Here is a 57671-nt window from a genome sequence, read left to right on the forward strand (position 1 = left end):
GCGCCAAGCATCTTCTATACCTGGGGCGGCGGCGTCCTCAAGGCGCAGTCCGAAACCGGCGCTTTACGGCCGATCAATGCTGCGATCGACGCGAACGGAGGGGAGTGGCGCAAGTCGATCAACGCCTCTGCCGTCGATGGCCTGACCTTCGACGGCAAGGTCTGGGCTTCGCCCGTCAGAACCGGCCTCGTTTCCTTCTATTACAACAAGGAACTGTTCAAGAAGGCGGGCGTCGATGCCTCGAAGATCGCCACCTGGGACGATTTCCTCGGTGCCGTCAAGACGCTGAAGCAGGCCGGCGTGACGCCTATCGCCGGCGGCGGGCGGGACAAGTGGCCCCTGCATTTCTACTGGAGCTATCTCTCGATGCGTGAGGCGGGGCAAAAGGGCTTTGCCGATGCCAAGGCCGGCAAGAACGACGGTTTCGCCGGCAAGCCTTTCGTCAAGGCCGGCGAGCGCCTCGCCGAGCTCGGCAAGCTTGAGCCGTTCCAGAACGGCTATCTGGGTGCAACCTGGAACGATGCCCTTGCCACGTTCGGCGACGGCCGTGCCGCGATCATCCTGAGTTTCGAAAACACGCCCTCGACGCAGGCGTCGAATTCGACGAGCCGCAAAGGCCTTGCCGACGACAATATCGGCCGCTTCCCATTCCCCGTCGTCAGCGGAGGGGCCGGTGTGACCACCGACAGTTTCGGCGGTCTCAACGGATGGGCGGTCACCAAGAACGCGCCGCCCGAAACCGAGGAATTCCTCCGCTATATGGCAAGCCTCGACGTCCAGAAGGTGCTTGCCAGGGATACGCAGATCATGCCCGTCGCCAAGGGGGCGAGCGAATCCATATCCAAGCCGCTGCTGAAGGAAGTTGCCGAAGCTCTTGCGAAGGAAACCTGGCACCAGAACTTCCTTGACCAGGACCTCGGTCCCAATGTCGGTGCGATCGTCAACGACATCAGCGTTGAAGTTGTTTCCGGTGGCATGAAACCGGCTGACGCAGCGCAGCAGATCGAAGACGCTTACTCTCTCGAGCGAAAGTAAGCGCAGCGCCGGCGCTCCCGCTCCCCTCAGGTTCCAGCAACCCTGGAGCGCCGGTACCCGCCCCGCCTGACGCCGTTTTGCGCAGCCCGAAAGGCTCGAAAATCGATGAGCGATATGCTGATGTCCGCCAATGCCGTCCCATCCGGGAATACACTTGCGGTATCGCGGCGCCGCAAGCGGTCCCTTGCCAACAGCAAGTGGCCGGTGCTGATCCTGTTCCTGCCGCCGGCGCTTCTTCTGTTCACGGTGCTGGTCATTCTGCCCATGGGCGAGGCGGCCTGGTATTCCTTCTACAACTGGAACGGCTATGGCAGTCCGACGCAATGGGTCGGCTGGCGCAACTACCAGCTCATCTTCCGCAACAGCGCCTTCACCCAGGCGCTGATCAACAACGGCCTGATTGTGCTCGCTTCGCTCTGCGTGCAGGTTCCGCTGGCGCTCTGGCTGGCGACGATGATCTCCAGCCGTATCAAGGGTGCGCTGTTCTTCCGGCTGATCTTCTTCCTGCCCTATGTGCTCGCGGATGTCGCCGCCGGCATGATCTGGCGTTTCGTCTACGACGGGGATTTCGGCCTCGTCGCCGGTATCTCGCAGATGCTCGGTGTCCAGGCGCCCTTCTGGCTGGCCGATCGGGACGCGGCGATGTACGCGATCCTGGGGGTCGTCGTCTGGAAATATTTCGGCTTTCATATGATGCTCTTCATCGCCGGTCTGCAGGCGATCGACAAGAGCGTGCTGGAAGCGGCCGACATCGACGGCGCGACCGGTTTCCAGAAGTTCCGGCTGGTGACGTTGCCGCTGCTCGGCTCCACCGTGCGTCTCTCCGTCTTCTTTGCGGTCGTCGGCTCGCTGCAGCTCTTCGACATGATCATGCCGCTCACCGGCGGCGGTCCGTCGAACTCGACGCAGACCATGGTGACGTTCCTCTACAATTTCGGGGTGACTCGCATGCAGGTCGGGTTCGGCAGCGCCGTCGGCGTGGTGCTGTTCGTGATCTGCGTGACGCTCGCCTTCAGCTACAAGCGGGTGTTCATGCGCAATGACTGAGATCTCGACAGCACAGCCCATCGATGCCGCAAGCGCCCCGTCCTCCGGCCAGCGCATCCGCGCCGGCACGAAGGTCTATATGTACGTTTCGCTGGTCATCGTGGCGGCCATCGTGGTGGTGCCGCTCATCAGCACCGCCCTCGGTGGCTTCAAGACGCTCGGCGAACTGCGCGGCAACCCATTCGGCCTGCCGACGGAATGGCAGTGGTCGAACTACACGGACATCATCGTCAGCAAGCGCTACTGGCTGCAGATGAGCAATTCGCTGATCATCGCGCTGCTGACGGTGTTCCTGACATTGACCTTTGGGGCCATGGCCGCCTTCTGCTTCGCGCATATCCGCTTCTTTGGCGCCGATTATCTGGTCAACTATTTCCTGATCGGACTGATGTTTCCGGCCGCGACCGCCATCCTGCCGCTCTATATCCGCATCCGCGATCTGGGGCTTATCGATACGTACTGGGGCGTGGTGCTGCCGCAGGTGGCGTTCGGCATGGGCATGAGCATCATGCTGTTTCGAAACTACTTCCGCAATCTGCCGACCGAACTGTTCGATGCGGCTTTCGTGGATGGCTGCGGCTACATGCGTTTCTTCTGGCATATCACGCTGCCGCTGTCGCGGCCGATCATCGCCACGGTCGGCATCATCTCCTTCGTCGGCAGCTGGAACAGCTATATCGTGCCGCTGATCATGCTGAATTCCGAGAGCCGTTACCCCTGGCCGCTCGGCATCATGATCTACCGGGGCGAGTTCAGCACCGAATGGCAGCTGGTGCTGGCCTTCATCACGCTCACCATCCTGCCGACCATCATCGCCTTCTTCCTGGCCCAGAAGCACATCATCGCCGGCCTGACCGCCGGTGCGGTGAAATCCTGAGCCCCGACCCGGAGTAATTCGCATGGCATCCGTCGAACTCAGACAAGTCCGCAAAGCCTATGGGGCACTCCCGGTCATCCATGGAGTGTCGCTGGCGATCGAAGACGGCGAATTCGTCGCGCTGGTCGGCCCCTCCGGCTGCGGAAAATCCACGCTGCTGCGCATGATTGCCGGGCTTGAGGAAATTACCGGCGGCGAGATCGTTATCGACAATGCGGTGGTCAACGAGCTGACCCCGCGCGAGCGCAACATTGCCATGGTGTTCCAGTCCTACGCGCTTTACCCACATATGACGGTCGCCGAAAACATGGGCTTCAACCTGCGGCTCTCCGGCACCCCGAAGCCGGTGATTGCCGAGCGGGTCAACGAAGCCGCACGCATGCTCGACCTGATGCCGCTTCTCGACCGCAAGCCGGCGCAGCTTTCCGGCGGTCAGCGCCAGCGCGTCGCCATGGGTCGGGCGATCGTTCGCAACCCGGCCGTCTTCCTGTTCGACGAGCCGCTCTCCAACCTTGACGCGAAGCTGCGCGTGCAGATGCGCTCCGAGATCAAGCAGCTTCATCAGAAGGTCGGCACCACGTCCATCTACGTCACCCACGATCAGATCGAGGCGATGACGCTTGCCGACCGCATCGTCGTTCTCAACCAGGGCCGGGTAGAGCAGGAAGGCACGCCGATGGAGCTCTACCGGAAGCCGGCCAACCTCTTCGTTGCCGCCTTCATCGGGTCGCCGGCAATGAACCTGCTCGACGGCACGGTGGACGGCGAGGGCGGCGAGGCTGCCGCACGCCTCGGCGACGGAACCGCAATCCGGATTTCGCCGGACCGCAAGGTGAAGCGCGGCCAGTCGATCAAGGTCGGCCTGCGCCCTGAACACCTGAGCCCCGGCGCGGGCGGAACGGCGCTTGCCGGCCAGACGCTGCTGGTCGAGCCGACCGGTGCGCAGACCCATGTGGTTTTCGATCTTGCCGGCCAGCCGGTCGTGGCGATCGTCGACGGCGAATATCCGGCCCGTTACGGTGCTCGTTTCGAGGCCAACATTCCCGTCGAACAGGTACATGTTTTCGACCGCGAAAGCGGCGTTGCCTTGTAGCCGCTGCTTTGAGGGCGGTTCGATGCCGTCTGCGCCTGCCCTCCCGGCACGATACCCGCAGCCGAGGTTCCCCTCTGTCCCCCCAGCTCAAGCGGCTTCGGTTCCCCGGGCCGCTTCTTTTTTGGATTCGTCCGGTTTCTTCGAATGTGGTGGTTTGTGCGTCTTTGTTGGAGTGACAATATAAGTTCAAAAATGTGTCACGCTGCTGAAATGTTTGCGCCCTAGAAACCTGCCCGACAGCAGGGGCGACCGTTCATGTCCAAGATTCCGGCAGCCAGCCGACACCAGACCATCATCCGCCTGATCAATGGCGGCAGCGGCATGTCGATCAGCGCGATTGCGGAAACCTTCGGCGTTTCGACGGAGACCATCCGCCGCGATCTGGTGACGCTAGAGCGGGGCGGCTCGCTGCAGCGGGTCTATGGCGGCGCCATTCCCTCCGGCCGCGAGGCGGCGCTTGACGAGCGCATCAACATGGAACGGGCGGAGAAGCAGGCGATCGGCAATCTCGTCGCGGCGATGATCCAGCCGGATCAGTGGATCTTCATGACCGGCGGCAGTTCGGTCCTGGCGGTGGCGCAGGCGATGCGCAACGGCCCACCGGTGACGGTCATGACCAACATGCCGGCGATCGGTGACGCATTGCAGGCCGGCCAGCGACACAAGGTGATCCTGACCGGCGGCGATTACGATTGGAATGCCAAGACGCTGTTCGGAGACGAGGTGTTTTCCGCGATCCAGAAATGCAGCTTCGATCTGTCCATCATCGGCGTCTACGGGCTCGATGCGGAATACGGCCTGGTGGAGCGCACCAAGCACAATATGGAGCTGAAGACCCGGCTTGCGGTCCAAAGCCGCGCCAGCATCTATGTCGGCGACCATACCAAGATCGGTGCCGTCGGCCGTTATCGCAGCATTCCCTTTGCCGATATCGAAACCTTCGTCACCGACATGCCGCTGGAAGAGCCCTTTGCAGGTCTCCTGACCGAGGCCGGCGCCAGCGTTCTCTATCCGGACCAGTCCGGCGAGAAATCCGAGATTTCCGAACTTCCGTATCTGCCAGAAAAGGTCAATGACAATGGCTGACATCCGTCATGTAATCGTCGTCGGTATCGATGGTCTGCGCCCCGACATGATCAACGAAACGACCATGCCCAACCTCGCAGCCATGCGGGCGCGGGGCGTTTCGAGCAAGGATCACCGCACCGTGTTTCCGAGCGAGACACGCGGCGCCTTGACGGCGCTTGCCAGCGGCGCGCGGCCGGAGACCACCGGCATTCTCGGCAACGAATTCTATTCCCGCGACGGCTCAGGCAGGCTCACCGGCACGGATACGATCCACGACTGGCGCTCGGGCGACAAACGGATCGTCGGCGGCTTCGTGACGGCGACCAATCTCTCCGAGACGCTTGCCAAGAACGGCAAGTCCTTCGCCGTGGTGAACTCGAGCGGGCAGGGTTCGTTCACCGCGCTCAACTGGAAGGGCGCCGATCATGGCCAGACCGGCTACAATGTCCGTCATCCGGCCATCGCCTTCCCGCCGGAGCTGGCCGTCGACGTGGCCGAGCAGCATCGCATGCCGGCCGGCGGCCTCGATCGCGGTGCGGAGCGCCAGGCGGTTGCCGTGTTCACCGATACGGTCTGGCCGGCGCAGAAGCCGGATGCCGCAATCATCTGGCTGACCGAAGTGGACAGCGCCTCGCACCGCTACGGTCTCGGCGCCGAAGGCATGCTTGCCTCCATGAAGGATTGCGACGATGCGATCGGCAACCTTCTCGAATGGCGCGAAAAGCAGCCGGAGAAGGACGGGATTGTCATCTTCGTCACTTCGGATCATGGTCATTCGACGATCAACCGGTTCATCTCCGTCGGCGATGCGTTGAAACAGGCCGGCATCTCCGCCGACACCAGCCTGCGTGACGGGATCGACGTGCTGTATCGCCGCGGTCGCGCGCCGGGCTTCTGGCTGAGAAAATTCGACAAGGGCCTGCTGCAGGGCGTCTTCGATGCGCTCGCCGCCCAACCCTGGTACGGCGCGACCTTTACCCGTGCAGCCGAGCCGGGTTCGCACGAGGGCATCATTCCCGGCACGTTGGCATTGGACCTTACCGGCGCCGGTCACCGCCGCGCCCCGGACCTTTATATCAACCTGCGGGGCGATAGCGCGGAAAAGAACGAATTCGGCGTGTCGGGCACCTCGATCTGCGACGCCGGCAGCTATAGCGGCATCCCACTCGGCGGCGGTTCGCACGGCGGCCTGCATTGGACCGAACTTGCGGCCGTACTGATCGGCGAGGGCGCCGGCCTGAAGCGTGGCGGGCAGGTGATCGCATCGCGCACCGCGATCTACGATATCGCCCCCACCATTCTCGAACTTCTCGGCGTCGAGCGGGCCGCGACCATGACCGGCCGGCCGATGAGCGAACTCTTCGAGAACGGCGAGATCGTCGAGGCGCCCGTCGTGACGGAGTTCACGGCTTCGGTCGACGGCAAGACGTCGCGTATCGTCATCGGCCATGTCGCGGGCCGCGCTTATGTCGACGAAGCCAATCTTCTGACCGAAGAGGCGGCCGTGGCCGCCGCCCAACCCAAGGTCGCGGAACTGCTGGCCTGACCTTTCTTGCCATGAAACGCCCGGCCTGACCGGGCGTTTTCGCAGGATACCAAGACATCGGAAATACCGAACGACGGCAGGAAGACTTCCGCCGGCGCGCGGCGAAGCCATGCCGTCCCGAAGACGGTTTCATTTTCCACTGCGCTTTCCTTCGAAGGAGATTTTGCAATGACCATGAATATCAGGACACTGTCGCTTGCGGGCCTCACACTCGCCGGCACCTTCCTTTCCACCGCGGCCCTTGCCCAGGAACGCCCCAACATCACGGTCGCCGTCCAGAGCATGGGTACGGCCGGTTCGCTCGACACGTCCGATAACGGCGGCACGGCGGCCCGCAAGTATCAAAATATGATTTTCGAGCAATTGATCTCGCTCGATCTCTCCGACCCGAACCTTGCCGCCAGGCCGGGTCTCGCCACCGAATGGAAGTGGCTCAACGAGACCACGCTGGAACTGAAGCTCCGCAAGGGTGTCAAGTTCCACAATGGCGACGAGATGAAGGCCGACGACGTGGTCTTCTCCTTCTCCGACGAACGCTACGGCCGCCTGCCGGAACAGGTGAAGGCACGCGAAGCCGGCCAGCCGACCTTCACCCGCGCCGACGGCACCAAGGGTATCGTTCCGCCGGCTGTCACCGCCGCCAACCGCAAGTCGGAATGGCCGCTCCTGAAGACCGTCGAGAAGGTGGACGACTACACCGTCCGCTTCATCATGGAAAAGGCGACGCTGGACACCGAAGCCCGTCTTGCCCGCGTCAACTATGCGGCGATCATCTCCAGGCGCGGTTTCCAGGAAGCCAAGTCCTGGGCAGACTACGCCCTGCATCCGGTTGCGACCGGTCCCTACAAGGTCACCAGCGTCGACCAGGGTGCCGCCATCCATCTTGTCTCCAACGACGACTACTGGGGCGGCAAGCCGCCGATCGCCAAGCTCGACATCATGGTCGTTCCGGAAGCAGCGAGCCGCATGAACGGCCTGATGTCCGGCGAATACGACATCGTCAGCGACGTCGGCCCGGACCAGGTTCCGTTGATCAAGAACTCGGAAGATTTCGACGTCGTCGGCGGTCCGGTCGCCAATATCCGCTTCATCGCGCTCGACACCAATAACGGTCCGCTGAAGAACAAGCTGATCCGTCAGGCGCTGTCGCATTCGATCGACCGCGACACGATCGTCAATCAGCTCTGGGGCGGCCTCACCGCCGTGCCGCAGGGTTTCCAGCACAAGCTGTTCGGCGATCTCTTCGTCGAAGACTTCAAGTCGCCGGTCTATGATCCGGCACTTGCCAAGAAGCTGCTCGCCGAAGCCGGCTACAAAGGCGAGAAGATCACCTACCGCGTTCACAACGACTATTATCCGAACGAACTGACGGTCGCCCAGTTCGACCTCGACAACCTGCGCAAGATCGGCTTCAACATCGATTTTGCGGTCATGGACAACCCGAACGATCCGGCTCCGGATCGCATGATGCAGGACCTGTCGAACACGGCCTATTTCGCCTTCCCAGTCGCGCTGCTCGCCAACAATTGCCCTTATGGTTCCTACAACACCAAGACCAACCCTAAGGGCGGCATGTGGCAGAACGACGAGTTCGACAAGCTGTGCAACATTCTCAACACCTCGACCGACAAGGCCGAAGTGAAGAAGTCCTTCGCCCGCGCGCTGCAGATCATCGAAGCCGAAGACCCGGCAATGCTGGTTCTGCATCAGAACGCCATCCTTTACGGCAAGCGTGCTGACATCCAGTGGAAGCCGTCCGCCATGTTCGTGATGGATTTCCGCCCGGGTTCCTTCTCGATCAGCAAGAAGAAGTAATCAACGATGGCGGGGCGCCTTCGGACGCCCCGCCTCGCTATCCGGGATTTTTGCATCATGACCGTTCACCGCCGCGCGCTCGCCACCGAGAGCTGGCCGGAATTTAAGGATGCCGACGAGGCCGGAACCGCTGGCCGGCGCATCTATGCCGTGGGGGATATCCATGGTTATGCAGGGCTTCTCGCGGCGATGCGCAATGCGATCGTCGAGGATATGCGGCGCTACCCGGCGGACCGGGCGCTGGTCATTTTCCTCGGCGACTTCATCGATCGCGGCCCGGATTCCTTCGAAGTGGTCGAGGCGCTTGCCCAGGCACAGGACGACGGCGTGGACGGCGTCGAGACGCTTTGCTTGCGCGGCAATCACGACGACTGGCTGGCGACCTTTTTGGCCGACGCCTCCGTCCTGTCGCGCTGGGCGATCAAGGGCGGGCTGGAAACGCTGGTCTCCTATGGGCTGAAAGAGGGCGACATTCTCGCGGGCGTTGCCGATATCGACCGCGCCATCGCCCTCCAGAAGGACTTTGCAGCCGCAATCCCGGACCGTCACAGGGAGTTCATGCTTTCCTTGCCATTGTGGCATGGCGACGGAGACTATTTCTTCGCCCATGCCGGTGTCGATCCCGATCGCCCGCTGGATGATCAGCGGATCGAGGACCTGACATGGATACGCGACAAGTTCCTGCTCTCGCGGAAGAATTTCGGTAAGGTGGTCGTTCATGGCCACACGCCGCGGCCTGCCGTCGAAAGCCTCCCCAACCGCATCAATGTCGATACCGGCGTCTATCTCCGTCAGGTGCTGAGCTGCGTGATCCTCGAGGGAACGCAGCGGCATCTGCTGCAGGTGGGGGCATCTCAAACAGCCGATCTGGCGATGGAGACAGGCGCATGACCACTGGCACCAATCCCATACAAACCTCCAGCCTGATGGAGATCCGGGGGCTGACCGTCGAATTCGAAAGCCGCCGTCGCTTCACCCGCGCGCTGCACGGTATCGACATCACGCTCAGACGCGGCGAGGCGCTCGGCATCGTCGGCGAATCCGGTTGCGGCAAGTCGATCACCTGGATGGCAGTGCTCGGGTTGCTCGGCCGCAATGCGCGGGTGAGCGGTTCGGCGAAGCTGGACGGCCGGGAAATCCTCGGCGCCGACGACCAGCGGCTCAGCGAGATCCGTGGCGGCCGCATCGCAATGATCTTCCAGGATCCGTCGAGTTCGCTCAACCCGCTGCACAAGATCGGCTGGCAGCTCGGCGAGGCACTCAGGCTGCATCAGGGGCTGACCGGCGAGACGGCCCGCAAGGAAGCGGAACGGCTGATCGACCGGGTGGGCATCGCCAATGCCCGCCAGCGGCTCGACGAATATCCGCACGAGTTTTCCGGCGGCATGAACCAGCGGGTGATGATCGCGATGGCGCTTGCCGGCAAACCGGACCTGCTCGTCGCCGACGAGCCGACCACCGCGCTCGACGCGACCATCCAGGCGCAGATCCTCGATCTTCTCGACGACCTGCGCCGGGAGCGCAACATGGGGCTGGTGCTGATCTCCCACGATCTCGGCATGGTGGGCGAGATGACCGAGCGGGTGATGGTGATGTATTGCGGAAGGGTGATCGAGGACAGTCCGACTGCCGACCTGTTCGACAATCCCGCGCATCCCTATACGCGTGGACTGATCGATGCCATTCCATCGATCGACGGGCCGCGCCAGCGTCTCCTCGCCATCCCCGGCTCCGTGCCGCCGCCGGACCGGTTGCCGGCTGGCTGTACCTTTGCCCCGCGCTGTGCGGTCGGCGGACCGGAATGCCGGCGGGCGGTGCCGGAAATGACGGTTTTCGGCCAGGACGCGAGGCATGGCGCCGCCTGTTTCAAGCTCGACGACATTCTGCCGCCTGTCGGGGGGCGGATGCCGGCTTCCGCCCTCGCGGGCGTGGGGATGGTGCCATGAAAGGCGAGCTTTCCGTCAAGAACCTCGCGCGGCATTTCAAGCTCCGCCAGCGCGGCACCCTCTTTGCCCGCACGAAGATCCTGAAAGCCGTCGACGGGCTGACCTTCAATGTGGCGCCGGGCGAGATGCTCGGCATCGTCGGCGAGAGCGGCAGCGGCAAATCGACCACTGCCCGCCTGCTGCTCGGGCATATCCCGTCCACATCGGGCGAGGTCACCTTCGGCGGCGAGAAAATCGGTGCGGTGCCGAATCTGGCCTGGCGGCGGATGCGCCGCCGCATGCAGATGATCTACCAGGATCCGCTCGGCGCGCTCGATCCGCGCATCACCGTGGCGAGGCAGATCGAGGAGCCGCTGGTCGTGCATTTTCCCGAGCTGACGCCGGATGCGCGCAAGGCGCGGGTGAGGGCGGTGATGGGGGATGTCGGGCTCTCGTTCCATCACGGCGAGCGGTTTCCGCACGAGCTTTCCGGCGGTCAGCGCCAGCGCGTCATTATCGCCCGCGCCCTCGTCATGGAGCCGGAACTTCTTGTGTGCGACGAGCCGGTTTCGGCGCTCGACGTTTCGGTGCAGGCGCAGGTGCTGAACGTCTTCCAGGATATCCGGGAGCGCAACAGCTTTACCGGCGTCTTCATCAGCCACGACCTGAAGGTGGTGCGGCAGATCGCCGACAAGGTTGCGGTCATGTATCTCGGCCGGATCGTCGAGATCGGCCGGCCGGACGAGGTGCTTCACCAGCCGCTGCACCCCTACAGCCGCGCGCTCGTTTCGGCCGTGCCGCGCAAGGGGCGTCCGGCGAGAGAGAGAATCATCCTTTCCGGTGATCCGCCGAACCCGGTCGACGTGCCTTCTGGCTGTCCCTTCCACACCCGCTGCCCGGAGGTGAGGCCGGTGTGCCGGGCGCTTCGTCCGGAACTCATTTCCGATGCCGGTCGCACGGTGGCCTGCCATCTCATCAACGACCCATCGTTTGCCGGAGTGCCGGTCACCAAGGGGGAGGCCGCCTGATGCTGCAATTCGTTTCGACGCGCCTGCTGCGCGCCCTGGTCACGCTGTTCATCATCGTCACCTTCGCCTTCTTCGTGCTGCGGCTTGCGGGCGATCCGGCCGAGCGCTTCTTCGATCCGTCGCAGACGCCGCCGGAGGTGATCGACGCTTTTCGCCGCGAATGGGGCCTCGACCAGCCGATCTGGGTGCAGTTCTACCGTTATATCATCGCGGTGCTGCACGGCGATCTCGGCAATTCCATGCGCGAGAACCGCTCGGCGGTCGAGACGGTGTTCGCCCGCCTGCCGGCGACATTGTGGATCATGGTGCCGACGCTGTTCCTGAAGACGGCCATCGGCGTTGCTGCCGGCATGCTGGCGGCGCTCTACCGGAACTCGGTCTTCGATCGAGCGATCATGTCCGCCTCGATCTTCGGTTTCACCGTGCCGCCGTTCGTGCTGGCGCTGGTGCTCGCTCTCGTTTTTGCGGTGCAGCTCCGTTGGCTGCCGTCCGGCGGCTATGCGACGCCCTATCATATGATCCTGCCGATCGCGACGCTGAGCATCGCGGGTGCGGCGGTCGTAGCCCGCTATACCCGGTCGGCCATGGTCGAGGTGCTCGGCCGGCCCTTCGTGCGTACCGCGGCCGCGAAGGGCGTGCGCTCGGGGCAGGTGGTGACGAAACATGTGCTGCCGAATGCTGCCGTGCCGATCGTCACCGTCTTCGGCTTCATGATGGGCAACGTGGTCGGCGGTGCCGTTGTGGTGGAGAGCGTCTTCTCCTGGCCGGGCATCGGCCGGTTGCTCGTCACTTCGGTTCAGTCGCGCGATCTCGCGGTGGTGCAGGTCATCCTGCTTCTGATCGGGGTGATGATGGTGCTCTCCAATCTTCTCATCGACCTTCTCTACGGTCTCATCGATCCACGCATGCGCAGCCCCAAGGCCCAGACGGCTTAACAAGGCGGCGTAAGGAGTTTCCAGATGGCAATCGAACAGGACGGACTCTCGACCTCGACCGAGGGCAGCGTCTTCACCGAGAAAGGAAAGCTGCAGACCTTCCTGCAGGCCTGGCCGCCGCTGGTGATCCTGGCGCTCGCCTGGCTGGCACTGATGATCTTCATCGCGATCTTCGCGCCGCTCCTGACGCCGTACGACTTCATGGCGGTGGACGTGCTGGCACGGCTGAAGCCACCGGCCTTTTTTGGGGGCGCCTTCAACCATATCCTCGGCACCGACCAGCTCGGCCGCGACGTGCTCTCCCGCACGCTGACCTCGATCCGCGTCTCGATCACGGTAGCGATCTGCGCGACGATGATCTCGACCGCCATCGGCGTCATGCTCGGCTTCCTCGCCGCCTATTTCCGCGGCTGGGTCGACCAAGTCATCCTGACGATCGTCGATGCGCAGCTCGCCATGCCCTTCATGATCATCGCCATCGCCGTGCTCGCTTTCCTCGGCAATTCGCTGACGATCTTCGTGATGCTGCTCGGCCTTTATGGCTGGGAGCAGGTGACGCGCATTGCCCGCGGCCTGGCGATCTCGGCCAATACGCAAGGATATGCGGCGGCGGCACGGGAGATCGGCGCCTCGCCCTGGCGCATCTATCTGCGCCACATCCTGCCCAACATATCCGCGACGATCGTGGTGGCCATGACGCTGAACATTCCGGGCGTCATCCTCTTGGAATCGAGCCTCTCCTTCCTCGGCATCGGCCTCCAACCGCCACAGACCAGCCTCGGCAACATGGTCGGCTACGGCCGCGATTATATCCAGTCGGCGCCGTGGATCATGCTGATGCCATCGGCGATCATCGTCATCACCACGTTGTCGGTGTCGATCATGGGCGACTGGCTGCGCGACCGGATCGATCCGACGCTGAAATAGGCTTCAGAAGGTTTCGAGGCGGATATCGGCTTTTCTGGAATTGGCGATGATGAAGCGGCCGTTCGGCAGGTCGTTGCCGTCGAGCTTCCAGGCGATGCCGGCTTCGTTGAGGCCGTAATGCACCCAGCGTGCGGTCAGCCGTTCACGCAGCACATCTTCCTCGGGGCCGACAAAGATGGTGAGATCGAACATCTCGAACAGCCGGGACCAGGGGGCCTGGTCAATCAGCAGATAATTGCCCTCCGCCAGAACGATATGCGTATCCGGTGAAATCGGTCGGGCCGAGGCGATGGCGATCTCGCGTGAACGGTCGAAGACCGGCACGAGCACTTCCTCATCCGCCTGTCGGACGGCGCGGAGGATATCGGCGAAACCCCGAACGTCGAAAGTCTCCGGCGCACCCTTGCGCGGCAGCAGGCCGCGCGCTTCGAGAACGCCGTTGTCCATATGGAAACCGTCCATCGGCAGTACTTCCGCGGACTTGCGCCGGGCGACCAATGCCTCTCGCAAGGCATCTGCCAATGTCGACTTGCCGGCGCCCGGCGGTCCAGCAATCGCTACGATGACGCGTCGCCTGTCATTGGCCTTGTCGATGACGGTTTGGGTGATCTCGTCGAGTGTCATTATCTGCCTGCCTCTTGATCCGGCAGGCATAGCAAACAAGGCTTGGCGAAAAAAGCCGGCGCAGGGTTACCACTCCGGTTCCGATTGTGCTAACTCGCCTCAGTTCTTCGGAATATCGGCGATCTTGATATATTCGCCCCATTCGACCAGGGAGTGCTTCAACAATTCCTGGCCCTTTTCCGGTGCGTTGACGAACACGTCGCCGCCATTGTCCTGCACGAACTTCACCGTGTCCGGCTGGGCGAGGATTTCCTTGAACCAGCCGTTGATCTGGTCGACGATCGGCTTCGGCGTCTGGGCTGGCACCATGGCGGCGAACCAGCCGATCAGGTTGATGCCTGCAACCCCGCCTTCAGTCATGGTCGGCACGTCGGGCGCCGATTTCATGCGCGTGCCGGAGGCAATCGCAAGCAGCCGGCTTTCGCCGTTGCGCTGCTGGGCAAGTGCCAGGACCGGGTCGATGATGGCGAAATCGATCGTGCCGCTCTTCATGTCGTTGGTGGCGTCCGAGCTTTGCTTGTAGGACACCTGAATGGGGCTGATGCCGGCTTTGGTCGAATAGAGAACGCCGAGGATCTTGCCGGTTGCCGTGGCGATGCCGTAGCTGGCGTTCTCCTTCTTCTCCTTCATCGCGGTCGTGAGATCCTGCAGGGTGCTATAAGGGCTCGCCTTGTCAACGGCGATCATGAAGGCCTGCTGGTTGATGGTCGCGGCGACCTGAAGGTCCTTCGCCACGTCATAAGTCGGTGCCTTCATCAGCATCTGGCTGGAAGCGACTGAACTGCCGGAATGGATGTAGATCGTATAACCGTCCGGCTTGGCGCGCACGGTGTATTCAGTGGCGATATTGCCGCCGGCGCCCGGCTTGTTGGTAACGAATGTGGTCGCTCCCGTCAGCTGGCCGATCTTCTGGGCGAAGTAGCGGACCAGCACGTCGGCGCCGCTGCCTCCCGGAAAAGCGGCGACGAACTCGATCGTCCTGCTCGGATATTTCTCTTGCCCCAGCGACGGAGCGGCTGTGCCGCCCAGCGCAAGCGCGGAAGCGATGACAAATGTCGAGAATCTGTTGATCAAACCCATGTTCCCCTCCTCTGGAAATCAGGTTCTTGCAGCTGTGTTACCGGCCGCCCTCCCTGGCCCGCCGAAGGGCCTCCCAAACCCTGTAAGGCGTCGCCGGCATGTCGAACTGTTCCACGCCGGCCGGCCGGAGAGCGTCGAGAACGGCGTTCATCAGCGTCGGCAGAGCACCGGTCGTGCCGGCCTCGCCACCGCCCTTGACGCCGAGCACGTTGGTCGGCGAAGGAACGGGCCTGTCGAGAAAGCGCGGCGTCGGCATGAAGTCGGCGCGCGGCATGAAATAGTCCATGAAGGTGGCGGTCAGCATCTGGCCGCTGTCGCGGTCGTAGACGATGTGTTCGCCGAAGACCTGGCCGGCACCCTGCGCCAAGCCGCCATGCATCTGGCCTTCCAGCATCGTATGGTCGAGAACGCGACCGGCATCGTCGACGCCGATATAGGAGATAACCTTGGTCTCCCCGGTAGCGGGATCGATCTCCACTTCAGCGACATGCACGCCACCGGGAAAATTGCGCTCCGGCTGGATCGAGGACAAGGTATCGAGGGCATTGCCTTCGACCGTCGTATTGCGGGCGGCAAGCTCCAGCAGGGTGATCGAGAGGTTTGTACCTGCCACCTTGTAATGCCCGTGATCGAACTCGATATCGCTTTCCGAAGCTTCCAGCGCTTCCGCGGCCAGCTTGAAACCCTTCTTCACCACCTCGCGGGACGTGATCGTCAGCGCGGCGCCATGGGAGGCCATGCTGCGCGAGCCCATCGTGCCGGCGCCCTTCAGCTTGTGAGGCGCCTTCGGACTGTTGGCACGCAAGTTGATGAGGTTTTCGTCGATGCCGAGTTCCTGTGCGACCAGCCGCGGCATGATCGTCTCATGGCCCTGACCGGCGGAGCCGGAGAGCGTGTAGAGCGTAATCGAACCGTCCGCCTCGAAGCGGATTTCGGTTTCTTCCGGCACTACGCCGCCGCCGGACGGCTCGATGAATATGCCCATGCCGATGCCGCGGAGCGCGCCGCGATCTTGAGCCTCCTTGCGCCGGGCTTCGAAACCTTTCCAATCGGAAATGGCGACAGCCTCTTCCAGCATGGCGACGTAATTGCCGCTGTCATAGACGGTGGTCGGCGTTTTATAAGGAAAGGCGTCGTCTGGAATGAGGTTCCGGCGGCGGATCTCGATACGGTCCATGCCGATATCAACGGCTGCCTGATCAACGAGACGTTCGACGAAATAGTTGATGTCCGGCCGCCCTGCGCCACGATAGGCGGCGATCGGCGAGGTATTGGTGAAAGCCAACCGGTTGAGGCCGAAAACTGTCGGGATACGATAGCAGCCGGTGCCGGTCAGCATCGGGTTCAGCACGTTGATCAGCGCGCCCGGCGGCGAATGGTAGGCGCCGAGATCACAGACGACGTCGATGCGGATGCCGAGGAATTCGCCGTCTTCGCCGAGGGCCAGTTCGCCGCTCAGCTTCACCGCGCGGCCGTGGTAATCGGCGAGGAAGCTTTCGGTGCGGCTGCCGGTCCAGCGGACCGGCCGACAGAGCCTTTTGGCGGCCAGCATCATCGCCGCATATTCCGGATAGGGCGCACCGCGAATGCCGAAACTGCCGCCGACATCGCCCATATGGTGACGGATTTTTTCCGGCGGATGGCCCGTGAAACGGGCGAGCCCGTCCGCAAGGCCGGTGCCCTGGCTGGCGGAGTGGATATCGAAGACATCCGTCTCCGGATCGTAGATGACCATGAAGGATTTGAGCTCCATGGGGTTGGCGGCGACGCGCTGGGAATCGACGGTAATGGTCGATACATGTGCGGCTCTGGCGAAGGCCTCGTCCGTCCCAGCCTTGTCGCCGAAGCCGTGATGGAAGACGAGATTGCCCGGCACCTCGTCGAAAAGCTGCGGCGCACCGTCTTCCAGAGCCTCGCGCGCATCGACCACCATCGGCAGGTCTTCGTATTCGACGGCGATCAGTTCGACCGCATCGGCAGCAGCTTCGGCGCTATCGGCAACGACCAGCGCAACCGGCTCGCCGACGAAGCGCACCCGGTCGGTCGAAAGTGCGTAACGTTTCGGCGCCTTGATCATCATGCCGTCGACGCCGGGGAAAGCGACGAGCGGGCCGGGAGCAATAAGGCTCGCTTCCAGTGCGTCCTTGCCGGTCAAGACGATATGCACGCCCGGTGCCTGGCGGGCGGCCTCGATATCGATCGAGAGAATGCGTGCATGCGGCTGGTCGGCTCTCAGGAATGCCGCATAGAGCTGGCCTTCTAGGGATTTGTCGGCGGTATATTCGCCACGTCCGGTAACAAGTCTTATGTCTTCCCGGCGACCGGTGAAGACCTGATGATCCATGCTCAAAAAACTTCTCCCAATGCCAGACATGCCGCTGCCGGATGCGAGGCGCGCAAGCGAAGCGGCGAATCACATTCCGGGTCGATGGTATCCCATCCTGCTGTCCTGCACCTCTCCCAGTCGCAGACGCTAAAGCAAGAATTCAACTTTGACAAATGCCATTTTATACTGTCACTATGATTTCAGGGTGGCTGACGAGCTCGGCCACGAGGAGAAGTTCAGAGGTACCGGAACGGGGAGGAGAGGCCGTCCGAATGTCGGAGCGGCTTGCCCGTTTTTGCGTGCCGGCGGGAGGAAACATGACAGAAATCAGCGCTATCGAGCAGCCGGCCAATGTCGGGAATCCGAGGATGGGCTGGGGGAGCGACGTGGCGGCGGAGATGATGCGCCGCACGGGTCTCAAGTATGTGGCGCTCAATCCGGGCGCCAGCTTCCGCGGCCTGCATGATTCCATCGTCAACTATCTGGGCAATAACGGCCCGCAGATGCTGCTCTGCCTGCACGAGGATCATGCGGTCTCGATCGCCCACGGTTATGCCAAGGTAACCGGTGAACCGATGGGATGCATTCTGCATTCGAATGTCGGCTTGATGCACGGGCTGATGGGCATTTTCAATGCCTGGTGCGACCGGGCGCCGGTGATTGTCTTCGGTGCGACCGGCCCGGTGGATGCCGCCGCCCGCCGCCCGTGGATCGATTGGATCCATACCGCCAAGGACCAGGGCGCACTGCTGCGAAATTACGTGAAATACGACGACGAACCGCGCTCGGCGGCGGCGCTGGTGGAGAGCATGCTGCGCGCCAACATGATTGCCCGCACCGAACCGACCGGCCCGGTTTATGTCTGCTTCGATGCCGGCCTGCAGGAAGAGGCGATCGGCGAGATCAAGATCCCGGACCTCCGGCGTTACGAGGTGCCTGCGGCGCCTAGCGCTTCGCCGGAACAGGTGGAACGGGCCGCCGACATGCTAATTGCCGCGAAATCGCCCGTCCTCCTGATCGGCCGGGTTTCACGCGAGCAGTCGGACTGGGACAACCGCGTCAGACTGGCCGAGCTGCTCGGCGCCAAGGTATTGACCGATCTCAAGAACGCCGCCGCCTTCCCGACAGAGCACGACCTGCATGCCGCGCCGCCGCAAAGCTTCCTGAGCGACAGGGCGAAGACCGTCATCAGGGAGGCTGATGTCGTCCTGGGGCTCGACTGGGTGGATATCGGCGGCGCTTTCCAGCAGGCGCTCGGCAGGAAAGACGCGATCGCCGCCAAAGTCATCAACTGTTCGCTCGATTCCTACCTGCACAACGGCTGGAGCACCGACCATTTTTCGCTGCCGCCGGCCGATCTGCAGCTGCTTGCCGCGCCAGATGGTTTCGTCGCGCAACTGCTGCCGGTCGTCGAAGGGAAATTGAGCGGCAAGCCGCGTTTTGCAGGCGGCGCTCCGGCGAAGGCGCCTGCCGCGTGCGATGCCGGCGAGATCATCCGTCCGCGCGATATCGGCGTGGCGCTGCAGGAGGTGAGGGCGGATTACAACCTGACGATCTGCAAGGTGACGATCGGCTGGGCGAGCGACAGCTATCAGTTCCGTTCGCCGCTCGATTATCTTGGCTCGGAAGGCGGCGGCGGCCTCGGTTCCGGCCCCGGCGCTGCGGTCGGTGCGGCCCTGGCGCTGAAGGACAGCGGACGCCTGCCGGTCGCGGTGCTCGGCGACGGCGATTTCATGCAGGGCGGCACGGCGCTCTGGACGGCGGCCCATTACCATATTCCGCTGCTCTTCATCATCTCCAACAACTTGTCGAACTTCAACGACGAGGTGCATCAGGAGGCCGTCGCCAAGATGCGCGGCCGGCCGCCGGAGAACAAATGGATCGGCATGCGGATCGACGATCCGGCGCTGGATTTCGTGGAGTTCGCGCACTCGCAGGGTGTCGAGGCGATGGGTCCTGTGGATGCCCACAAGGACCTTGCCGCGGCGATCCGCAAGGGGCTCGACGTGGTGGCGAGCGGCAAGCCTTTCCTCATCGACGTCAGGGTGCAGCCGGGCTACAGCGCGCCGCTGCTGGTGCGTTCGAGCGGGGAGAGTTCGACGGGTGGTTGAGCGCGACAGGGGGTGGCGACTTAATGTCGGGGAGTGGGTGAGGGCCGGTTGGTGAGCCGGCGCTTTCATACACTCCGTCATCCCGTGCTTGTCACAGGGATCCAGCAGCGCCGCGTCCGCGGCGCGAAGAGAGTCTTTTCACGCGAAAGACTTCGCGTGGCTGGATTCCTGTGATTTTACCTTTGGCGAAGCCATAAGGGCACAGGAATGACGGGAAGGTTGGGTCTCCGCTCTCCTTCCGAGTCAAGCCAAAAAGAAACCGCGCCGACAAGGTCGACGCGGTTTTGTCATTTCGAAAAGTCCTAAACTTCGCCGGATCAACCCGCCGAACGCACCAACTCTTCCGCCTGGCGCAGCGCCGAGATCACGCGGTTCTGGCCGCGGACGAGCTGGGTCCTGGCGAAGCCGAGTTTTTCGGGGCCGAGCTTGTCGAAATCGGCGGCGGCGGAAAGGGCCGGCAATTCCGGGACCGGCAGGGCAGGGTCGTGGCGGAAGCGCTGTTCGCGGGTGTAATTGAGCGGCACCAGGATGCGCGCCAGCTTCTGGATCACGTGGTTCGCCTTCCTGGCCTCGATCTTGCCGCTGTCGATGCCGGCATAAAAGTCCGCCAGCGTCGCGGCGAGCTGTTCCACCGCCTTGCGGGCCGGCGAAAGGTCGAAGCGGTTGCCAGCCTTTTTCTGGTAGCTGTCGACCGTGTGAAGGAATTCCTTCGCAGTCGCACGCCAGTCGAAAGGCAGGATCCTGGCGTTCGCATTGCGCAGCACGGCCAGCAGATAGACCTTGATGTCGCGCAGAAGAATATCCTTGTCGGCGATTTCGAGCGTATCGTTTTCGGTGTGCCAGGCGATGTTGCCGCCGCAGCCTCCGACCGTGTAATAGCCTTTCTCCTCGCGGTCCCGTTCCGTCATCGTCGAGGAGAGCATGAGGTAGCTCGATAGGCCGATATTGTTGAAGGAATAGTCGCCGGCGCGGTGGGGGCGTTCGGCTTCGGCGGTCTTTCCGGCCACTTCCCGAATGACGTCGGAGAGGAAAGCTTCCGTCTCGGTCATCATGCAGAGGTTGATGAATTCAGTCGCCCAGCGGCAGCCGGGGCTGTCGCAGTTCACCGAAGCGACGCAGTTCTCGTCGAGATCCAGTGCGAAATTGTCGGAGAACCATGTGGAGCCGGCGTAGCGGCCGGTCGAGTGGCCCGGCCACCAGCAGATGCGTACCGAGCGCTTCAGCTTGTCGCGGTTCGCCCAGAGGACGCGGGCGATTTCCAGGAGCGTCGCATCACCGGTGGCATTATCGCCGACGCCGACATCCCAGCTGTCGAGATGGCCGTGCAGCAGGATGTATTTTTCCGGCTCGTCGGTGCCTTTGATAAAGACTTCCGGCAGTTTCGACTTGAACCAGCCCTCTTCCATATCGGCGAATACAGTCACCTCGGCGCCGGACTTGGCAAGCTCGATCAGCTCGTCGCCGCTCTGGCGGTTGACGGCGACCGCCGGGATCGACGGCTTGCGCGGCAGATCATCGAGATCGGGCGTGCCCCAGACGGTGGTGCAGGTGCCCCAGTGGATATCGACGCCGGGGTTGATGGCGATGACGCCGGTCGCGCCGAGTTCGGTGAACTGCGAGACGAGGCCGGGATTGGCGAAACCTTCCGACAGCACGATCTTGCCACGGACGAGGGCGGCGAGTTCGCCGGTGCCGTCGACAGTCTTCTCGAACATGGTCGAGATCGCCTTCGGCTGCAGGCTCGGTATGTAGACCAGCTTGCCTTTCGCGCCGCTCTTTGCATCGAAGGAATAGGACGGCGGCTTGGCGCGGAAGGTCTTGCCGTTGGCCTCGACACGGGCCAGCGCCGGCAGGCTGAGGTAGAGGTCCGCCTCGTGCATCTTGACCTCGACGCCGTGCTTTTTGAGGCGTTCGGCAACCTCGTCCATGGCGCGGTTCACGTCGGTCGGATGTTCGCGCTTGTAGGTCGAAAAGCTTTCGATCAGCGCCCAGGGCTCATCCAGTTTCACCGCTCCCAGAACGGCGGATTCGATCTCGTTCATCTCCGGTACTCCCCATTGTTTTATCAGATGAAACATCGTTTCATAAAACTCAGGGACGCTAACAGAGGTTTTTCAGGCCCGCAAGCCGGTTTGGAAGGCAAGAAATCGCACTGACCAAAACGGGCGCTAAAGCGCCCGCGGATTTTCGTAAGGCCGATTTGGACTTCCGTCATGCTCGGGCTGGTCCCGAGCATCTATCCGCGTTCGCGATGACGAGACGGCTTAGATCCTCGGGACAAGCCTGAGGATGACGGAGAAGGCTCGTCCGCGGCTTCTCAAGCCGTTGATTTCATACGGCCGCTTTCGCCCGGTCCATGGATCGACAGGCGTTCGGAAATTTCCGCGGCGGCTTCCAAGGCCGCCTTGAGATAGGCCTCGCGGCGTTCCTCGTCGAAACGCACCACGGCGCCGGCGACCGAGATCGAGGCGATCACGCTACCGTCGGCACCCCGGATCGGTGCGGCAACCGAGAAAGCGCCTTCGTCGAGGTCGTTGACGACGATGTTGTAGCCGTTTGCCCGGATGCGTTCCAGCATCTGGCGCAGTCTGGTCCGGTCGGTGACGGTGTGTGGCGTAAAAGCTTCGAGCGGCTGAGCAAGCGCTGCATCGACCACCGAAGGCTCGGCGAAGGCAAGCAGCAGCAGCGAGCCGCCTCCGGCATGCAGGGGGCCGTTGCGGCCAGCCTGGGCGAAGAGTCGGATCGAATGGCGGCCGGCGCGGGTCGCCAGAACGTAACTCTTCAGCCCCTCGCGCACGACAAGGTTGATATTTTCCGATGTCCGGTCCCGCAGGTCGTCCATGACCGGGCGGGCGGCATAAAGCAGCGCACCGTCCTTGCCGAGACGCTCGCCGAGCACGCCAACGCGGTAGCCGAGTGAATACTCGGCACGCTCCGGGTCGCGCGACACGAAGCCACGCTCCTCCAGCGTATGCAGCAGGCGGAAAACCAGGGATTTCGTCATGCCAAGCGACTTCGCAAGCGATGTGACGCCCTGTTCGGGGCGGTCCGCCAAGGCTTCGAGAAGGGCAAGGGCGCGGTCAACCGCCGCGATCTTGTAGTCTTTCTGTTCGGTCACAGACCGTCTCCTCCGTGTTCCCGAAACGGATTGCTTCAAGCTTCTTGCAATCTTCTGGGAATGTGATTTACTCGTTTGCAATGCGAAACGATGTTTCACAGAATAAAACATTGCGTGATGCGTTGCAACTGGTCCCGCTCCGCCTGCAATGAAATCTGTGGATTTAGCTTAGTTTCCTAATGCGCGCTGGGCGTGTTCGGTGAGCGATTTCGGATTTGCGATGCGAAGGGAGCCAACCCTTTGCCAACAAAGAGAATAGTCAAGCTATTCAGAGGAGAACGATCATGAAGTCCGTCTTGAAAAGTGCATTCGCAGCACTTGTGGTAACGGCCGTCGCTCTGCCCGCCTGGGCCGGCGATCCGATCCGCAAGATCACCATCCTGTCCCGTCCGCAGGCCGGCCAGCAGGCAGAATTCCAGTCCGTGCAACTGATCGCCCAGGAATGGCGCAAGCTCGGCCTCGATGTCGAGGTCCGTGCGATCCCGTGGGAGCAGATGTCCGACGTCGTCTGGTACAAGCGCAACGAATGGGACTCGACCGCATGGCAGATGGTCGGCCGCCCCGAACGTTCCGATCCGGACGAGCTCGTCTTCAATCTCTTCCATTCCTCGACCGCCGAAAACGGCTATAATTTCGCGGGCTACATCAACAAGGATTACGACGCGACGGCAGAAGCCCAGCGCGGCGAGATCGATCCCGCCAAGCGCAAGGCGCTCGTCTACAAGGCGCAGGAAATCCTCAGCAAGGACCAGCCCTACATGATGCTGGTTCATCCGAAATCGACCTTCGCCTTCGACAAGACCGTCTGGAAGCCGGAATCGGTCGTCAACCAGAGCGGCATCGGCATTCGCAACACGTGGACCTTTCTCGGCATCGAGCCTGCCGGCGCCAAGAAGGACCTGATCATCAACTCGTCCGACAACATCAAGGCGATCAACCCGCTCTACATTTCCGGCGGCGTCGATAGCTGGATCACCGAACTGGTCTGGGACCGCCTGCTGCGCGTCGGTCCGGATGGTCTACCGAAGCCCTGGGCTGCGGAAAGCTTCACCTGGAAGGACGCGACCACGGTCGACGTGAAGCTGAAGTCCGGGATGAAATGGCATGACGGCAAGCCGGTGACCCCCGAAGACGTGAAGTTCTCGTTCGAAGCGGCTGTCGGCGGCGAAGCCCCGATGTACAAGCCGTTCGGTACGAACATCGATACGATCACCATCAACGGCGACGTCATCACATTCAAGCTGAAGAAGCCGGCCGCCTCCTTCGTCACCTCCAGCCTCGCCAAGATCAACCTGATCCCGAAACATGTCTGGGAGCCGATCCTGAAGGATCTCGCCGCCAAGCCGGAAACGGCCGAGAGCTATCAGGAACAGATGCCGATCGGTTCCGGTCCCTTCAAGTTCGTCTCCTGGGCGAAGAACGAGTCCGTGACGCTTGCCGCCAACAAGGATCACTTCAACGCGCCGAAGGTCGACCGCTGGATCCTGCGTATCGTCCCGAATGCGGAAGCGGCGCTCGGCATGCTGCGTTCCGGCGAGACGAACTTCATGGGCGAATGGACCGGCGATCCGCAGGTTCTGCTCGATGCCGCCAAGAAGGACGGCGATCTGGAAGTCGTCTCGACAGTCGACATGGGTTTCCGTTACATCGCGTTCAACGAACGTCGTCCGCCCTTCAACGACCCAGCCTTCCGTCGCGCGCTGTCCGAAGCCGTCGACCGCCAGCTGATCGTCAAGGCTGCCTATAAGAGCTTTGCGGTTGGTTCCAACTCGATCGTCTCGCCGGCGCTCGAATTCTGGCACGACAAGTCGGTCGTCGATAGTTTCAAGACCGGCCAGGCGGTCGCCGCCAAGACCCTGAAGGATGCGGGCTATACGCTGGAAGGCGGCAAGCTCCACTATCCAGGCGACAAGAAAGAAACCGTCGCCGTCAAGTAGTCCTGACCCAGGATTCTCCAGGGAGGCGGCTGCTTCCTCCCAGCGTCGCCTCCCATTTTGCCTGATGCTTGACGTCGGCCTCCTTCCTCCCGAGGGGCCGAGCCAAGAAAAAGGATTTTTTCAGATGAGCAATTTCAAGGCTGTGGGCAGCAGGTTGCTGCAGCTCGCTTTTGTCCTGTGGGCCGTGGTGACCATCCTCTTTCTGATGTTCCGGCTCATGCCGGGCAATCCGATGGCCGCCTATATCGACCCGACGTTCACGCTGGAACAACAGCAGCAGCTCATGGCCCAGTTCGGCCTCGACAAGCCGCTGTGGCAGCAATACCTGATCTATCTCGGCAACTTGTTGCAAGGAGAGCTCGGCCAGAGCTTCCGTTATCGCGCGCCGGTCGGCGAGCGCATTTTCGAACTTCTGCCGAACACGCTGATCCTGACATTTTCCTCGCTGATCGTCGCCTATGCCTTCGGTATTCTCGCCGGCGCCTATCTGGCCTGGCGGCGCGGCAGCTGGGTGGAGCAGGCGGCCATTCCGATGGTGCTCACCACCCGGGCCATGCCGGAATTCTGGCTCGGCATGGTGCTGCTTGCGATCTTCTCCTTTTCGCTCGGCTGGTTTCCGGCGGGCGGCACGCGCAATCCCGGCGCCGAATATTCCGGCCTGCTCGACCTCTATACGTCGCGCGATTTTCTGGCGCATCTGGCGCTGCCGGCCGCGACGCTCGCCATCTACAGCCAAGGCCTGCCGCTTCTCCTGATGCGCTCCAACATGCTGGACGTGATGAAGGAGGATTTCGTCACCATGGCCCGCATCAAGGGTCTCTCAAACTGGACCGTCGTGGTGCGCCATGCGGCGCGCAACGCGCTGCTGCCGGTCATGACATCGTTCGCGATCGCCGTCGGCTACCAGTTGCAGGGCAATGTCGTGGTGGAATCGGTCTTCTCCTGGCCGGGTCTCGGCCGCGAGCTGGTGAATGCGGTTGCCGCCTCCGACTATCCGCTGGCGCAGGGCGCCTTTCTGATGATCGCGCTCGTCGTCATCTTCATGAACCTGCTGGCCGACCTGCTTTACGCCTTCCTCGATCCGAGGATCTCCCATGCCTGAGGTCGCCGCCGTCAAGACGTCCGTTTCCGAAGCGGTGGTGCCCGAAGTCGCCGCGCCGAGGCGCCCGAACATCATCGCTCGCTTCTTCCGAACATTGCGACTGCCGGTGAATGATCCTTTCGCGGTCGCCGGCCTCGTCATCTACCTGATCTTCATCGCGACGGCGATCTTCGCCGATAGCATTGCAACACATGATCCGACCGAGATCCTCTATACGCCTTCCTATGATCTGGCGGCGGACCTCCGGCCGGGGCAGGATGGTTTCCTTATGGGAACCACCAGCCTCGGCCGGGACGTGTTTTCGCAGCTCATCCACGGCAGCCGTTCGGCGCTCTTGATCGGCGTTACCGCGGCCTTCATGGTGGCGCTGATCGGCTCGATCATCGGCCTCGTCGCCGGTTATTTCGGTCGCTGGGTGGATGCGGTGCTGATGCGGCTGGCCGATATCGCCTTCGGCATTCCGTTCCTGCCCTTCGTCATCGTGCTCGCAGCGTTCCTGAAACCGTCGATCTGGAACGTCGTCCTGGCCATGGCACTGGTACTCTGGCGCGATACGGCGCGCGTCATCCGCAGCCAGGTGCTGACGCTCCGCACCCGCGGTTACGTCGAGGCGGCGCGGGTGGCGGGATCGTCGGACTTCAGGATCATCCTGCGCCACATCGCCCCGAACATCCTGCCGCTCTCCTTCCTCTACGGATCGATCGCAATCGGCTGGGCGATCCTGACGGAAGCCTCGATCAGCTTCCTCGGTTTCGGCGATCCGGATTCGATCAGCTGGGGTTACATGCTACAGGACGCTTTCGCCAGTCAGGCGCTCGCCAAGCAGGCCTACTACTGGTTCGTACCGCCGGGCGTCTGCATCATTCTCGTCGTCAGCGCGGGTTTCTTCATCACCCGCGGATATGAAAACATCCTTTTCCCGAAGTTGAACCGATGACAGAGCCGCTTCTCTCAGTAAGGGATCTTCGCGTCAGCTACCAGGTCGGACGCAATTTCGTCCATGCCGTGGACGGCGCGAGCTTCGACATCCCGAGGGGCTCGATCACGGGCCTTGTCGGCGAATCCGGCTGCGGCAAGACCACCGTTGCTCGCGCGCTCACGCGGGTGATCGCCGACAATGCGACGATTTCCGGCGGGCAGATCCTGTTCGACGGCAAGGACCTCGCAAAAATCCCGGAGAAGGAGATGAATGCGCTACGGTGGCGCGACATCGCGTTCATTCCGCAGAGCGCCATGAACTCGCTCGATCCGGTCTATACGGTCGAATACCAGCTCGGTGAAGTGCTGCGGCGGCGCGGCGGCATGGATCGGAAGCAGGCGAGGGCGCGTTCCGAAGAATTGTTCGACATGGTCGGCATCGACCGCGGGCGGCTCACCGATTATCCGCATCAGTTCTCCGGCGGCATGCGCCAACGCGTGGCAATTGCGCTGGCCCTGGCGCTCGATCCCAAGCTGATCATCGCCGACGAGCCGGTGACGGCGCTCGACGTCATCGTACAGCGGCAGATCCTCGACCAGCTGAAGGAGCTGCAGACGCGGCTCGGCCTGTCGGTCATCCTCGTGACGCACGACATCTCAGTGGTTGCCTATATCTGCGACCGCACCGTCGTCATGTATGCCGGCAAAGTGGCCGAGTCCGGCACCATGCAGCAGACGCTGACGGCGCCCTCGCATCCCTATTCCATGGGTCTGCGCAACGCCTTCCCAGATCTGCAGGGTGCTGCATCCGGCATCCTGACGCCGATCGAAGGGGCACCGCCGAACCTCGCCAATCCGCCGGCCGGCTGCCGCTTCAGGCCGCGCTGTCCCTTCGCGCTCGATCTTTGCGGCTCGGAGCCGCCGGTAATCGACGTCGCGCCCGGACATCCGGTGCTATGCCATCGGGCATCAGAAAGCGAAAACTTACGTATCGAAGCCGCCAAGACGGAGACTTGGATGGCCCGCGCATGACGATTTTGACCAAGATGGGCGCGACCAAGAAATCCGACGTTCTCGTCTCCGTGCATGACGCCAAGCTGCACTATCAGGTCGGTGGCGCCTTCGCCGCCATGCGCGGCAAGTCCACCGTCGTGAAGGCGGTCGATGGCGTCACCTTCGATATCCGCCGCGGCGAAAGTGTCGGCCTGCTGGGTGAATCCGGCTGCGGCAAGACCTCGATGGGCCGGCTTCTGCTGAAGCTTGAAGACATTACCGGCGGTTCGATCCATTTCGACGGCGAGGAGCTTTCCAAGGTTCACCGCAAGGGGTTGAAGAAGTTCCGCTCCAAGGCGCAGCTGATCTTCCAGAACCCGTTCGACGCGATCAACCCGCGTTTCACCATCCGTCAGACGCTGTCGGAGCCGCTGGAGAATGCGGACATTCCGCGCAGCGAGCGCGAGGACTTGATCATCAAGGCGCTGGAACTCGTAAAGCTGCCGGAGCCGGCGCAGTTCCTCGACCGTTATCCGCACCAGCTTTCCGGCGGCCAGCTGCAGCGTGTCGTCATGGCGCGCGCGCTGATCCTGCAGCCGGAATTCGTGGTGGCAGACGAGCCGGTCTCGATGCTGGACGTCTCGGTGCGCGCCGGCGTGCTGAACGTGTTTCGCGATGTGCGGGACAGGCTGGGGCTGACTGCCATCTATATCAGCCACGATCTGGCGCTGGTGCGCTACGTCTGCGAGCGGACGATCGTCATGTATCTCGGTCGGATCATGGAAGACGGGCCGACCGAGGATATCGTGCGCGAGCCGCTGCATCCCTATACCAAGGCGCTGGTCGCCGCGGTGCCCGTACCGAACCCGGACCAGAGCCACGATCCGTTGCCGATCGGCCGTGGCGCGCCGGATCCGCGCAACCCGCCCTCGGGCTGTGTTTTCCGTGACCGGTGTCCTTCGGCGCATGCGCGCTGTGCGGCGGAAGTGCCGCAGCCGCGGCCTGTCGGGTCGCGCCTCGTAGCTTGTCATCTTTTCTAATGGGCCACCTGTTCTGATCGGAGTTCTGAGAATGTTAGCCGCCACCTACACACGCACCGGTCCCGCCGCGGAGGTTCTCTCCGTCGGCGAGATGGTTGCGCCCGTCGCCGGCCCCGGCGAGGTGCTGGTGCGCGTGTATGCATCCGGCATCAACCCGGCGGACGTCAAGCGGCGCGGCGGGTGGCGCGGCATTGGCATGGATCATCCGCTGGTCATTCCGCATACGGACGGCGCCGGCCAGATCGTTGCCGTCGGCGAGGGCGTCGATCCTGCTCGCGTCGGCGAGCGGGTGTGGATGTGGAATGCGCAAGGCGGATACGGCGAAGCGGGCCGTGCTTTCGGCACTGCCGCCGAATTCATTGCGATTGCCTCGCATCAGGCGGTGAGGCTTGCAGATGGCCTGACCTATACTGATGGTGCCAATCTCGGCGTGCCGGCGATGACCGCCTATCGCTGCGTTTTCGCCGATGGTCCGGTCGCCGGTCAGACGATTTTCGTCAATGGTGCAGCCGGCTCGGTCGGGCATTTCGCCGTGCAGATGGCGACCGCCAGCGGCGCGCGGGTGATCGGCACGGTCAGCAATTTAGAGGCCGCCGCACATGTGATGGATGCGGGTGCTTTCGCCGCCATCGATCGGAAAAAGGAGAATGTTGCGGCGCGTATCCTCGAACTGACGGAAGGGCAGGGCGTCGATCGCATCGTCGAGGTGGATTTCGGCGCCAACCTGGAACTCGACGCGGCGGTCCTGAAGCGCAACGGCATCGTTGCCGCCTATTCGTCGAGCAGCAATCCGACGCCCGTGCTTCCATATTACGCCTTTGCCAGCAAAGGCGCCAACTTGCGTTTCATTCAGGGTTTCTTGATCCCCGAAGACCAGCGGCTGGCCGGCGAAAACATGATCGCCGAGATGGCCGGCGCCGGCAAACTCAAGGTCGCGATCGGCACGACATTTCTACTTCACGACATCGCCAAGGCCCATGAGCGCGTCGAGCGCGGCAGCCTCGGCAATGTCGTCGTTCTGATCGGAGGTGCCGCATGACGCCTCCTTCCACCTCTTCCAAGGCATTCACAGAGGGCATCAACATGTACAATCCTCAAGAGCGTACGAAACCGGAAGGGACCGTCTGCGATCCCGTCTCGCTCGAAATCATCCGGGGCGCTATCGCCGCCGCCCAGTCGGAAATGGAGGCGCTGCTTGAGCGCACCGCGATTTCCGCCTTCATTCGCGAGAAGAAGGATTTTTACACCGCTCTTTTCGACGGCGAAGGCGTGATGGCGGTCGGTTCGATGGTGCCGGTGTTCGGTGACATGACCGGGCCGGTGTTCGACAAGTTCCCGGCCGACACGATGAAGCCCGGCGATCTCTACTGGTATAACGACTGCTACGGTTCGCGCGGCGCCGTCTCCCACTCCAACGACCAGGTGCTGCTGGCGCCGGTCTTCAAGGACGGCAGGCGATGCGCCTTCGTGATGAGCTGGGCGCATTTCGCCGATATCGGCGGCATGCGTCCGGGTTCGATCAGTCCGGATGCCACCGACATCTATCAGGAAGGCATCATCATTCCGGTCACCAAGCTGATCGACGGCGGCATCACCAACGAGGCGACGCTCGATATCTTCCACCGCAATTCGCGTTTCCCAGAACAGAGCATCGGCGACATGCGGGCGCTGATGGCGAGCGTCGACGTGGGCGTGAAGCGCATCGGCGAAATCCTTGACCGGTTCGGTTCCGACGTCGTCGGGGATGCGCTGGCGCAGTTGCTCACCCGCACCCGCAAGCTGGTGCGCACCAAGCTTGCCGAGACCTTTGACTACGGCACGCATCGTTTCACCGACGCGATCGATACGGACGGCCATGGAAACGGCCCGTTCAAGATGCGTTTCGCACTGACCCGCGAAAAGGGTGCCGATGGTGAGGACTGGTTCACCTTCGACGCGACGGAGAGCGACGACCAGGCGCCGGGTCCGGTCAATTTCCTGATGAACCGTGGCGTGCCTGGCATGGCGCTCGGCCTGTTTTATCTCGGTGGCGATCCGGCGCAGGTCTGCAATGCCGGCGGTCCGCAGGCCCTGCACGACGTGAAGCTGCGTCAGGGTTCTTTCCTGCAGCCGAATTTCCCGGCCTCGCTCGGCATGCGCGGTCTCACCATGATGCGCGTGCTGTCGGCACTGAACGGCCTGATTAATTCGGCGGGCGGCAAGGCGCCGGCTGCGAACTCGGCCTATGTCATCACCATCATGCGCGGCAATTACAGGGATGATGCCGGGGATCTGAAGCGCTTCCTGCTCGCCGACGGCATCGGTGTGGGTTACGGCGCGCGGCCGAACGCGGATGGCATAGATGCGGTCTATTTCGTGGCGCAGGAGAACTATCCGGTCGAATTCCTGGAGGTCGGTTATCCGGTGCGGCTCAGGACCTATGGTGTCGTCAAGGATTCCGGCGGCGCGGGCCAGTATCGTGGGGGTTGCGGCATCATCCGCGAATACGAGATCCTCGCCGAGGATATGATGCTTGCCGTGCGCATCGACAGCGTCAAGAACCCGCCCTGGGGCATCCATGGCGGCATGGGCGGCGGTACCGGGCGTGTCACCATCAATCCCGGCAAGCCTGATCAGCGCATTCTCGCGCCGCTTTCGGACGGCAACAAGCTCGTCAAGGGCGACATCCTGCGTATGGAGACCGGCGGGGGCGGCGGCTACGGCCATCCGTACGACCGCAAGCTCGATGCCGTCTTGGAAGACGTGCTCGGCGGTTTCGTCAGCGCCGAAGCGGCTCAAAAACTCTACGGCGTCGTCATGAACGGCAACAAGATCGATGAAGCGGCGACAGTGGCACTCCGCGCCAATCGTCCCGCGACCCGTGCATTCCATCGTCAGGAGTATGTCGATGTCCTCGCTTGAGAATTCCTTGTCTGTCGCAGTCGATATCGGCGGCACTTTCACCGACGTCGCCCTTCTCGACCGCGCGACCGGCAAGGTCTGGCGGGCGAAAACGCCGAGCGTGCCATCGGATCCGTCGGAAGCCTTCCTCAACGGCATCCGGTTGGCGCTGGTCGATGCGGGCCGCGAGGCGGCTTCATTGGGGCAGGTTCTGCACGGCACGACGGTCGCCACCAACATGATCCTGGAAGACAAAGGCGCCCGCACAGCGCTCGTCACCACGCGCGGTTTCCGCCATGTGCTGGCGATCGGCCGTCAGGACATTCCCCGCAAGGCGAACCTCTATACCTGGGTGAAGCCAGAGCGGCCGGTGCCGGCCTCGCGCATCGTCGAGGTCGATGAGCGTATCGCCGCCGGTGGCGCCGTGGTCGATGCGCTGGACGAGGCAAGCGTTCGCAAGGCGGCCGAAGCTATCCGCGGCATGGATGTCGAAGCGGTTGGCATCTGCCTGCTGCATGCCTTCGCCAACCCGGCGCATGAAAAGCGTGCCGCAGAAATCCTGCGCGAGGAACTGCCGCATCTCGCCGTCACCACTTCGACCGACGTTCTGCCGGTCGTTCGCGAATTTGAACGGACGCTGACGACGGTGCTGAATGCCACCGTCATGCCCGGCGTCACCACCTATGTCGGCCGGCTGGAAAAGCGGCTTGAGGACGAGAAAGTCGCCGCGCCGCTGCTGCTGATGCAGTCGAACGGCGGCGTGGCGGGCGCCTCGACCATCCGCCAGGCGCCGGCGCTGACGGCGCTTTCCGGTCCTGCCGCCGGCGTGGTCGGTGCGCGCTCGGTCGCGGCGGCCTGCGGCATCAAGGACATCATCACCGTCGATATCGGCGGCACGAGTGCGGATATCTGCCTCATCAAGGACGGCAAGATCGGGCTCACCCAGAACGGCAAGGTCGGCGAATGGCCACTGCCGCTGCCGATGGTCGACATGGTGACGATCGGCGCCGGCGGCGGTTCGATCGCCAAGGTGGCCGACGGTACGCTGTCCGTCGGCCCCAAGAGTGCCGGTGCCCGTCCGGGGCCGGTGGCCTATGGTCATGGCGGCCAGAACCCGACGGTGACCGACGCGCATGTCGTGCTCGGTCATCTGCCCTCGAAACTACTCGGCGGCCGCATGGCGCTCGATGTCGAGGCGGCCCGCAAAGTGGTGGACGACAAGGTCGCAGGCCCGCTCGGCCTTTCGACGGCGGCTGCCGCCCGCGGCATCCTCGCTATCGTCGACAACAATATGGTGGGCGCCGTGCGGGTCGTTTCCGTCGAACGCGGCCATGACCCGCGCGACTTCACGCTGATGCCCTTCGGCGGCGCCGGCCCGCTGCATGGCTGCGCGCTGGCGGAACTGCTCGGCATCACCCGTGTCCTGATCGCTCCGGCCCCCGGCATTCTCTGCGCGGACGGATTGCTTGCCGCCGATCTCAAAGCCGAGTTCAGCCGCACCATGCCGAAGGCCGGTGCGATCGATGTCGGCGTGGCGAACGGCATCATCGCCGATCTCAAGAGCCAGGCGACGGCATGGTTCGAGACGGAAGGCGTTTCCGAAAAGGACCGTCGTGTGCAGACGGTGGCGCTGCTGCGCTATCACGGCCAGGGCGGCGAACTTGCCGTTGCGTGGGGCGAGACCCGTGAGGCGATCGAGGCTGCCTTTGCCGCCGAACACAAGGCACTTTACGGCTTTACGCTGGATACGGCGATAGAACTCGTGACGCTGCGTGTCGAAGCCGCCGGTGTCACCATCGAACCGCCGCCGGCAAAGCTGGAGGCTGGCACTGATGTCACGCCGTTCGACCACGCGCCGGTGCATTTCGAAAGTGGCATCGCCAGCGTTCCGGTCGTCGACCGTTCGACGCTCGGTGCGGGTGCGACGTTCGAAGGCCCGATGATCCTCACCCAGCTCGATACGACGACGCTTGTCGCGCCCGGCTGGACCGGTACTGTGCATCAATCCGGTGCCCTTCTTCTGACCCGCAAGCAGGATGCGTAATATGACCGAAGTCAAAACCGATCTGGAACGCGTCTTCGCGCATATCGAGGAAAACCGCGAAAGCTTCATCGAACGGGTGATGGATTATGTCCGCCATCCCTCGATCAGCGCCCAGAACAACGGCATCAAGGAGGTGGCGGCCATCCTCGTCGACATGCTGAACGGCATGGGCATGGAAGCGACGACCATCCCGACGAGAAACCACCCGATGGTTCTCGGCCGCATGGAAAAGCAACCGGGCAAGCCGACCGTGCTGCTCTACGGTCACTACGACGTTCAGCCGCCGGAGCCCTATGATCTGTGGGATAGCCCTCCCTTCGAACCGACCATCCGCAATGGCCGCATCTATGCGCGCGGCATCGGCGACAACAAGGGTCAGCATTTTGCCCAGCTCATGGCGCTGGAATCGCATCTGAAGGTGACCGGCGAGCTGCCCTGCAACGTCATCTTTCTGCTGGAAGGCGAGGAAGAAATCGGCAGTCCGCATATCGCCGAGTTCGTCGCCGAGCATGCCGACAAGCTCGATGCCGACCTTGTCGTCACCTCCGACGGTCCGCTGCATGAATCGGATATGCCGATCATCACTTTTGGCGTGCGCGGTGTCGCGTCCTTCGAGCTGCGCTGCAAGACGGCCAATCGCGATGCCCATTCCGGCAATTTCGGCGGCGTGATGCCGAATGCGATCTGGAAGCTGGTGCATCTGCTGGCCACCATGAAGAACGACCGCGGCGAGATCACCATCGACGGGTTGCATGATGTCGTCGTGCCGCCGACCAATATGGAACGCGATGCGGTGGACAAGCTGCCGCTCGACCTCGATGCGATCAAGGCCGATCTCGGCATCAAGGAACTCGACCAGCCGCTCGACCGCGGTTATTTCGACCGGCTGATGTTTTATCCGACGCTGACGATCAACGGTCTGCAGGGCGGTTACGGCGGGCCGGGCCAGAAAACGGTTCTGCCTTGCGAGGCGTTTGCCAAGTGCGACATCCGCCTCGTCGAAAGTCTGACGCCGGACTACGTGTTCGAGAAGGTCAGGGCGCATGTCGCCGCTCACGCGCCGGATGTGGAATTCGTGCCGCAGAACGCCATGCTGCCGTCAAAGACGCCGATGGACAATCCGTTCGCCGCGGTCATCCGGGACGCGATCGTTGCGGCCCGCGGCGTCGAACCGCTGCTTTATCCTACCGTCGGCGGCTCGCTGCCGGATTACGTCTTCACCAAAATCCTGAAAAAACCTGCCTTCGTGGTGCCCTATGCCAATGCGGACGAGGCGAACCATGCGCCGAACGAGAACCTGAAGATCGGCCTCTTCATCGACGGCATCAAGACGGGAGCGGCGCTACTTTCGAAGTTGGGGGAGATGAAGGTATAGCTGATATGGCTCCTTAAAGCTGCAGTTCATGAGCTCTTCCTCTCGTGACGTGCGAAAGCATGTGCTTCCCAAATCCAGGCCCGATGGCTGACTGCAAACGCAACTGCGCTTGCAAGTCGGCCGAATAAGAGAAAAAGATGCGGGCAATCAGTCGGCGCACAGCGTCGACGATCCAGAAGACATGTTATGGAGAAGTCCTTGTCCGATCGCGTCAGCCAATTTATCGCCCGTCTCGAAGGCAAGCTGGATGCTGCCGGAATCCTTGTCGGCAGCGCGATTTCCGAGGGTTATGCAGCCGATGCGACGGCACGCGGTGCGCTGCCGCTGGCGGTGCTGCGTCCGCGCAATACGGAAGACGTTTCGATCATTCTCGCCGCAGCCAGCGAGATCGGGCAGCCGATCGTCGTACAGGGCGGCCGGACCGGCCTTTCCGGAGCCTCCCGCCCCTTGGCCGGCGAAGTGTCGCTCTCGCTCGAGCGTTTGAGCGGCGTGGAATCGATCGATGCCGCAGCGCAGACGCTGATTGCCGGCGCCGGAACGCCGCTGCAGCTCGTCCAGCAGGCGGCGGAGGATGCGGACCTCTATTTCGGCGTCGATATCGGCGCCCGCGGCACGGCGACCGTGGGCGGTAATATCGGCACCAATGCCGGCGGCATCCGTGTGCTGCGGTACGGCATGTACCGGGCGCAGGTCATGGGTGTCGAGGCGGTGCTGGCGGATGGCACGATCCTGTCTTCGCTGAAAGGCCTGCTGAAGGATAATTCCGGCTATAACTTGAGCCCGCTCTTCATCGGCACCGAAGGCACGATCGGCGTCGTCACGCGCGCCTGCCTGAAACTGCATCCGAAGCCGAAGATCGAGCGCAACGCCTTCGTCGCGTTGCCCTCGCTTGCGGCGGCGCAGCAGCTTCTGGCACGGCTCCGGGTCGAACTTTCCGGACTTCTCTCCGCCTTCGAGGCGATCTTTCCGAATATCTACGAAAAGACGGTCGGCTACATGGGCATCCGCCCGCCGGTCGAAACCGGCGCCGGCATGTATGCGATGATCGAGATTCAGGGCCAGTCGCCGGAACAGGATAACGAGCGTTTCGAGGCTGCCTTGGCACAGGCGCTGGAGGATGGGCTTGCGACCGACGTCGTGCTTTCTAATTCGATGCGGGAATCTGCCGCTCTCTGGGCGATCCGCGACGGCATCAACGACTTCCTGTTCAGTAACGGCGTGATGGTCGGCTTCGATATTTCGGTGCCGCTCGGCCGCATGCAGGAATTTCTCGATACGGTGAAGCCGGCGATCCAGGAGATCGACCCGGATAACCAGACCTATGTCTTCGGCCACCTGGGCGACGGCAACCTGCACTACTGCATGTTCACCAATGCCTACGAGAAGGTCGCGGAGGTGATCTTCTCAGGCATCGCCAGGGTTGGCGGAGGGGTATCAGCGGAACACGGTATCGGTACCGATAAGCGCCGTTATCTGAAATACGCTCGCAGTGCGGCAGAGATCGCCACGATGCAGCGGATGAAGATCGCCTTCGACCCCAACTACATCCTCAATCGGGGCAGGGTCTTCGAAGCGCCGGCTTCTATTGTCGATCAGCCTTGCTGAATGCCGCCGCGTATCGTTCGGGCCTTCGATTTTGCGATGCTCGTCCGAGGCGCTGGCGAATTTGAGATCGGGGCATTCGATCGTTGGCAGGCTGCTGTCGACCGAATGGGCTTTCAGGCCCGCATCGCAGACGGCGCGGCCGAAAGGCGGATTGGCAGGTCCATGAAAGTATGCCGGGACGATAGGGGCCTTGGCAGACGAAGGCAATCGCCTGCCTGCAATTTCGTTCAAGATCATTGCGGCTCATTTCGGTAGGTCCGGACGAAAACCCGAAAGGATCGAATATGAGTGTGGAATTCCTGATCACGTCCCTCATCGTCGTCGCCTCGCCGGGCACCGGGGTGCTGATCACGCTCGCTGCGGGCCTCTCGCGCGGGACACGGGCGAGCATTGTCGCCGCCTTCGGCTGCACGCTGGGCATCCTGCCGCATATGGCGGCGGCGATCTCGGGGCTGGCGGCGCTACTGCATGCCAGCGCGCTCGCCTTCGAAGCCATCAGATATCTCGGCGTCGCCTATCTTCTGTTCATGGCCTGGCAGGTGTTGAAGGAAAAGGGCGCGCTGACCGTCGAGACCGAAAACGTGCCGAAATCCGCATGGCAGGTCATCGTCTCGTCGATCCTCGCCAATGTGCTCAATCCCAAACTGTCGATCTTCTTCTTTGCCTTCCTGCCGCAGTTCGTCGGCCCAGGCGAAGCGGCGCCTGTTATTCGGATGACCGAGCTCAGCCTCGTCTTCATGCTGATGACTTTCGGTGTCTTCGTGATCTACGGACTGTTCGCCGCTGCGGTGCGCAATCACATCATCTCGCGACCGGCTATCCTGGCCTGGATGCGGCGCGCCTTCGCCGGTGCCTTCGTTCTCCTCGGCGCCCGGCTTGCGCTTGCAGAGCGCTGATGTGCGGGTTTATGCCGGATTTCCGTGACAGAGGGAACCGTGAGGCCCGGATCCGGCCCCGACCCGAGAAGACGACATGATTCCGCCACTGCGGCTCTCATTTTTATTACCTGCCGCATAATTGAGACCATGCCGCTCCTCCCGCATGATCGCCCTGCCTGAACGAACAGGACGACAAAGGAGATGAAGACATGACCGATGCGAACATCAAGGCCGAACATTATCTCGCCATCTGGAACGAGACCGATGCAGAGCGCCGCAGGACAATGATTTCGAAGGCGTGGACGGAAGATGCCGTTTATGTCGATCCGTTGATGCGCGGCGAGGGCCACGAGCATATCGGCGCCCTCGTCGAAGGCGTGCAGGCCCGCTTTCCCGGTTTCCGCTTCACGCTGATCGGCAGAGCCGACGGGTATGGTGACAACCTGCGCTTTTCCTGGGGGCTCGGGCCCGAGGGTGCGGAACCGATCGTCAAGGGCACCGATTTCGCCGTTTTGGAGAACGGTCGCCTGAAGGCCGTTCACGGTTTCCTCGATCAGGTTCCGGCTGTCGCATGACGGTGCTCGCCTCCGCCCGCCCGTCCGTTCGTCCCCTTGGGGATTTCCTGCGCGAATGGCGACGCCGCCGGCGCATGAGCCAGCTCGATCTGGCGCTCGAAGCTGATATTTCGCAGCGGCACCTGAGCTTCATCGAGAGCGGCCGGTCGGTCCCGAGCCGGGACATGCTGCTGCATCTGGCGGAGCGGCTCGGCGTACCGCTCCGCGAACGCAATCCGATGCTGATCGCTGCCGGTTTCGCGCCCGCTTTCGTGGAACGCCGCCTGGACGATCCGATGCTGGCTCCGGCCCGGCGGGCGATCGACATGGTGCTGAAGGGACATGAGCCGTTTCCCGCGCTCGCCATCGACCGGCACTGGACGCTGGTGGCGGCGAACGGTGCCGTCGCGCCCCTGCTCGCCGGCGTCGCCGATCTCTCTCTGCTCGAAGGGCAGGTGAACGTCCTGCGGCTCAGCCTGCACCCCGGCGGGCTTGCCTCGCAGATCGCCAATCTTCCGGAGTGGCGGGACCATCTTCTGGAGAACCTGCAGCAGCAGATCGCTGCAACCGGTGACCGGTTCCTCGAGAGCCTGCTGAAGGAACTGCGCGACTATCCGGTGCCTGCCGGATCGTTGTCGATCTCGAACCGGGATTATGCCGGTATCGCGGTGCCGATGGAACTCAGAACGGAAAAGGGGCTTCTGTCCTTCATTTCCACGACCACGGTCTTCGGCACTCCGGTCGACGTGACGCTTTCGGAACTGGCGATCGAATCCTTCTTTCCCGCCAATGACGAAACGGCCCGGCTCCTGCGCCAGATGGCAGAAGCCGGGCCGCCGAAAATCGAGGATGAGTTCAGCGGGTGAAATTCAATCCGCTCAGAACTCGGTCCATTGGGATTCCGTCGGTGCGGCGGCAGCGGCTGCAGCACCGCCGCCGAAGGACCTGCCGACCCGCTGGGCCAGGCGCCGAGCCGGCGATTCCTGCGGAGCGGCGTTGCGCGGAGCTGCTACCGGACGAGTGATGGTGCGCTGGCCGGTCTCGGAGAGCTTGAAGCGGGTGATGAGCTCACGCAGCTTGGTGCTTTCCGAAGCGAGGTTGGCGCCGGCGGCGTTGGTCTCTTCCACCATCGCTGCATTCTGCTGGGTCACCTGGTCCATCTGGTTGACAGCCGAGTTGACCTCGGCGAGGCCGACCGACTGTTCGCGGGCAGCGGTGGCGATCGCGTTGATATGCTCGTTGATGGTGACGACGTGGCCTTCGATGGTCTTCAGCGCGTCACCCGTTTCGCGAACGAGCTTCACACCGTTCTGAACCTCGGCGCCGGATTTGCGGATGAGGTCCTTGATCTCCTTGGCGGCATTTGCGGAGCGCTGGGCGAGTTCCCGGACTTCCTGGGCGACGACCGCGAAACCCTTGCCGGCTTCGCCGGCGCGCGCCGCTTCGACGCCGGCATTCAGAGCGAGGAGATTGGTCTGGAAGGCGATTTCGTCGATCACGCCGATGATGTTGGAGATCTGGCTGGACGACTGCTCGATGCGCTGCATCGCATCCACCGCATTCGCGACGACGGCCCCCGACTGGGCGGCGCTGGCATTGGCTTCCAGGGTGATCGCCTTGGCCTCGTCGGCGCGCTTCGAGGAATTCGAAACATTGGCGGTGATCTGGTCGAGCGCGGCGGCGGTCTCTTCGAGCGAGGCAGCCTGTTGTTCGGTCCGTTTGGAGAGATCGTCGGCACTCTGGCTGACTTCGCGCGAGCCGCTGTCGATCGAATGGGCCGATCCGGCGACTTCCGAAAGGGCGGCACCCAGGCGGGAGACGGCCGAATTTAAGTCTTCGCGCAGCGCTTCGAAATCCGGCGCGAAAGGCTCGGTCAGCTGGAAGGCGAGGTCGCCGGCGGCGAGGCGGCGCAGACCCGCGGCAAGACCGGAGGTCGCCTCCTGAAGGCGGGCTTGGGCGGCAGCTTCTGCTTCCTGTTGCAGATGGACGCGATCGGCTTCCGCCTGGGCACGGGCTTCTTCGGCTTCTTCCTGGAGTTGCCGGTTGGAGATCGCGGCCTGGCGGAAGACTTCCACGGCACCGGCCATGGCGCCGACTTCGTCCTTGCGGCCGGCGAAGGGAATTTCGGTCGCCGTGTCACCAGAGGCAAGATTGCTCATCGAGGCGGTGATCTTCTGGATCGGACGGGCGATACCGGTCAGCACATAAACGGCGGCCCCGACGATCAGCAGCGAAACGATGCCGAGGATGATTTCCATCGTGGTGAGCGCGGTCGAGTAGGTCACCTCAGCCTTCGCCGATTCGACGGCAGCGGCGTCGGCGTTCAGCGCCACCAGCTTGCCCACGGCTTCCATGACCGGCTGAATGGTGATGCGCATCTTCTCCATCTCGACACGGGCGCGGGCATCCGACGCCTTGCGGGAGAAGTCCAGCATCTTCTTGCCGGCGACCACGTATTTCTCGACGCCGCCGGTGATCTGGTCGACGAACTGGCGCTCCTGGTCGCTCGAGATCAGCGGCTTATAGGTCTCGATAGCTTTGTTCAGCGTGTCGGACTGCTGGGCGATCAGTTTTTCAGCCGTCTCCATGCCGAAATCCGAAGTCGTCGTCAGATGTCCCATGTAGGCGACCGTCATGCCGAGAATGGCCGTCTCGATATTCTTGGACGCCTGAACGCTCGGCAGCGAATCCTTGGATATCGTATTGAGATTGCCGGCAACGTTGGAGAGCGAAGAGATAGCCGCCCAGGCAAGAACGGCGATAAGCGCCGCGATCGCGCCGAAGACGGCGATGAGCGAGCTGCGAATGGAGAGACGGGACATGAGGTTCGGCTCCGGAATGATGAAGCCTCGGATGAGGCAACGCGTTTTTCACGCGCAGATCTGATATCTGGCAGTGTGGGAAAAAGAACCGGCATCATACCGGCTCCTGCGCTCACACCGGACGGCGATTGCGCGATGCCCTGAGGCTAGGTGAAACTCTTTAACGACAGATTGAGTTTTTGATATTATAAAATGGATTTCGATAATTTCAGCGGTCGAAATGCCATAAATCTCCGCCGGTATGCTGTTATTTTCCAACGGAAATATTCAGAATCGCGATCGACAGGTGGCAGGCTGCCTGTCAATCTCAGACAGATTAATTTCCCGTTCAGGCTGTATGCGAAATCTTGCCTTCGGAGGCCTCCGCCGCCTGTTTTTCGCCGGCGCGCGCACCTTGTTCGAAACGCTACCTCGCGGCGCGCAGACCATCCATCAGCAGCCCGATCAGTCGATAGGATCGATCGCGCCATTCCGGCGATTCGGGAATGGAATAGATGCTCGAGAGGGCGTGCATAAGGTCTGCCGTATCGATGTCCGTGCGGACATAGCCCTTTTCGCCGGCAGCCTTCAGAAGGCTTTCGAGGGCGCCGCGCACCTGGCCGAAGCCCTCGGCGAAAAGCGACGAATTGGATGTCATCAGAATGCGTAAGCTGTTCGACATACCGCGTTTTGTGGCGATATAGCCCACGAAACGCCGCATCCATTCCTCCAGCGCCACATCCGGCGGGTGTTTTTCGGAAAGTTCGGCTGCAGCCGCTCCAAGGCTTTCGAGCTCGCGGCGATAAACCACCTCGACCAGATGCTCGCGGGTTGGAAAATGCCGGTAGAGCGTGCCGATGCCGACGCCCGCCTGCCGCGCTATATCCTCCAGCGAGGTCTCGACGCCCTTTTCCGCAAAGGCGGCCGCCGCCACTTCAACGAGCTTGTCGCGGTTGCGGCGGGCATCGGCGCGAAGCCTGGTCGGTGCGGACGGTATCGTCTTGGGTTCGGCCGAGGCCAAAATTCTGCTCCAATGAAAGTCGGGGCTTGACGAAAAGCAACAAGCCATTAGTTTAATCGGAGGCGCCTCCGTTTATCTGGAGTGCCTTCCACTTCTTAATCCAGAAGCTTGCAGGATGTCATGCCGAAATCGTCTCGGCGCGTCCCGTGGAGAAAAACCGATATAGCGCTCGGTCGGCCGTCGACCAGGGGCTTGTAGAACCAGAATACCTCATTTCCGTGACGATGGCAGGAGCCTGATCCATGACACGAACCATCCATCTTTCGCTCGATATCAACGGGCGGCGGCACGAACTGGACGTCGAGCCGCGCGTCACTCTGCTCGATGCACTGCGCGAGCATCTGGCGCTGACCGGAACCAAGAAGGGCTGCGACCAGGGGCAGTGCGGCGCCTGCACCTGCCATGTCGACGGCAAGCGCGTGCTCTCCTGTCTGACGCTCGCAGCCCAGGTCGAGGGCCGGGAGATCACGACGATCGAGGGCATAACCGGGGAGAACGGCGATCTTCACCCGGTCCAGGCCGCCTTCATCGAGCACGACGCCTTCCAATGCGGTTACTGCACGCCGGGCCAGATCATGTCGGCGGTTGCCTGCATCCGCGAAGGCCATGCGGGATCCGACGAGGAAATCCGCGAATACATGTCCGGCAATCTCTGTCGGTGCGGAGCCTACAACAGCATCGTCGCGGCAGTCCGCGAGGCAGCGCAGGCGACGGTGAAGGAAAAGATGGAGGTGGCCTGATGCGCGATTTTTCCTATCTCCGCGCCACGTCCGCCGATGACGCCCAGAAGGCTGCGCTTCAAGCCGGCGCTGTGCTGCTTGCCGGCGGCACGACCTTGCTCGATCTCGCCAAATGCGGCGTGACCGAGCCCGAAACGGTCGTCGATATCACTCATCTCTCCAGTCTTGACGGTATCGCCGTCGATGAAGGCGGCGCGACGATTGGTGCGCTTGCCCGGATGAGCGAGGTCGCCGACCATCGCGAGATCAAGGCGGCATTTCCGGCGGTATCGGAATCCCTGTCGCTCGCAGCCTCGGCGCAGTTGCGCAACATGGCGACGATGGGCGGCAATCTCCTGCAGCGGACCCGCTGTTCCTATTTCCGCGAACCGGGCGTGTTTGCGGCCTGCAACAAGCGAAATCCCGGTTCCGGCTGTTCGGCGATCGGCGGCGTGACCCGCAACCATGCCATTCTCGGCACAAGCGATGCCTGCATCGCCACCTATCCCGGCGATCTGGCGGTAGCGCTTGTCGCTTTCGACGCGACCGTCGAAATCGGCAGCCGAAGGGTTCCAGTCGATGATTTCTTCCTGCTTCCCGGCAATACGCCCGACAGGGAAACCGTGCTGGAAAAGGGTGACATCATCACTGCCATCAGTATTCCGGCTTCTGCCGCTGCTCGAAATTCAACTTATTTGAAGGTCCGCGACCGGCAATCCTACGAGTTCGCGGCCGCGAGTGCCGCGGTCGGCCTCGAATTCGAAGCGGATGGCAGAACGGTCCGCGATATTCGCGTAGCCCTCGGCGGTGTCGCCACCAAGCCTTGGCGAGCCCGTGCCGTCGAGCAGGCACTTGTCGGCAAGGCTCTCGATGCGGAGACCGTCGAAAAGGCCAGCAGCCTCGCCATGGAGGGGGCCGTCAGCCAAGGCGGCAACCATTACAAGATCGAACTGGCGCCGCGCGTCATCACCCGCGCAATCGAGCAATTGGGCCTGAAAGTTGGAGGTCTCGCATGACCATTATGCCACCCCGCAAACATGGCGACGCTTCCGACGGCGTCGTCGGAGGCCGCCAGACCCGTTTCGAAGGCAGCCTCAAGGTTACCGGTGCCGCGACCTATGCGCTGGAATATCCGGTCGAGAATGTCGCGCATGCGGTTCTGGTGCAGAGTACCATCCCGGCGGGCCGCGTGCTGAACGTTAATGCCGAAACGGCGCGCGCCGCGCCGGGCGTGCTTCTGGTTCTGACTCCCGAGGACGATCTCGGCTTCACGGTTGCGTCGGACTGGGGAGGCAACAGGCCGGAAAATCAACCTTATTATCCTCTGCCGCGTCACGTGCAGTTCAATGGCCAGCCGATCGTCGCGATCGTGGCCGAGAACCGCGAACAGGCTTTCGAAGCCGCCAAGCTCGTCAGCATCACCTATGAGGAAGCGCCCCACGTCGCCAGCCTCGACGATCCGAATGCCGGCGAAGGCAAGCTTATGGGCAACCTCGTCTTCAACTGGGGCGATGCCGAAGCAGCGCTCGCAGCCGCGCCGGTTCAAATCGAAGGCACGTACAGCACACCGCGCGAATATCACGTCGCCATGGAGCCGCATGGCCTCACGGTGAAATGGGACGGCGACCAGATCACCGTCTGGGAGCCGAGCCAGTGGTCGCACGGCATGGCGCGCACCTATTCCGAATGGTTCGATATCCCCTACGAGAATGTCCGGCTGATCTCGCCGTTCATCGGTGGCGGTTTCGGCTCCAAGGGTGCGGCGCTCGCGCATGGGGCGGTGGCTGCCTTCGCCGCGCGCAAGCTTGGCAGGCCGGTAAAACTTGCGCTTACCCGTCCGCAGAATTTCACCAACTACGGCGGCCGCGCCGCGACCCGCCAGACGATCAGGCTCGGCGCCACCGAAGACGGCATCCTGCAGGCGATCGTCCATCGCGGCGCCAGCGAAACCTCTACCTATGCGGACTGGCCGGAGCAGACCGGCGCCGCGACGCCGATTCTCTACAAGGTGGAGAACTTCTCCTCCGAACATCGCGTCGTGCCGGTCAATACCGTGACACCCGGCGCACTGCGTGGCCCCGGCAAGAATCCCAGTTCCTTCGGCATCGAAAGCGCCATGGAGGAGCTTGCCTACAAGCTCGGCATGGATCCGCTCGAACTTCGGCTGAAGAATTATGCCGACCACGACTATCAGTCGGGCAAACCCTGGTCGACACGCCGGTTGCGCGAGGCATTGACCGAAGGCGCCGAAGCCTTCGGATGGTCGAGGCGTAGCCACGCGCCGCGCTCGATGCGTGACGGCAGGACGCTGATCGGCTGGGGCATCGGCTGCGGCACGTTTCCGGTTCTCCAGGCTCCGAGCGAAGCCCTGATCCGCGTTCTCGCGAACGGCCGCGTCGAAGTGGTCAGCGGCGCGATCGACATGGGGCAGGGGACCTACACGGTGCTTGCCCAGACCGCTGCCGAAGTGTTCGGCATCCCGGTCGATCAGGTCGAAGTCCATCTCGGGGATTCCCGGCTGCCCGGTTCGGCGATCGCCGGCGGTTCCATGCTGGCAGGCTCCATCCTCGGCGCCGTCCACAAGGCCGCCACGGCCGCCCGCGACGAACTGATCGGCCTCGCGCTCAACGACGAAAACTCGCCGCTGCGCGATACGGGCGCCAATACACTGACCTTCAGCGAAGGGCGGATTGCCGTGCCGCGCGGCGAGGGACCATCGCTCAGCCTACCGGAACTGATGGCGGCGCTCGGCCGCGACGAAATCGAAACCCGCCGCAACACGCTGCCGGATGGCGCGAGCGCCCAGGAGCATCACCAGGCCTGGACGACCATGGCGAAGGTCCAGGGGCCGACCATGGGCGAATATTCCATGCACAGTTGGTGCGCCCATTTTGCGGAAGTGCGGGTGGACGAGGACTTTGGAACGGTACGGGTTTCCCGCATCGTCTCGGCCTTCGATTGCGGCCGTCTCTACAATCCCCGCATGGTCGAAAGCCAGTGGCGCGGCGGCATCATCATGGGCATCGGCCAGGCGCTGCTCGAAGAGGGTCTCGTCGACATGCGCAACGGCCGGACGGTCAACAACAATATGGGCGACTATCTGGTGCCGACCAATGCCGACGTGCCGGACATTCAGGTGATTTCCGTTGGCGTACCAGACTACGGCGCCTCGGCGCTCGGCGGCAAGGGGGTCGGAGAAGTCGGCATTGTCGGCGTCGCGCCGGCCATCGCCAACGCCGTCTTCCATGCCACCGGCAAACGCGTCCGCGACCTGCCGATCACGCTGGAAAAGCTGATCTGAGAAAACGGCGCATCCGGTTTAACCGGGTGCGCCGCGTCTGCTTCTGCATGTTCAGGCGCGCGGACGCCCGTCGAAACGTTCGGCGAGCTTTTCCTTGCGGAAGTGCTCGGTGACGAAGTCGACGAAGACACGCGTCTTTGCCGGCAAAAGTGTCCTGTTGGCATAATAGATCGATATCGGCCCGATATCCGCATACCAGTCCGGTAACAATCGGATCAGTTCCCCGCTCCGGAAATGCGGCAACGCGTCCGGAACCGTGATCATAGAGACGCCGAGACCAAGGCGGGCGGCGCGAACCATCGCCGCAGGATCGTTCATCACAATCCTTTCGGAAAGCGATGTCTGCACCTCTTCACCGTCGATCCTGGGCATGACCCATTGGCGGATGCGGCCTGTATTAGAGGAGCGCAGGTAGATGCCGTCCCAACCTGCGAGGTCGGCGGGGTCGGCCGGCATGCGCCTGTCCTTCATGTATCGCGGGGAGGCGACCGCGACGACATGCGCTGGCCCAAGGATTCGCGCGACGGTGCCGGCCGCCAGTTCGAACCCGCCACCGATCGCCGCATCATATCCCTCGGCGATGAGGTCCACCTGTCGGTTCTCGAAGGTCCATTCCGGGCGGATCAGCGGATAGCGAGCCAGGAAGTCCGGCAGGAGCGGCAGGATATAGTCGGCGCCGAAATGCGGGCTCATGCTGACCTTGAGCAGGCCGGCCGGTTCCGGGCCTTGCGAAGCTGCGCCGACGATGGCCGCCTGAAGCGCCTCGACGTGATCGCGGATCTCGGACAGAAAACGTTCTCCGGCTTCGGTCAGCGCCAGCTTTCTTGTGCTGCGCTGGAAGAGGCGGATGCCGAGTTTTTTCTCCAGGATCGCAACATTGCGGCTGACGGCCGCGGGCGTCAGCGACAGGCGCCGCGCGGCCGCCGAAAAACTGCCGAATTCGGCGCTGCGGATGAAGGAATCGAGGTTGGCAAGGTTTTCCATCAGCGGATCATTTTCAATGGATGCTTGAAGATGATCCGCATTATTATGGGGTTATTGCGGCATGATCCAGACACGATATCTCGGTTATCGGAACACGAAACGGAGTAGCACAATGTCCATCGGTATCATCGGCGCCGGCAATATCGGCACGGCTTTCGCCCGCATCCTTGCCCGCAACAGCATCCGCGCAACCATTGCGAACAGCCGCGGCGCCGCCTCGCTCGAAGCGTTGACGACGGAGCTTTCACCCTGGATTTCCGCGGGTACCGTCGAAAATGCCGCCAACGCCGACATTGTGTTGGTTGCCGTTCCCTGGGGCAATCTGCCGGTGGCGCTGTCGGGGCTGCCGGCCTGGAATAACAGAATCGTCATTGATGCCAACAATCCGGTGGTGATGCCGGGCTATCAATTGGCCGAACTCAATGGCCGTACTTCGAGCGAAGTCTTCGCCGATCTCGTGCCAGGCGCCCGCGTGGTCAAGGCCTTCAACCATCTCTTCGCGAAACTGCTTGAAGCAGACCCCGCCGCCGAAGGTGGCAGGCGGGTGGCATTTTACTCTGGTGACGATATCGCAGCGAAGGCGGATGTTGCGGCCCTTATCGACAAGCTCGGTTTCTCAGGCATCGATCTCGGCGTGCTGTCGGTGGGCGCAAGGCTGGCGCAGTTCCCCGGCGGGCCGCTGCCGGGGCTCAATCTGGTGAAGTTCGGCTAGTCGTCCGAATACCGTTCCTCGACCCAAGGGTCGCCGCGCATGTGATAGCCGTTCTTTTCCCAGAAGCCGGCCTGATCGCGGCTCAAGAACTCGATCCGGTTCAGCCATTTGGCGCTTTTCCAGAAATAGAGGTGAGGCACGACAAGCCGTACCGGCCCGCCATGCTCCTCGGTCAGCGGCTGGCCTTCCCAATGGGTGACGAGGATCGCATCCGGCGAGGCGAAATCCGAAAGCAGCAGGTTGGTGGTGTAGCCGTCGTAACTCGTCAGCATCACCGCCACCGCTTCGTCCTTGGGATCGACGATATCGAGGAAGTCGTGGGTGGAAACCCCCTTCCAGGTGTTGTCGTAACGCGACCAGGTGGTGACGCAGTGGATGTCGGAGCGCATCTCGCTCTGTGGCAAGGCCTGGAGAGCGGCCCAGTCAAAGGTCTTCGGGTTGTTGACGAGGCCGCGTATGTCGAGCTTCCATTGCTGGGTCGTGACGCTCGGCTGCTGGCCGAGATCGAGTACCGGCCAGTTCTTGACGAGATGCTGGCCGGGCGGCAGGCGATCCGTCTCCGGGCGGGTGGTACGGCCGGTCAGGAACTTGCCCTGTTCGGCCCATTTGCGCTTGGTGACGGTAAGCTTCGAATCCGGTGTATTGCCCGGGGGCTGGATTTCGTCGGCCATATGCGATCCTCATGTCCTTGCGTTTGCAGATAATCTGTTAAACAAGGAGGCCAATCAATCGTTCTGCCTGGATATATCGATGCCCGCCTTCAATCCGCGTTTTAACCCCTTGGTCGAAAAGCTCTCGCCGCCGCCGGTGCCCTCCGTCGCCGCCTGGGGGCGTGCCTATGACGGATCGAGGGGGCCGCTGATCGATCTTTCGCAGGCGGTGCCCGGTTATCCGGCGCATCCGGACATGCTGAAACTGCTCGGCGAAACGGCATCGTCGACAACCTTCACCGGCTACGGGCCGATCGAGGGTGAGACGGAACTGCGGCGCGTCTATGCGGAGCATGTTTCCGAGGTCTACGGCGCGTCGCTCGGGCTTGAAAACATCCATATCACCTCCGGCTGCAATCAGGCCTTCGTCTGCGCCGCAATGACGGTCGCAGGTCCAGGCAGCACGGTGCTGATGACTGAACCCTTCTATTTCAACCACGAAACCACGCTTGCCATGCTGGGCATCAAGACCGCTTTCGTGCCCTGTGCCGCAGAGAACGGTTTTCTGCCGGACCTCGTTGGCATCGAGGCGGCCATCACTCCGGAGGTCCGGGCTCTGGCGCTCGTCTCTCCCAACAACCCGACCGGGGCGATCTATCCGCCGTCGCTGCTCGAAGCGATCTTCAAGCTCTGCCGCGAGAAGGGCATCTGGCTGATCCTCGACGAAACCTATCGCGATTTCATGCCCGCCGCCGGCCCTGCTAAGGGAGGAATGGCGCCGCATACGCTCTTCAGCCTCGACGGCTGGCAGGAAACCTTGATCGACCTTTACAGCTTTTCCAAATCCTTCTGCATTCCCGGTCACCGGCTGGGCGCGATCACGGCGGGTGCAGCGGCGGTCCAGCAGATCGCCAAGATCATGGACAACTTGCAGATCTGCGCTCCTCGCGCCGCCCAGGGTGCCGTCGCCAAGGCGTTGCCGATTCTGGCAGACTGGCGGGAGGAAAATCGGCAGGAGATCGGCCGCCGGGCCAATGCACTGAAGGCTGTGATGCGCGCCGCGAACGACTGGAAACTCGATGCGATCGGCGCCTATTTCGCCTTCGTGCGCCATCCCTTTCCCGGCAAGGGCTCGGCGGAAGTGGCGGAAAAGCTCGCCAGAGAGGCGGGTATCATCTGTATTCCAGGAGCCTATTTCGGCGAAAGCCAGCAGAACTATCTGCGTTTCGCCTTCGCCAATGCGGACGTGCCGACGATCGCGCTTCTGGAAGAACGTTTGAAGAACTTTTCCCTGTCGTAAAGCCGATCGCCCGTATATAAGCGGGCCATGGTTCAAAGAGCAGGCAGTGCCGATCTTCCGCTGCACGGCGGCCGGGTTCCCCGGTGGCTCGGAGAGCGCATGACCAGGCTCGGTGCGATCATCACGCAGGCGATCATCATCGAATATGGCCGTGACGAGCTGCTCAGGCGGCTGGCGCATCCCTTCTGGTTCCAGTCCTTCGGCTGTGTCATGGGCATGGACTGGCATTCGTCGGGCATCACCACCAGTGTCATCGGCGCATTGAAACGCGGTTTGACGCCGATGGCCGGCGAACTCGGCGTCCATGTCTGCGGCGGCCGCGGCCAGAACTCGCGCAAAACACCGGACGAACTGATCGCCATCGGAGACCGGGTAGGCATCGACGGCAGTGGCCTGGCAAATACCAGCCGGCTCGTCGCCAAGGTGGACAGCGCGGCGGTGCAGGATGGTTTCGACCTCTACTTGCACGGCTTCATCGTCACCGACGATGGCAAGTGGGTGGTGGTGCAGCAGGGCATGAACGGCGACAGGCGGCAGGCGCGGCGTTATCATTGGCTGTCGGAAGGCATCACCAGTTTCGTGGATTCCCCGCATGCGGCGATCGAGGGACGCAGGCAGGGCGAGATCGTCAATCTCGCAGACCACCGCGCCGATGCCTCTCGCAAGGGCCAACTCGATCTTCTGGCGACGCTCGGGCCGGATCGCATCGTCCGCGAGGTGATCGCGCTCGATCCGTCTTTGAAGCCCAAGAAATTGGCGCAGCCGATGTTGCCGCATCTCATCATGCCGGCGCATCACGATGTCCGAGAGGAGGACGTCAACATGAAGCGACTGCACGGCACGCTCGCTGCCGCAGCTGATCGCGGACCGGAGGATTTCGAGCAGCTTCTATTGATGCCGGGCGTCGGCGCCCGCACCGTCAAGGCGCTCGCCATGGTGGCGGAAGTGGTGCATGGCGCGCCGTGCCGCTTTTCCGATCCGGCGCGCTTTTCGCTCGCCCATGGCGGCAAGGACCGCGAGCCGTTTCCGGTGCCGATCAAGGTTTATGACGAAACGATCCGGGTGATGAAATCAGCGGTCGGCAAGGCAAGGCTTGGCCGCGAGGAGGAGATGCAAGCGCTCAAACGGCTGGATGATCAGGCGCGGCAAATGGAAAAATATGTGACCGGCCCCGATCTCAAGGAAATCGTTGCCGGCGAATACCGCCATTCGCACGAATGGGGTGGCCGCAGCGTCTTCGGTTTCGAGCCGCCGCCGCAAGGTATCGAGAAGTGCAGCGGCTGATCCGGGAACGGTTTCAGATGCGATCGGACGCCGGCCTTTACGCGAAAAGGTCCGCGAAAAAGGACACGCGATGAAGCGGCTCACTGGATCCCAGTCCTGGGATGCGGTGCAGGATCTTCCGTGCACCGAGAGTTAGGCATCTCCTTGGGCGTGCGGCTCAGGCCGTTGCGCCGATAGTCTTCGTCTGGTGGATCTCGATCAGCGACGGCCCTTTGTGGCGTCGGAATCCCTGCAGTGCGGCCGGCAGTTCCCCGACATCGGCAAGCCGCACCGCCGGCAGGCCGAAGGCCTCGGCAATCTTCAGGAAATCCGGTGCGGAGGGTTTGACACCTTCCGGCGCGATACCGTTTTCGAGCATGTAGGTCTCGATTTCCTGGTAACCGTCATTGTTCCAGACAAGGAAGACGACGTTCGCGCCGGCATCCTTCGCCGAACCGATTTCAGCTAACGTGAACTGCAGCCCGCCATCGCCGGTAAGGCAGACGACGGGGGTATCGGGCTCGGCAATCGCTGCGCCTATGGCGGCCGGCGGGCCATATCCGAGCGCGCCGTAGCCTGTCGCGGCATTGAACCAGCCATGCGGACGGCCGGCTTCGTAGTAGAGATTGCCCGCGTAGACGGCCTGGGTGCTGTCGCCGACGATGATCGCGCCGGGCAGCGCATCGCGAACCTTGTCAAGAATACCGATCTCGACCCGCATTTTCGGCGTGAGTTCGGCCTGGGCCGCTTCCCGCGCTTGCGCGGCACGCACGGCGCCGCCGGACTGCAGTCGGTTGCCCGCGCCGACGGCTGCGCAGAGGTCGGCTGCCGCGTTTTCCGCCGAGGAGAGAACGGAAAGCACCGCCCTGGGGCCGCGGGCGAGCTGGGCGGCGTCGATGTCGATACGGATCAGGCTGTCGAGTTCGGGGAAGCCGCTGTCGGCATACATGTCGTAATCGGTCTGGCCCATCTGGGTGCCGAAGGCGAGAACCAGATCGGCCTCGGCGATCAGCCTGCGGACGGATCCGAGGCTCGGGCTTGCCGGCACGGAGAGCGGAGAATGGGCGAAAGCGCCGCGGGCATTGGTCGTCGTCACAAGCGGCGCATCGAGCCGTTCGGCGAGCGCCAGGATATCCTTTGCGGCAGGCACGGCACCGCCGCCAACCAGAATGACCGGTTTTCGTGAAGAAAGGCAGCGGGAGGCGGCCACGTCGATCGTCGCCGCATCGGCACGCGGCCGGGGGGGCGCGATGTTGCGCAGGCGCGGAGGTTTTATTTGCGCAGCCATGACGTCGATCGGGATTTCGATATGCACCGGCCCCGGCCGGCCCGAGCGCAGGATTGCGAAGGCGCGCTCCATGACGTCGGCCAGGTCCTCGGGTTCGTGCAGCGTGTGCGACATCAGCGCCAGCGTCGCCATCATGCCGCGCTGGTCCGGCAGTTCGTGCAGGCGCCCACGGCCGTGGCCGAGCGTGGCGCGGGCGTTGACGCCGGAGATCACCAGCATCGGCACGGAGTCCTGATAGGCCTGCGCCATCGGCGTGATGATATTGGTCAGCCCCGGCCCGGTGATGACGAGGCAGACGCCCGGCTTGCCGCTGACGCGGGCATAACCGTCCGCCATGAAGCCCGCGCCCTGTTCGTGCCGCGGCGTGACGTGGCGGATCTTTGAGGCGGCAAGGCCGCGATAAAGCTCGACGGTGTGGACGCCGGGAATGCCGAAGACGACGTCCACGCCGTTGACCTCCAGGAGGTCGATCAACGTTTCGCCGACCGTCTTCAGCCTATCGGACATGCAAGGGGGCCTCCTTGCGCGAGACGATACGGCTCGCCAGGTCGCCGATGCGGCCCATAGCGGTCGCAACGACATCCTCCGGCACCGTCAGCGAGATGCGCAGGAAGCCGGCGGCCTGGTCGCCGAAGGAGGTGCCAGGCATGACGGCGACCTTTTCCTCGCGCAGCAGCTCCCAGGCGAATTCCTCGCCGTTCAGGCCGGTGGCGGTGACATCGAGCAGGATGAACATTCCGCCTTCAGGCGCCATCGGCTTGATCAGATTGCTGCCGGCAAAGGCTTTTTCGACGATCGCGGCCCGGCGGCGGTAGTTTTCACGCATGACGTCGGCAGTATCGAAATGCTGCGTCAATGCCATGGCGGTCATGTCGGAAATGAAGGGCTGCACGCCGAAAAGCATGGTTTCGGAAACCGGTAGCAGCCTTTCGCAGAATTCTTCCGGCCCGGCGGCCCAGCCGCTGCGGAAACCCGGTGCCGCGTGGGATTTCGAGATCGACGAAACGACGATCGTACGCTCGGCGAGTTCCGGAATATCGAAGGGCGAAGCGAAGGCCGTGCCTTCGAAGATCAGCTGTTCATAGACTTCGTCGCAGACGATCCAGAGATCATGCTTGCGGCAGACTTCGCCGATCGCCGCGATCTCGGCGGCCTTGAGGACGGCGCCTGTCGGGTTATGCGGCGTGTTGAGCAACAGGACGCGAGCCTCCGGCGTGATCGCTCGTTCGAGGTCGTCCGCCTGCAGATGGAATTTCCTTTCGGGGCGCAGCGGCACGGGAATCATATGTGCGCCGGTCGAGGCGATGACGCCTTCATAGGTCGCATAAAGCGGGTCGCCGACCAGTACGCCGTCGCCGGCTTCGACCAGGCCCGTCATGACGCCGTAAAGTGCGGTCTGGGTGCCCGGAAAACAGAGGAAATTGCGTTCGGTGACGCCTGGCCGCCGCTTCGAATATTTCTCGACCAACGCCTTCAGCACCGGCGGTTCGCCGCGGCCGTTGGAATAACGGGTGCGGCCGGCATACATGGCGCGGGCGGCCTCGTCGAGCAGCGCCTTGTCGGGTGCGACGTCCGGCTCGCCGATGGTCAGCTCGATGATATCCTCGCCGGCGCCCTTCATGCGCCGGGCGGTGAGGTGAAGCGCCCAGCGGCCGGAGCCGAGATGGGCGAGACGGTCGGTGATCGAGGCATAACGCATCGGCTTCGTCCTTTTGTTATCGTTGTTCTTTTTGTTGCTGTTCGGCGGAAAGCTCGCCGGGCGCCAGGCGCAGCAGCGCCTCGACGGAGGTGAGGGCATTTTCCGCCAGTTCCCTGTCCGCGAAGAGATCTGCGGCCAGCGTTCCTTCAAGCCAGAGCCCATCGACCAGCGCGTTCAGCGCGATCGCGTGGCGGCGGCATTCCTGCGGGCCGACCGCCCGCTTCTCCTCGCGGAAGAAGGCGGTGAGCAGGGTTTCAAGCGCCTCCAGAAAGGCGAGGTAGTTTTCGCGATGGACAGCCGCAAATGTCGGATCGGTTTGGATATGGCTGATGAAGGCTGCCCAGAGCGACAGCGTGCGCGGGTCGGTGACCGGTGGCGTCACATTAGCAACGATGAAACGACGTAGGCGCGACCTGGCGTTTTCCCCTTCAATAGCCGCCGCGATCGCCGTTTCGGTCATGCCGGTCATGACCTTGCGGTAAGCTGCCTGCAACATCTGGTCCTTGCCGGCGAAATAGTGGCGGATCAGCCCTCCGGTGACGCCGGCGCGAGTAGCGATCTGGCGCACCGTGGCTCCCTGGATGCCGAATTCGGCAATGCAGTCCAGCGTGGCGGCGATCAGATCCTCGCGCCGCTCGGCCTCGCTGGCACGGTGATAGGAGCGGCGGTTCACCGTCATCTCCTCAGGACCGGCCGGGTCAGGCAGGTCGGTCCGCCCTCGCAGGCGATGCAGAGCGCGTCGCCTTCGAATGTTTCGACCACGCAGCCATGCGCTTCCATCAATTCCTTGGTGATGGGAAAACCATCGACCATGATCACGTGGCCGGGGCTGGTGGGAAGAACGTTGAGATTGAGGCCGAAACTCTCGTGGAATTCCTTCTCCGATCCATGGATCAGCGTATAACCGCGCTCCCGCAGCATCATGTAGAGCGCGGCCGGCATCAGCGGTGCATGCACCAGTGCCAGTTTTTCGGCGAGCGGGCTGATCACCGACATGAGATGCAGGCAGGCCTCGACTCCCTGCCAGAGCGGCAAGTCGAAGCCGAGCACGGTGACGCCGATCGGCTTCAGTATCGCCGAAAGCTGGTCGATGCCAGCCTGGTTGGTGCGCACACCGCGACCGATGGCCAGCGTATACCGGTCCACCCAGACGCAATCGCCGCCCTCGACGGTGCCGGGGGCCGTGATGCGGCCAAGAACCGGCACACCTGCTGCGGCGTAGGCCTTTTCATGCAAGTCGGGCTCGGAGGCGCGCAGCGTTTTGCCCATCCGCAACAGCACCGCCCCGTGGTCGGTCATCAGCGAAGGGTCATGGGTGAACATGGAGTCGGCAAGCCCGTCGCCGTCATCTTCCATCCAGATGATCTCGACTCCGGATCTTTCGATCAGCCCGCTGAACTGTGCGTGCTGGCGGATCGCCTTTTCGGCGTCGAAGCCCGGGCCGTAATGCCATTCAGCGGAATTCGCCTTTCTGAGGCTGTCGCCCGGGCGCCGCATCAGAACGCGCAGGAGGGGCGTCGACATGGCCTGAGAGCCGTAGGCGGTCATGAGGTCTCCTCGGGAAAACGATGCGGACGGATGCCGTTCTTTTTTCGGATTTGAAGCTTATTATACGCTTGAATAATTCCTGCACAAGTGCCAGACTTCTCTCCACAGGGCCGCGAAACCAGCGTCGCGCGCACCAAAAACGACAAGCTGGGGGAACAGTGCAAATGTGTGGATCGGCCTTGGATACGAGGCTGGCGGACGGTGTCCATGACGGATTCGGCGCAAGCCATCGAAGTCTCCAACCTGCATAAACGTTTCGGCCCTCTGGAGGTCTTGAAGGGCGTATCGCTGACGGCCCGGCAGGGCGATGTGATTGCCATTATCGGCGGCTCGGGTTCCGGCAAGTCCACGTTTCTCCGTTGCATCAACATGCTGGAACTGCCGAGTGCCGGCACGGTCACCATCCATGGCGAGACGATCGCGATGAAGAAGGACGGGCATGGCGGCCTGATGCCTGCCGACCGCAAACAGGTGCAGCGCATTCGCTCCCGGCTCGGCATGGTATTCCAAAGCTTCAACCTGTGGCAGCACATGACGGTGCTGCAGAACGTGATCGAAGTGCCGGTGCATGTGCTGAAGGTGCCGAGAGACAAGGCAGTGGAGACTGCCGAGACGCTGCTGCGCCGCGTCGGGCTTTACGAGAAGCGCGACGCCTATCCCGCCTTTCTTTCAGGCGGTCAGCAGCAGCGCGCCGCGATCGCCCGGGCGCTCGCCATCCAGCCGCTCGTCATGCTGTTCGACGAGCCGACCTCGGCGCTCGATCCGGAACTCGTCGGCGAAGTGCTTTCCGTCATCGGCGGCCTGGCGCGCGAGAAGCGCACGATGATTCTCGTCACCCATGAAATGAAATTTGCTCGCGAAGTCTCCAACCACGTCGTCTTCCTGCATGGCGGCGTCATCGAGGAACAGGGGCCTCCCGAGCAGCTCTTCGGCGCTCCGAAATCAGAACGGCTGAAGAAATTCATCAGCTCCATTCATTGACTAAAACCAAAATAGAAAAAGGGGAAAAGATCATGAAGAACATCATCAGGACCGTGGCAATGGCGGTCGCAATCGGGATTGCCTCGTTCGGAGCCGTGCAGGCACAGGAACTCAAGGTCGGTTTCGCCGCCGAGCCCTATCCTCCCTTCACCTCGCCGGATGCGAATGGCAAATGGATCGGCTGGGAAGTGGATTTCATGGATGCGATCTGTGCCGAAGCAAAGCTCAAATGCGTCATCACCCCGGTCGCCTGGGACGGCATCATTCCGGCGCTGACCACCAAGAAGATCGACATGATCATCGGCTCGATGTCGATCACCGAGGAGCGCCTGAAGACGATCGATTTCTCCGATAAATATTACAACACGCCGACCGGCATCATCGGCCAGAAGTCGGAGAAGTTCGCCGCCACGCCTGAAGGCCTCAAGGGCAAGATCATCGGCGTGCAGGTGTCGACCATTCACCAGGACTACGCCAACAAATATTTCGGTCCCGGCGCTGCCGAGATCAAGGAATACCAGACACAGGACGAAGCGAACCAGGACCTTGCAGCCGGGCGCGTGGATGCGGTGCAGGCGGACGCGATCGCGCTCGATGCCTTCCTGAAATCCGACGCCGGCAAGTGCTGCGACCTGAAGGGCAATGTAAAGGACGATCCGGCCATTCTCGGCGCGGGTGTCGGCGTGGGGCTGCGCAAGGGCGAGACGGATCTGAAGAACAAGATCAACGCGGCCATCAAGGCGATCCGCGCCAACGGCACCTACGACAAGTTCTCCAAGAAGTATTTCGACTTCGACGTCTACGGCGGCTGACCGGCCTGACCCCGGATGCCGTCCGGCCTCGAACTCCTCTCGCTCTCGCCGCCCGGCTGGGGCGGCGTCATGCTCGCCGGGCTTGTGGCTTCACTGGAGCTCGCCGTAGGCGGATACCTGCTTGGCCTCGCGATCGGTGTCGGCGGCGCCTTCGGCAAGCTTTATGGCGGGCCGATCCTGCGTGATCTCCTGGAGGTCTATACGACCGTCATCCGCGCCGTGCCGGAGCTGGTGCTGATCCTGCTTCTCTATTATGCGGGCACGGATGCGGTGAGCCAGCTCTTCCTGCTCGTCGGTCTGCCGGCGGTGGATATCAGCGGGCTTGCGGCCGGCATCTTCGTGATCGGCGTGGTGCAGGGCGCCTATTCCACGGAGGTGCTGCGCGGGGCGATCAAGGCCGTGCCGTCCGGCCAGATCGAGGCGGCGCGGGCCTATGGCATGTCGCCCCTGCTGACGCTCCGGCGGGTGACGCTGCCGGCCATGTTGCCCCATGCCATTCCCGGGCTTGCCAATCTCTGGATGATCGCCACCAAGGACACGGCGCTGCTCGCCGTCGTCGGTTTCAGCGAGCTGACGCTGGTGACGCGCCAGGCGGCAGGTTCCACCAAGGCCTACATGACCTTCTACCTTGCCGCCGGTATGCTCTATCTTCTGGTGACGCTCGTCTCGAACATCGTGATCGCGTTGATAGAACGGCATGCCCGGCGCGGC

General features: G+C 62.7%; 48 protein-coding genes (2 of these 48 cut by a window edge). 35 read left to right on the top strand and 13 right to left on the bottom strand.

What is annotated here, in order from left to right; all coding sequences use genetic code 11:
- The 12 genes from DMO26_RS11205 to DMO26_RS11260 form a co-directional block, all read left to right on the top strand.
- Positions 1-1035, top strand: partial view of an ABC transporter substrate-binding protein gene (locus tag DMO26_RS11205; RefSeq protein ID WP_117192133.1) — the 3' portion only. The gene continues 261 nt to the left of window position 1, outside the view; the window shows 1035 of its 1296 coding nt (coding positions 262-1296); its start codon lies beyond the left edge, outside the window; it ends in the stop codon at positions 1033-1035.
- A 120-nt stretch (positions 1036-1155) separates the two neighbouring features.
- Positions 1156-2082, top strand: a complete 927-nt coding sequence (locus DMO26_RS11210; RefSeq protein ID WP_162894836.1) for a carbohydrate ABC transporter permease — start codon at positions 1156-1158, stop codon at positions 2080-2082.
- Positions 2075-2959 carry a carbohydrate ABC transporter permease gene (locus DMO26_RS11215; protein WP_162894817.1) on the top strand — a complete coding sequence of 295 codons (885 nt, stop codon included), beginning with the start codon at positions 2075-2077 and terminating at the stop codon, positions 2957-2959. The genes DMO26_RS11210 and DMO26_RS11215 overlap by 8 nt, the downstream gene beginning before the upstream one ends.
- Before the next feature lie 22 nt (positions 2960-2981).
- Positions 2982-4052: an ABC transporter ATP-binding protein gene (locus tag DMO26_RS11220; protein ID WP_117192135.1), complete on the top strand. Its 1071-nt coding sequence runs from the start codon at positions 2982-2984 to the stop codon at positions 4050-4052.
- Positions 4053-4307: 255 nt separating this feature from the next.
- Entirely contained in the window at positions 4308-5138 is an 831-nt protein-coding gene (locus DMO26_RS11225; protein ID WP_117192136.1) for a DeoR/GlpR family DNA-binding transcription regulator, read from the top strand.
- Positions 5131-6666 carry an alkaline phosphatase family protein gene (locus DMO26_RS11230; RefSeq protein WP_117192137.1) on the top strand — a complete coding sequence of 512 codons (1536 nt, stop codon included), beginning with the start codon at positions 5131-5133 and terminating at the stop codon, positions 6664-6666. The genes DMO26_RS11225 and DMO26_RS11230 overlap by 8 nt, the downstream gene beginning before the upstream one ends.
- 168 nt (positions 6667-6834) lie before the next feature.
- Positions 6835-8481: an ABC transporter substrate-binding protein gene (locus DMO26_RS11235; RefSeq protein WP_117192138.1), complete on the top strand. Its 1647-nt coding sequence runs from the start codon at positions 6835-6837 to the stop codon at positions 8479-8481.
- A 57-nt stretch (positions 8482-8538) separates the two neighbouring features.
- Complete coding sequence (locus tag DMO26_RS11240) at positions 8539-9372, top strand: metallophosphoesterase family protein (protein ID WP_117192139.1); 834 nt, start codon at positions 8539-8541, stop codon at positions 9370-9372.
- Positions 9369-10427, top strand: coding sequence for an ABC transporter ATP-binding protein (locus DMO26_RS11245; protein ID WP_117192140.1), 1059 nt, complete (start codon positions 9369-9371; stop codon positions 10425-10427). The genes DMO26_RS11240 and DMO26_RS11245 overlap by 4 nt, the downstream gene beginning before the upstream one ends.
- On the top strand, positions 10424-11434 hold the full coding sequence (locus tag DMO26_RS11250) for an ABC transporter ATP-binding protein (protein WP_117192141.1): 1011 nt from the start codon (positions 10424-10426) through the stop codon (positions 11432-11434). The genes DMO26_RS11245 and DMO26_RS11250 overlap by 4 nt, the downstream gene beginning before the upstream one ends.
- Complete coding sequence (locus DMO26_RS11255; RefSeq protein WP_117192142.1) at positions 11434-12369, top strand: ABC transporter permease; 936 nt, start codon at positions 11434-11436, stop codon at positions 12367-12369. The genes DMO26_RS11250 and DMO26_RS11255 overlap by 1 nt, the downstream gene beginning before the upstream one ends.
- A gap of 24 nt (positions 12370-12393) precedes the next feature.
- Positions 12394-13296 (top strand): ABC transporter permease, encoded by a 903-nt coding sequence (locus tag DMO26_RS11260; RefSeq protein ID WP_117192143.1) that lies wholly within the window; start codon positions 12394-12396, stop codon positions 13294-13296.
- Between the two features lie 3 nt (positions 13297-13299).
- On the opposite strand, the gene DMO26_RS11265 is transcribed toward DMO26_RS11260, so the two are convergent.
- From DMO26_RS11265 to DMO26_RS11275, 3 genes are all read right to left on the bottom strand, one after another.
- Positions 13300-13920 carry a nucleoside triphosphate hydrolase gene (locus DMO26_RS11265; protein ID WP_117192144.1) on the bottom strand — a complete coding sequence of 207 codons (621 nt, stop codon included), beginning with the start codon at positions 13918-13920 and terminating at the stop codon, positions 13300-13302.
- A gap of 99 nt (positions 13921-14019) precedes the next feature.
- On the bottom strand, positions 14020-15000 hold the full coding sequence (locus tag DMO26_RS11270) for a Bug family tripartite tricarboxylate transporter substrate binding protein (RefSeq protein WP_117192145.1): 981 nt from the start codon (positions 14998-15000) through the stop codon (positions 14020-14022).
- Between the two features lie 37 nt (positions 15001-15037).
- Positions 15038-17344 (bottom strand): xanthine dehydrogenase family protein molybdopterin-binding subunit, encoded by a 2307-nt coding sequence (locus tag DMO26_RS11275; RefSeq protein WP_226951276.1) that lies wholly within the window; start codon positions 17342-17344, stop codon positions 15038-15040.
- Positions 17345-17643: 299 nt separating this feature from the next.
- Between DMO26_RS11275 and DMO26_RS11280 the strand changes: the two genes are divergently transcribed.
- The gene (locus DMO26_RS11280) at positions 17644-19437 is read left to right on the top strand and encodes a thiamine pyrophosphate-binding protein (RefSeq protein WP_117192314.1); all 1794 of its coding nucleotides are present in this window, start codon (positions 17644-17646) and stop codon (positions 19435-19437) included.
- A gap of 317 nt (positions 19438-19754) precedes the next feature.
- Here the strand turns inward: DMO26_RS11280 and DMO26_RS11285 are convergent, their stop codons facing one another.
- Positions 19755-21479 carry a M28 family peptidase gene (locus DMO26_RS11285; RefSeq protein ID WP_117192147.1) on the bottom strand — a complete coding sequence of 575 codons (1725 nt, stop codon included), beginning with the start codon at positions 21477-21479 and terminating at the stop codon, positions 19755-19757.
- Between the two features lie 275 nt (positions 21480-21754).
- Complete coding sequence (locus DMO26_RS11290) at positions 21755-22555, bottom strand: IclR family transcriptional regulator (RefSeq protein WP_162894820.1); 801 nt, start codon at positions 22553-22555, stop codon at positions 21755-21757.
- 284 nt (positions 22556-22839) lie between these two features.
- On the opposite strand from DMO26_RS11290, the gene DMO26_RS11295 reads away from it, so the two are divergent.
- The 13 genes from DMO26_RS11295 to DMO26_RS11360 all read left to right on the top strand — a co-directional run bounded on the left by DMO26_RS11295 (position 22840) and on the right by DMO26_RS11360 (position 38747).
- The gene (locus DMO26_RS11295) at positions 22840-24492 is read left to right on the top strand and encodes an ABC transporter substrate-binding protein (protein ID WP_117192149.1); all 1653 of its coding nucleotides are present in this window, start codon (positions 22840-22842) and stop codon (positions 24490-24492) included.
- Positions 24493-24616: 124 nt separating this feature from the next.
- Positions 24617-25594, top strand: coding sequence for an ABC transporter permease (locus DMO26_RS11300; protein ID WP_117192315.1), 978 nt, complete (start codon positions 24617-24619; stop codon positions 25592-25594).
- A complete protein-coding gene (locus DMO26_RS11305; RefSeq protein ID WP_117192150.1) occupies positions 25587-26531 on the top strand; it encodes an ABC transporter permease in 945 nt (314 codons plus the stop codon). The genes DMO26_RS11300 and DMO26_RS11305 overlap by 8 nt, the downstream gene beginning before the upstream one ends.
- Complete coding sequence (locus tag DMO26_RS11310) at positions 26528-27544, top strand: ABC transporter ATP-binding protein (RefSeq protein ID WP_117192151.1); 1017 nt, start codon at positions 26528-26530, stop codon at positions 27542-27544. The genes DMO26_RS11305 and DMO26_RS11310 overlap by 4 nt, the downstream gene beginning before the upstream one ends.
- Positions 27541-28545: an ABC transporter ATP-binding protein gene (locus DMO26_RS11315; RefSeq protein WP_226951264.1), complete on the top strand. Its 1005-nt coding sequence runs from the start codon at positions 27541-27543 to the stop codon at positions 28543-28545. The genes DMO26_RS11310 and DMO26_RS11315 overlap by 4 nt, the downstream gene beginning before the upstream one ends.
- 31 nt (positions 28546-28576) lie before the next feature.
- Complete coding sequence (locus DMO26_RS11320) at positions 28577-29584, top strand: NADPH:quinone reductase (protein WP_117192152.1); 1008 nt, start codon at positions 28577-28579, stop codon at positions 29582-29584.
- Positions 29581-31446 carry a hydantoinase B/oxoprolinase family protein gene (locus tag DMO26_RS11325; protein ID WP_226951265.1) on the top strand — a complete coding sequence of 622 codons (1866 nt, stop codon included), beginning with the start codon at positions 29581-29583 and terminating at the stop codon, positions 31444-31446. The genes DMO26_RS11320 and DMO26_RS11325 overlap by 4 nt, the downstream gene beginning before the upstream one ends.
- On the top strand, positions 31433-33469 hold the full coding sequence (locus tag DMO26_RS11330) for a hydantoinase/oxoprolinase family protein (RefSeq protein ID WP_205421198.1): 2037 nt from the start codon (positions 31433-31435) through the stop codon (positions 33467-33469). Before DMO26_RS11325 ends, DMO26_RS11330 begins: the two co-directional genes overlap by 14 nt.
- A 1-nt stretch (position 33470) precedes the next feature.
- Entirely contained in the window at positions 33471-34844 is a 1374-nt protein-coding gene (locus tag DMO26_RS11335; RefSeq protein WP_117192154.1) for a M20/M25/M40 family metallo-hydrolase, read from the top strand.
- A gap of 186 nt (positions 34845-35030) precedes the next feature.
- A complete protein-coding gene (locus tag DMO26_RS11340) occupies positions 35031-36449 on the top strand; it encodes an FAD-binding oxidoreductase (RefSeq protein ID WP_117192155.1) in 1419 nt (472 codons plus the stop codon).
- Positions 36450-36733: 284 nt separating this feature from the next.
- Complete coding sequence (locus DMO26_RS11350; RefSeq protein WP_117192156.1) at positions 36734-37345, top strand: LysE family translocator; 612 nt, start codon at positions 36734-36736, stop codon at positions 37343-37345.
- 191 nt (positions 37346-37536) lie between these two features.
- A complete protein-coding gene (locus tag DMO26_RS11355; RefSeq protein WP_117192157.1) occupies positions 37537-37902 on the top strand; it encodes a nuclear transport factor 2 family protein in 366 nt (121 codons plus the stop codon).
- A complete protein-coding gene (locus DMO26_RS11360; protein WP_117192158.1) occupies positions 37899-38747 on the top strand; it encodes a helix-turn-helix domain-containing protein in 849 nt (282 codons plus the stop codon). Before DMO26_RS11355 ends, DMO26_RS11360 begins: the two co-directional genes overlap by 4 nt.
- 12 nt (positions 38748-38759) lie before the next feature.
- Here DMO26_RS11360 and DMO26_RS11365 read toward each other — a convergent pair whose 3' ends face one another.
- Together DMO26_RS11365 and DMO26_RS11370 are read right to left on the bottom strand one after the other, a co-directional pair.
- On the bottom strand, positions 38760-40703 hold the full coding sequence (locus DMO26_RS11365) for a HAMP domain-containing methyl-accepting chemotaxis protein (RefSeq protein WP_117192159.1): 1944 nt from the start codon (positions 40701-40703) through the stop codon (positions 38760-38762).
- 406 nt (positions 40704-41109) lie between these two features.
- On the bottom strand, positions 41110-41703 hold the full coding sequence (locus DMO26_RS11370; RefSeq protein ID WP_117192160.1) for a TetR/AcrR family transcriptional regulator: 594 nt from the start codon (positions 41701-41703) through the stop codon (positions 41110-41112).
- A gap of 242 nt (positions 41704-41945) precedes the next feature.
- Here DMO26_RS11370 and DMO26_RS11375 point away from each other — a divergent pair, with 242 nt between their 5' ends.
- The 3 genes from DMO26_RS11375 to DMO26_RS11385 are packed head-to-tail and all read left to right on the top strand — an operon-like array spanning position 41946 to position 45723.
- Positions 41946-42443: a (2Fe-2S)-binding protein gene (locus DMO26_RS11375; protein ID WP_117192161.1), complete on the top strand. Its 498-nt coding sequence runs from the start codon at positions 41946-41948 to the stop codon at positions 42441-42443.
- Positions 42443-43438, top strand: coding sequence for an FAD binding domain-containing protein (locus DMO26_RS11380; RefSeq protein WP_117192162.1), 996 nt, complete (start codon positions 42443-42445; stop codon positions 43436-43438). Before DMO26_RS11375 ends, DMO26_RS11380 begins: the two co-directional genes overlap by 1 nt.
- Positions 43435-45723: a xanthine dehydrogenase family protein molybdopterin-binding subunit gene (locus tag DMO26_RS11385; RefSeq protein WP_117192163.1), complete on the top strand. Its 2289-nt coding sequence runs from the start codon at positions 43435-43437 to the stop codon at positions 45721-45723. The genes DMO26_RS11380 and DMO26_RS11385 overlap by 4 nt, the downstream gene beginning before the upstream one ends.
- 51 nt (positions 45724-45774) lie before the next feature.
- On the opposite strand, the gene DMO26_RS11390 is transcribed toward DMO26_RS11385, so the two are convergent.
- The gene (locus DMO26_RS11390; protein WP_117192164.1) at positions 45775-46707 is read right to left on the bottom strand and encodes a LysR family transcriptional regulator; all 933 of its coding nucleotides are present in this window, start codon (positions 46705-46707) and stop codon (positions 45775-45777) included.
- Positions 46708-46819: 112 nt separating this feature from the next.
- On the opposite strand from DMO26_RS11390, the gene DMO26_RS11395 reads away from it, so the two are divergent.
- On the top strand, positions 46820-47419 hold the full coding sequence (locus DMO26_RS11395) for an NADPH-dependent F420 reductase (protein ID WP_264319356.1): 600 nt from the start codon (positions 46820-46822) through the stop codon (positions 47417-47419).
- On the opposite strand, the gene DMO26_RS11400 is transcribed toward DMO26_RS11395, so the two are convergent.
- Positions 47416-48090 carry a sulfite oxidase-like oxidoreductase gene (locus DMO26_RS11400; RefSeq protein WP_117192166.1) on the bottom strand — a complete coding sequence of 225 codons (675 nt, stop codon included), beginning with the start codon at positions 48088-48090 and terminating at the stop codon, positions 47416-47418. The genes DMO26_RS11395 and DMO26_RS11400 overlap by 4 nt on opposite strands.
- A 79-nt stretch (positions 48091-48169) precedes the next feature.
- On the opposite strand from DMO26_RS11400, the gene DMO26_RS11405 reads away from it, so the two are divergent.
- The gene (locus DMO26_RS11405) at positions 48170-49369 is read left to right on the top strand and encodes an aminotransferase (protein ID WP_117192167.1); all 1200 of its coding nucleotides are present in this window, start codon (positions 48170-48172) and stop codon (positions 49367-49369) included.
- Between the two features lie 27 nt (positions 49370-49396).
- A complete protein-coding gene (locus DMO26_RS11410) occupies positions 49397-50653 on the top strand; it encodes a DUF763 domain-containing protein (protein ID WP_117192168.1) in 1257 nt (418 codons plus the stop codon).
- A gap of 157 nt (positions 50654-50810) precedes the next feature.
- Here DMO26_RS11410 and DMO26_RS11415 read toward each other — a convergent pair whose 3' ends face one another.
- From DMO26_RS11415 to DMO26_RS11430, 4 genes are read right to left on the bottom strand one after another with little or no spacing between them, the layout of a single operon-like run.
- A complete protein-coding gene (locus DMO26_RS11415) occupies positions 50811-52427 on the bottom strand; it encodes a 5-guanidino-2-oxopentanoate decarboxylase (protein WP_117192169.1) in 1617 nt (538 codons plus the stop codon).
- Entirely contained in the window at positions 52417-53619 is a 1203-nt protein-coding gene (locus tag DMO26_RS11420; RefSeq protein ID WP_117192170.1) for a pyridoxal phosphate-dependent aminotransferase, read from the bottom strand. The genes DMO26_RS11415 and DMO26_RS11420 overlap by 11 nt, the downstream gene beginning before the upstream one ends.
- Before the next feature lie 16 nt (positions 53620-53635).
- Positions 53636-54292, bottom strand: a complete 657-nt coding sequence (locus DMO26_RS11425) for a TetR family transcriptional regulator C-terminal domain-containing protein (protein ID WP_117192318.1) — start codon at positions 54290-54292, stop codon at positions 53636-53638.
- A 2-nt stretch (positions 54293-54294) separates the two neighbouring features.
- On the bottom strand, positions 54295-55167 hold the full coding sequence (locus tag DMO26_RS11430) for a dimethylarginine dimethylaminohydrolase family protein (RefSeq protein ID WP_117192171.1): 873 nt from the start codon (positions 55165-55167) through the stop codon (positions 54295-54297).
- A gap of 207 nt (positions 55168-55374) precedes the next feature.
- On the opposite strand from DMO26_RS11430, the gene DMO26_RS11435 reads away from it, so the two are divergent.
- The 3 genes in view from DMO26_RS11435 to DMO26_RS11445 are tightly spaced (at most 32 nt apart) and all read left to right on the top strand, a layout consistent with a single transcriptional unit that may run on beyond the window.
- Positions 55375-56148, top strand: coding sequence for an ABC transporter ATP-binding protein (locus tag DMO26_RS11435; protein WP_117192172.1), 774 nt, complete (start codon positions 55375-55377; stop codon positions 56146-56148).
- A 32-nt stretch (positions 56149-56180) separates the two neighbouring features.
- Positions 56181-56960 (top strand): transporter substrate-binding domain-containing protein, encoded by a 780-nt coding sequence (locus DMO26_RS11440; protein WP_117192173.1) that lies wholly within the window; start codon positions 56181-56183, stop codon positions 56958-56960.
- A 15-nt stretch (positions 56961-56975) separates the two neighbouring features.
- Positions 56976-57671 carry the 5' portion of an ABC transporter permease gene (locus DMO26_RS11445; protein WP_117192174.1) on the top strand. It continues 24 nt past the right edge of the window, so the window shows 696 of its 720 coding nt (coding positions 1-696); its start codon is at positions 56976-56978; its stop codon lies off the right edge, out of view.

The organism is Rhizobium terrae, assembly GCF_003425685.1.
GTDB lineage: Bacteria > Pseudomonadota > Alphaproteobacteria > Rhizobiales > Rhizobiaceae > Neorhizobium > Neorhizobium terrae.

Excerpts from the sequence above, each read along its gene's own strand:
- DMO26_RS11260 (WP_117192143.1), top strand. The coding sequence starts at position 12,394 with ATGGCAATCGAACAGGACGGACTCTCGACCTCGACCGAGGGCAGCGTC.
- DMO26_RS11255 (WP_117192142.1), top strand. The coding sequence starts at position 11,434 with ATGCTGCAATTCGTTTCGACGCGCCTGCTGCGCGCCCTGGTCACGCTG.
- DMO26_RS11295 (WP_117192149.1), top strand. The coding sequence starts at position 22,840 with ATGAAGTCCGTCTTGAAAAGTGCATTCGCAGCACTTGTGGTAACGGCC.
- DMO26_RS11215 (WP_162894817.1), top strand. The coding sequence starts at position 2,075 with ATGACTGAGATCTCGACAGCACAGCCCATCGATGCCGCAAGCGCCCCG.
- DMO26_RS11320 (WP_117192152.1), top strand. The coding sequence starts at position 28,577 with ATGTTAGCCGCCACCTACACACGCACCGGTCCCGCCGCGGAGGTTCTC.
- DMO26_RS11375 (WP_117192161.1), top strand. The coding sequence starts at position 41,946 with ATGACACGAACCATCCATCTTTCGCTCGATATCAACGGGCGGCGGCAC.
- DMO26_RS11400 (WP_117192166.1), bottom strand. The coding sequence starts at position 48,090 with ATGGCCGACGAAATCCAGCCCCCGGGCAATACACCGGATTCGAAGCTT.
- DMO26_RS11430 (WP_117192171.1), bottom strand. The coding sequence starts at position 55,167 with ATGACCGCCTACGGCTCTCAGGCCATGTCGACGCCCCTCCTGCGCGTT.
- DMO26_RS11365 (WP_117192159.1), bottom strand. The coding sequence starts at position 40,703 with ATGTCCCGTCTCTCCATTCGCAGCTCGCTCATCGCCGTCTTCGGCGCG.
- DMO26_RS11385 (WP_117192163.1), top strand. The coding sequence starts at position 43,435 with ATGACCATTATGCCACCCCGCAAACATGGCGACGCTTCCGACGGCGTC.
- DMO26_RS11360 (WP_117192158.1), top strand. The coding sequence starts at position 37,899 with ATGACGGTGCTCGCCTCCGCCCGCCCGTCCGTTCGTCCCCTTGGGGAT.
- DMO26_RS11405 (WP_117192167.1), top strand. The coding sequence starts at position 48,170 with ATGCCCGCCTTCAATCCGCGTTTTAACCCCTTGGTCGAAAAGCTCTCG.
- DMO26_RS11350 (WP_117192156.1), top strand. The coding sequence starts at position 36,734 with ATGAGTGTGGAATTCCTGATCACGTCCCTCATCGTCGTCGCCTCGCCG.
- DMO26_RS11250 (WP_117192141.1), top strand. The coding sequence starts at position 10,424 with ATGAAAGGCGAGCTTTCCGTCAAGAACCTCGCGCGGCATTTCAAGCTC.
- DMO26_RS11270 (WP_117192145.1), bottom strand. The coding sequence starts at position 15,000 with ATGGGTTTGATCAACAGATTCTCGACATTTGTCATCGCTTCCGCGCTT.
- DMO26_RS11210 (WP_162894836.1), top strand. The coding sequence starts at position 1,156 with ATGTCCGCCAATGCCGTCCCATCCGGGAATACACTTGCGGTATCGCGG.
- DMO26_RS11245 (WP_117192140.1), top strand. The coding sequence starts at position 9,369 with ATGACCACTGGCACCAATCCCATACAAACCTCCAGCCTGATGGAGATC.
- DMO26_RS11395 (WP_264319356.1), top strand. The coding sequence starts at position 46,820 with ATGTCCATCGGTATCATCGGCGCCGGCAATATCGGCACGGCTTTCGCC.
- DMO26_RS11440 (WP_117192173.1), top strand. The coding sequence starts at position 56,181 with ATGAAGAACATCATCAGGACCGTGGCAATGGCGGTCGCAATCGGGATT.
- DMO26_RS11285 (WP_117192147.1), bottom strand. The coding sequence starts at position 21,479 with ATGAACGAGATCGAATCCGCCGTTCTGGGAGCGGTGAAACTGGATGAG.
- DMO26_RS11220 (WP_117192135.1), top strand. The coding sequence starts at position 2,982 with ATGGCATCCGTCGAACTCAGACAAGTCCGCAAAGCCTATGGGGCACTC.
- DMO26_RS11380 (WP_117192162.1), top strand. The coding sequence starts at position 42,443 with ATGCGCGATTTTTCCTATCTCCGCGCCACGTCCGCCGATGACGCCCAG.
- DMO26_RS11280 (WP_117192314.1), top strand. The coding sequence starts at position 17,644 with ATGACAGAAATCAGCGCTATCGAGCAGCCGGCCAATGTCGGGAATCCG.
- DMO26_RS11325 (WP_226951265.1), top strand. The coding sequence starts at position 29,581 with ATGACGCCTCCTTCCACCTCTTCCAAGGCATTCACAGAGGGCATCAAC.
- DMO26_RS11410 (WP_117192168.1), top strand. The coding sequence starts at position 49,397 with ATGGTTCAAAGAGCAGGCAGTGCCGATCTTCCGCTGCACGGCGGCCGG.
- DMO26_RS11240 (WP_117192139.1), top strand. The coding sequence starts at position 8,539 with ATGACCGTTCACCGCCGCGCGCTCGCCACCGAGAGCTGGCCGGAATTT.
- DMO26_RS11335 (WP_117192154.1), top strand. The coding sequence starts at position 33,471 with ATGACCGAAGTCAAAACCGATCTGGAACGCGTCTTCGCGCATATCGAG.
- DMO26_RS11415 (WP_117192169.1), bottom strand. The coding sequence starts at position 52,427 with ATGTCCGATAGGCTGAAGACGGTCGGCGAAACGTTGATCGACCTCCTG.
- DMO26_RS11275 (WP_226951276.1), bottom strand. The coding sequence starts at position 17,344 with ATGGATCATCAGGTCTTCACCGGTCGCCGGGAAGACATAAGACTTGTT.
- DMO26_RS11315 (WP_226951264.1), top strand. The coding sequence starts at position 27,541 with ATGACGATTTTGACCAAGATGGGCGCGACCAAGAAATCCGACGTTCTC.
- DMO26_RS11355 (WP_117192157.1), top strand. The coding sequence starts at position 37,537 with ATGACCGATGCGAACATCAAGGCCGAACATTATCTCGCCATCTGGAAC.
- DMO26_RS11225 (WP_117192136.1), top strand. The coding sequence starts at position 4,308 with ATGTCCAAGATTCCGGCAGCCAGCCGACACCAGACCATCATCCGCCTG.
- DMO26_RS11305 (WP_117192150.1), top strand. The coding sequence starts at position 25,587 with ATGCCTGAGGTCGCCGCCGTCAAGACGTCCGTTTCCGAAGCGGTGGTG.
- DMO26_RS11340 (WP_117192155.1), top strand. The coding sequence starts at position 35,031 with ATGGAGAAGTCCTTGTCCGATCGCGTCAGCCAATTTATCGCCCGTCTC.
- DMO26_RS11235 (WP_117192138.1), top strand. The coding sequence starts at position 6,835 with ATGACCATGAATATCAGGACACTGTCGCTTGCGGGCCTCACACTCGCC.
- DMO26_RS11330 (WP_205421198.1), top strand. The coding sequence starts at position 31,433 with ATGTCCTCGCTTGAGAATTCCTTGTCTGTCGCAGTCGATATCGGCGGC.
- DMO26_RS11435 (WP_117192172.1), top strand. The coding sequence starts at position 55,375 with ATGACGGATTCGGCGCAAGCCATCGAAGTCTCCAACCTGCATAAACGT.
- DMO26_RS11265 (WP_117192144.1), bottom strand. The coding sequence starts at position 13,920 with ATGACACTCGACGAGATCACCCAAACCGTCATCGACAAGGCCAATGAC.
- DMO26_RS11390 (WP_117192164.1), bottom strand. The coding sequence starts at position 46,707 with ATGGAAAACCTTGCCAACCTCGATTCCTTCATCCGCAGCGCCGAATTC.
- DMO26_RS11420 (WP_117192170.1), bottom strand. The coding sequence starts at position 53,619 with ATGCGTTATGCCTCGATCACCGACCGTCTCGCCCATCTCGGCTCCGGC.
- DMO26_RS11230 (WP_117192137.1), top strand. The coding sequence starts at position 5,131 with ATGGCTGACATCCGTCATGTAATCGTCGTCGGTATCGATGGTCTGCGC.
- DMO26_RS11310 (WP_117192151.1), top strand. The coding sequence starts at position 26,528 with ATGACAGAGCCGCTTCTCTCAGTAAGGGATCTTCGCGTCAGCTACCAG.
- DMO26_RS11300 (WP_117192315.1), top strand. The coding sequence starts at position 24,617 with ATGAGCAATTTCAAGGCTGTGGGCAGCAGGTTGCTGCAGCTCGCTTTT.